The 56,877-nt window shown below is 71.8% G+C and carries 48 protein-coding genes, 1 tRNA gene and 1 pseudogene (2 of these 50 running past the window's edge); 31 read left to right on the top strand and 19 right to left on the bottom strand.

Annotation, left to right across the window (positions count from 1 at the left end; all coding sequences use genetic code 11):
- A protein-coding gene (locus AB0N17_RS15060) for an NAD(+) synthase (RefSeq protein ID WP_366011818.1) crosses the window boundary here: on the bottom strand, positions 1-1,879 show its 5' portion. 161 nt of this gene lie to the left of the window's left edge; 1,879 of the gene's 2,040 nt are visible here — the first part of the coding sequence; it begins with the start codon at positions 1,877-1,879; its stop codon lies beyond the left edge, outside the window.
- A 151-nt stretch (positions 1,880-2,030) separates the two neighbouring features.
- Here AB0N17_RS15060 and AB0N17_RS15055 point away from each other — a divergent pair, with 151 nt between their 5' ends.
- Both AB0N17_RS15055 and AB0N17_RS15050 read left to right on the top strand, forming a co-directional pair.
- On the top strand, positions 2,031-3,038 hold the full coding sequence (locus tag AB0N17_RS15055; protein ID WP_366011740.1) for an ATP-binding cassette domain-containing protein: 1,008 nt from the start codon (positions 2,031-2,033) through the stop codon (positions 3,036-3,038).
- The gene (locus tag AB0N17_RS15050) at positions 3,035-3,829 is read left to right on the top strand and encodes an ABC transporter permease (RefSeq protein WP_366011739.1); all 795 of its coding nucleotides are present in this window, start codon (positions 3,035-3,037) and stop codon (positions 3,827-3,829) included. The genes AB0N17_RS15055 and AB0N17_RS15050 overlap by 4 nt, the downstream gene beginning before the upstream one ends.
- Positions 3,830-3,851: 22 nt before the next feature.
- On the opposite strand, the gene AB0N17_RS15045 is transcribed toward AB0N17_RS15050, so the two are convergent.
- Positions 3,852-7,004, bottom strand: coding sequence for a BTAD domain-containing putative transcriptional regulator (locus AB0N17_RS15045; RefSeq protein ID WP_366011738.1), 3,153 nt, complete (start codon positions 7,002-7,004; stop codon positions 3,852-3,854).
- 73 nt (positions 7,005-7,077) lie between these two features.
- Here AB0N17_RS15045 and AB0N17_RS15040 point away from each other — a divergent pair.
- From AB0N17_RS15040 to AB0N17_RS15030, 3 genes and pseudogenes are all read left to right on the top strand, one after another.
- A pseudogene (locus AB0N17_RS15040) lies at positions 7,078-7,626 on the top strand (hypothetical protein); the annotation flags it as partial.
- A 202-nt stretch (positions 7,627-7,828) separates the two neighbouring features.
- Positions 7,829-8,059, top strand: coding sequence for a hypothetical protein (locus tag AB0N17_RS15035; RefSeq protein ID WP_366011737.1), 231 nt, complete (start codon positions 7,829-7,831; stop codon positions 8,057-8,059).
- Positions 8,060-8,188: 129 nt separating this feature from the next.
- On the top strand, positions 8,189-8,857 hold the full coding sequence (locus AB0N17_RS15030) for a DUF2637 domain-containing protein (RefSeq protein ID WP_366011736.1): 669 nt from the start codon (positions 8,189-8,191) through the stop codon (positions 8,855-8,857).
- 50 nt (positions 8,858-8,907) lie between these two features.
- Here the strand turns inward: AB0N17_RS15030 and AB0N17_RS15025 are convergent, their stop codons facing one another.
- Together AB0N17_RS15025 and AB0N17_RS15020 are read right to left on the bottom strand one after the other, a co-directional pair.
- Positions 8,908-11,700 carry a SpoIIE family protein phosphatase gene (locus AB0N17_RS15025; RefSeq protein WP_366011735.1) on the bottom strand — a complete coding sequence of 931 codons (2,793 nt, stop codon included), beginning with the start codon at positions 11,698-11,700 and terminating at the stop codon, positions 8,908-8,910.
- A gap of 187 nt (positions 11,701-11,887) precedes the next feature.
- Positions 11,888-12,673: an HAD family hydrolase gene (locus tag AB0N17_RS15020; RefSeq protein WP_366011734.1), complete on the bottom strand. Its 786-nt coding sequence runs from the start codon at positions 12,671-12,673 to the stop codon at positions 11,888-11,890.
- A gap of 233 nt (positions 12,674-12,906) precedes the next feature.
- On the opposite strand from AB0N17_RS15020, the gene AB0N17_RS15015 reads away from it, so the two are divergent.
- The 13 genes from AB0N17_RS15015 to AB0N17_RS14955 all read left to right on the top strand — a co-directional run bounded on the left by AB0N17_RS15015 (position 12,907) and on the right by AB0N17_RS14955 (position 28,658).
- Entirely contained in the window at positions 12,907-13,041 is a 135-nt protein-coding gene (locus tag AB0N17_RS15015) for a hypothetical protein (RefSeq protein ID WP_366011733.1), read from the top strand.
- A 51-nt stretch (positions 13,042-13,092) separates the two neighbouring features.
- On the top strand, positions 13,093-14,349 hold the full coding sequence (locus tag AB0N17_RS15010; RefSeq protein ID WP_366011732.1) for an ATP-grasp domain-containing protein: 1,257 nt from the start codon (positions 13,093-13,095) through the stop codon (positions 14,347-14,349).
- Positions 14,346-15,407 (top strand): branched-chain amino acid aminotransferase, encoded by a 1,062-nt coding sequence (locus AB0N17_RS15005; protein WP_366011731.1) that lies wholly within the window; start codon positions 14,346-14,348, stop codon positions 15,405-15,407. The genes AB0N17_RS15010 and AB0N17_RS15005 overlap by 4 nt, the downstream gene beginning before the upstream one ends.
- A 274-nt stretch (positions 15,408-15,681) precedes the next feature.
- Complete coding sequence (locus AB0N17_RS15000; protein ID WP_366011730.1) at positions 15,682-16,644, top strand: amino acid--tRNA ligase-related protein; 963 nt, start codon at positions 15,682-15,684, stop codon at positions 16,642-16,644.
- 76 nt (positions 16,645-16,720) lie between these two features.
- A complete protein-coding gene (locus AB0N17_RS14995) occupies positions 16,721-17,524 on the top strand; it encodes a hypothetical protein (RefSeq protein ID WP_366011729.1) in 804 nt (267 codons plus the stop codon).
- Complete coding sequence (locus AB0N17_RS14990) at positions 17,521-18,927, top strand: hypothetical protein (RefSeq protein WP_366011728.1); 1,407 nt, start codon at positions 17,521-17,523, stop codon at positions 18,925-18,927. Before AB0N17_RS14995 ends, AB0N17_RS14990 begins: the two co-directional genes overlap by 4 nt.
- A gap of 17 nt (positions 18,928-18,944) precedes the next feature.
- Positions 18,945-20,588 (top strand): GNAT family protein, encoded by a 1,644-nt coding sequence (locus AB0N17_RS14985; protein WP_366011727.1) that lies wholly within the window; start codon positions 18,945-18,947, stop codon positions 20,586-20,588.
- Entirely contained in the window at positions 20,585-21,694 is a 1,110-nt protein-coding gene (locus tag AB0N17_RS14980) for a S66 peptidase family protein (protein WP_366011726.1), read from the top strand. The genes AB0N17_RS14985 and AB0N17_RS14980 overlap by 4 nt, the downstream gene beginning before the upstream one ends.
- Complete coding sequence (locus AB0N17_RS14975; RefSeq protein WP_366011725.1) at positions 21,682-22,986, top strand: MFS transporter; 1,305 nt, start codon at positions 21,682-21,684, stop codon at positions 22,984-22,986. Before AB0N17_RS14980 ends, AB0N17_RS14975 begins: the two co-directional genes overlap by 13 nt.
- Positions 22,987-23,019: 33 nt before the next feature.
- Entirely contained in the window at positions 23,020-24,198 is a 1,179-nt protein-coding gene (locus AB0N17_RS14970; RefSeq protein WP_366011724.1) for a condensation domain-containing protein, read from the top strand.
- Positions 24,195-25,403: a cytochrome P450 gene (locus AB0N17_RS14965; RefSeq protein ID WP_366011723.1), complete on the top strand. Its 1,209-nt coding sequence runs from the start codon at positions 24,195-24,197 to the stop codon at positions 25,401-25,403. Before AB0N17_RS14970 ends, AB0N17_RS14965 begins: the two co-directional genes overlap by 4 nt.
- A 37-nt stretch (positions 25,404-25,440) precedes the next feature.
- Positions 25,441-28,104 carry an alanine--tRNA ligase gene (alaS, locus tag AB0N17_RS14960; RefSeq protein WP_366011722.1) on the top strand — a complete coding sequence of 888 codons (2,664 nt, stop codon included), beginning with the start codon at positions 25,441-25,443 and terminating at the stop codon, positions 28,102-28,104.
- Complete coding sequence (locus AB0N17_RS14955; protein WP_366011721.1) at positions 28,101-28,658, top strand: YbaK/EbsC family protein; 558 nt, start codon at positions 28,101-28,103, stop codon at positions 28,656-28,658. Before alaS ends, AB0N17_RS14955 begins: the two co-directional genes overlap by 4 nt.
- A 66-nt stretch (positions 28,659-28,724) precedes the next feature.
- Here the strand turns inward: AB0N17_RS14955 and AB0N17_RS14950 are convergent, their stop codons facing one another.
- Complete coding sequence (locus AB0N17_RS14950) at positions 28,725-29,744, bottom strand: LuxR C-terminal-related transcriptional regulator (RefSeq protein ID WP_366011720.1); 1,020 nt, start codon at positions 29,742-29,744, stop codon at positions 28,725-28,727.
- Between the two features lie 92 nt (positions 29,745-29,836).
- Between AB0N17_RS14950 and AB0N17_RS14945 the strand changes: the two genes are divergently transcribed.
- From AB0N17_RS14945 to AB0N17_RS14930, 4 genes are all read left to right on the top strand, one after another.
- Positions 29,837-30,127 carry a hypothetical protein gene (locus AB0N17_RS14945; RefSeq protein ID WP_366011719.1) on the top strand — a complete coding sequence of 97 codons (291 nt, stop codon included), beginning with the start codon at positions 29,837-29,839 and terminating at the stop codon, positions 30,125-30,127.
- 647 nt (positions 30,128-30,774) lie between these two features.
- On the top strand, positions 30,775-31,599 hold the full coding sequence (locus AB0N17_RS14940) for a DUF817 domain-containing protein (protein ID WP_366011718.1): 825 nt from the start codon (positions 30,775-30,777) through the stop codon (positions 31,597-31,599).
- A gap of 305 nt (positions 31,600-31,904) precedes the next feature.
- The gene (locus tag AB0N17_RS14935; RefSeq protein ID WP_366011717.1) at positions 31,905-33,161 is read left to right on the top strand and encodes a calcium-binding protein; all 1,257 of its coding nucleotides are present in this window, start codon (positions 31,905-31,907) and stop codon (positions 33,159-33,161) included.
- Between the two features lie 143 nt (positions 33,162-33,304).
- Positions 33,305-33,481, top strand: coding sequence for a hypothetical protein (locus AB0N17_RS14930; protein ID WP_366011716.1), 177 nt, complete (start codon positions 33,305-33,307; stop codon positions 33,479-33,481).
- An 82-nt stretch (positions 33,482-33,563) separates the two neighbouring features.
- On the opposite strand, the gene AB0N17_RS14925 is transcribed toward AB0N17_RS14930, so the two are convergent.
- From AB0N17_RS14925 to AB0N17_RS14915, 3 genes are all read right to left on the bottom strand, one after another.
- A tRNA-Pro gene (locus tag AB0N17_RS14925) sits at positions 33,564-33,637 on the bottom strand.
- Between the two features lie 66 nt (positions 33,638-33,703).
- The gene (locus AB0N17_RS14920; RefSeq protein WP_366011715.1) at positions 33,704-34,462 is read right to left on the bottom strand and encodes a Pr6Pr family membrane protein; all 759 of its coding nucleotides are present in this window, start codon (positions 34,460-34,462) and stop codon (positions 33,704-33,706) included.
- A gap of 181 nt (positions 34,463-34,643) precedes the next feature.
- On the bottom strand, positions 34,644-35,570 hold the full coding sequence (locus AB0N17_RS14915; RefSeq protein WP_366011714.1) for a metallophosphoesterase: 927 nt from the start codon (positions 35,568-35,570) through the stop codon (positions 34,644-34,646).
- Between the two features lie 93 nt (positions 35,571-35,663).
- Here AB0N17_RS14915 and AB0N17_RS14910 point away from each other — a divergent pair, with 93 nt between their 5' ends.
- Complete coding sequence (locus tag AB0N17_RS14910; protein WP_366011713.1) at positions 35,664-36,131, top strand: GatB/YqeY domain-containing protein; 468 nt, start codon at positions 35,664-35,666, stop codon at positions 36,129-36,131.
- 207 nt (positions 36,132-36,338) lie between these two features.
- Here AB0N17_RS14910 and AB0N17_RS14905 read toward each other — a convergent pair whose 3' ends face one another.
- Positions 36,339-38,657, bottom strand: a complete 2,319-nt coding sequence (locus AB0N17_RS14905; protein WP_366011712.1) for a transglycosylase domain-containing protein — start codon at positions 38,655-38,657, stop codon at positions 36,339-36,341.
- Between the two features lie 518 nt (positions 38,658-39,175).
- Between AB0N17_RS14905 and wblA the strand changes: the two genes are divergently transcribed.
- Positions 39,176-39,514, top strand: a complete 339-nt coding sequence (gene wblA / locus AB0N17_RS14900) for a transcriptional regulator WblA (protein WP_132856581.1) — start codon at positions 39,176-39,178, stop codon at positions 39,512-39,514.
- 188 nt (positions 39,515-39,702) lie between these two features.
- Here wblA and AB0N17_RS14895 read toward each other — a convergent pair whose 3' ends face one another.
- Both AB0N17_RS14895 and AB0N17_RS14890 read right to left on the bottom strand, forming a co-directional pair.
- Positions 39,703-41,052: an ArsA family ATPase gene (locus AB0N17_RS14895; RefSeq protein WP_366011711.1), complete on the bottom strand. Its 1,350-nt coding sequence runs from the start codon at positions 41,050-41,052 to the stop codon at positions 39,703-39,705.
- Complete coding sequence (locus tag AB0N17_RS14890) at positions 41,049-42,026, bottom strand: ArsA-related P-loop ATPase (RefSeq protein ID WP_366011710.1); 978 nt, start codon at positions 42,024-42,026, stop codon at positions 41,049-41,051. The genes AB0N17_RS14895 and AB0N17_RS14890 overlap by 4 nt, the downstream gene beginning before the upstream one ends.
- A gap of 211 nt (positions 42,027-42,237) precedes the next feature.
- Here AB0N17_RS14890 and AB0N17_RS14885 point away from each other — a divergent pair, with 211 nt between their 5' ends.
- The 4 genes from AB0N17_RS14885 to AB0N17_RS14870 all read left to right on the top strand — a co-directional run bounded on the left by AB0N17_RS14885 (position 42,238) and on the right by AB0N17_RS14870 (position 44,648).
- Positions 42,238-42,399: a DUF4177 domain-containing protein gene (locus AB0N17_RS14885; RefSeq protein WP_010986011.1), complete on the top strand. Its 162-nt coding sequence runs from the start codon at positions 42,238-42,240 to the stop codon at positions 42,397-42,399.
- A complete protein-coding gene (locus AB0N17_RS14880) occupies positions 42,396-42,860 on the top strand; it encodes a RidA family protein (protein ID WP_366011709.1) in 465 nt (154 codons plus the stop codon). The genes AB0N17_RS14885 and AB0N17_RS14880 overlap by 4 nt, the downstream gene beginning before the upstream one ends.
- 67 nt (positions 42,861-42,927) lie before the next feature.
- Positions 42,928-43,821, top strand: coding sequence for an NUDIX hydrolase (locus tag AB0N17_RS14875; protein ID WP_366011708.1), 894 nt, complete (start codon positions 42,928-42,930; stop codon positions 43,819-43,821).
- Positions 43,818-44,648: an MBL fold metallo-hydrolase gene (locus AB0N17_RS14870; RefSeq protein WP_366011707.1), complete on the top strand. Its 831-nt coding sequence runs from the start codon at positions 43,818-43,820 to the stop codon at positions 44,646-44,648. Before AB0N17_RS14875 ends, AB0N17_RS14870 begins: the two co-directional genes overlap by 4 nt.
- Positions 44,649-44,686: 38 nt before the next feature.
- On the opposite strand, the gene AB0N17_RS14865 is transcribed toward AB0N17_RS14870, so the two are convergent.
- A complete protein-coding gene (locus AB0N17_RS14865; RefSeq protein ID WP_366011706.1) occupies positions 44,687-45,508 on the bottom strand; it encodes a nucleotidyltransferase domain-containing protein in 822 nt (273 codons plus the stop codon).
- 131 nt (positions 45,509-45,639) lie between these two features.
- Positions 45,640-46,314 carry a Crp/Fnr family transcriptional regulator gene (locus tag AB0N17_RS14860; protein WP_073887802.1) on the bottom strand — a complete coding sequence of 225 codons (675 nt, stop codon included), beginning with the start codon at positions 46,312-46,314 and terminating at the stop codon, positions 45,640-45,642.
- Between the two features lie 273 nt (positions 46,315-46,587).
- On the opposite strand from AB0N17_RS14860, the gene nth reads away from it, so the two are divergent.
- The 3 genes from nth to AB0N17_RS14845 are packed head-to-tail and all read left to right on the top strand — an operon-like array spanning position 46,588 to position 49,493.
- Complete coding sequence (nth, locus tag AB0N17_RS14855) at positions 46,588-47,526, top strand: endonuclease III (RefSeq protein WP_366011705.1); 939 nt, start codon at positions 46,588-46,590, stop codon at positions 47,524-47,526.
- A 58-nt stretch (positions 47,527-47,584) separates the two neighbouring features.
- Positions 47,585-48,280 (top strand): CoA pyrophosphatase, encoded by a 696-nt coding sequence (locus AB0N17_RS14850; protein WP_366011704.1) that lies wholly within the window; start codon positions 47,585-47,587, stop codon positions 48,278-48,280.
- Between the two features lie 13 nt (positions 48,281-48,293).
- On the top strand, positions 48,294-49,493 hold the full coding sequence (locus AB0N17_RS14845) for a MarP family serine protease (protein ID WP_366011703.1): 1,200 nt from the start codon (positions 48,294-48,296) through the stop codon (positions 49,491-49,493).
- Positions 49,494-49,508: 15 nt separating this feature from the next.
- Here AB0N17_RS14845 and AB0N17_RS14840 read toward each other — a convergent pair whose 3' ends face one another.
- From AB0N17_RS14840 to AB0N17_RS14815, 6 genes are all read right to left on the bottom strand, one after another.
- Complete coding sequence (locus AB0N17_RS14840) at positions 49,509-49,688, bottom strand: hypothetical protein (protein WP_366011702.1); 180 nt, start codon at positions 49,686-49,688, stop codon at positions 49,509-49,511.
- Between the two features lie 139 nt (positions 49,689-49,827).
- Positions 49,828-50,751: an alpha/beta hydrolase gene (locus tag AB0N17_RS14835; RefSeq protein WP_366011701.1), complete on the bottom strand. Its 924-nt coding sequence runs from the start codon at positions 50,749-50,751 to the stop codon at positions 49,828-49,830.
- A complete protein-coding gene (locus tag AB0N17_RS14830) occupies positions 50,748-51,236 on the bottom strand; it encodes a phage holin family protein (protein WP_366011700.1) in 489 nt (162 codons plus the stop codon). Before AB0N17_RS14830 ends, AB0N17_RS14835 begins: the two co-directional genes overlap by 4 nt.
- 54 nt (positions 51,237-51,290) lie before the next feature.
- The gene (gene nhaA, locus AB0N17_RS14825; protein WP_366011699.1) at positions 51,291-52,733 is read right to left on the bottom strand and encodes a Na+/H+ antiporter NhaA; all 1,443 of its coding nucleotides are present in this window, start codon (positions 52,731-52,733) and stop codon (positions 51,291-51,293) included.
- Positions 52,734-52,939: 206 nt separating this feature from the next.
- Positions 52,940-54,895 carry an acetate--CoA ligase gene (gene acs, locus AB0N17_RS14820; RefSeq protein ID WP_366011698.1) on the bottom strand — a complete coding sequence of 652 codons (1,956 nt, stop codon included), beginning with the start codon at positions 54,893-54,895 and terminating at the stop codon, positions 52,940-52,942.
- A 117-nt stretch (positions 54,896-55,012) separates the two neighbouring features.
- Positions 55,013-56,877 carry the 3' portion of a SulP family inorganic anion transporter gene (locus tag AB0N17_RS14815; RefSeq protein ID WP_366011697.1) on the bottom strand. It continues 607 nt past the right edge of the window, so the window shows 1,865 of its 2,472 coding nt (coding positions 608-2,472); its start codon lies beyond the right edge, outside the window; the stop codon is at positions 55,013-55,015.

Raw genomic sequence — 56,877 nt, 5'->3', positions numbered from 1 at the left:
AGCGGCGGCAGAACACCTCCAGCCAGTGCCGGATCTCCGCGAGGTCGTACGCCCCCCGGTCGGCCTCCGGGAAGCCGGGCGGCCAGGCGCCGGTGTGCGCGTCGTGCCAGGCGTGCCAGGCCAGGAAGGCGATCTTCGACGGCCGGAAGCCGTAGCGCAGCACGTGGAAGAGGGTGAAGTCGTGCAGCGCGTACGGGCCGATCTTGGACTCGGTGGACTGCATCTCCTCGCCCGGGACCAGCTCGGGGCTGATCTCGGTGTCCAGGATGGCGGCCAGGATCTTGCCGGTCTCCGGGTCGAACTGCTTGCTGCTGATGACCCAGCGGATCAGGTGCTGGATCAGCGTCTTGGGCACACCGGAGTTGACGTTGTAGTGGCTCATCTGGTCGCCGACGCCGTACGTGGACCAGCCGAGCGCCAGCTCGGAGAGGTCGCCGGTGCCCAGCACGATGCCGCCGCGCTGGTTGGCCAGCCGGAACAGGTAGTCGGTGCGCAGGCCGGCCTGCACGTTCTCGAAGGTGACGTCGTACACCGGCTCGCCGGAGGCGAACGGGTGGCCCATCTCCTGCAGCATCAGCCGTGCCGTCGGCGTGATGTCCAGCTCGGCCGCGGTGACCCCGAGCGCCCGCATCAGCTTGTGCGCGTTGTCCTTGGTGTGGTCGCTGGTGGCGAAGCCGGGCAGCGTGAAGGCCAGGATGTCGCTGCGCGGGCGGCCGGCGCGGTCCATGGCCCGGGCGGCGACGATCAGCGCGTGCGTGGAGTCCAGGCCGCCGGACACACCGATGACGACCTTCGGGCCGCCGATCGCCGCGAGCCGCTGCTGCAGCCCGGCGACCTGGATGTTGTAGGCCTCGTAGCAGTCCAGGGCGAGCCGGTCGGGGTCGGCGGGCACGAACGGGAAGCGCTCGACGCGGCGCTTGAGACCCAGGTCGGTCACCGGCGGGTCGAGTTCGAAGGACACCGTGCGGAAGTCGGCGGTGCGCGCGGCGTGCGTGCGGCGGTTGTCGTCGAAGGTGCCCATCCGGTGCCGCTCCTGCCGCAGCAGGTCGAGGTCGACGTCGGCCACCGCGAACTGGTCCCCGAGCGGGAAGCGGTCGGACTCGGCCAGCAGCGTCCCGTTCTCGTAGATCATGGTCTGGCCGTCCCAGGACAGGTCCGTCGTCGACTCGCCGAGCCCGGCCGCCGAGTAGACGTACGCGGCGAGGCAGCGTGAGGACGCCGAGCGGCACAGCAGCCTGCGGTCCTCGGCCCGGCCGACCGTGATCGGGCTGCCGGAGAGGTTGGCCAGGACGGTCGCGCCGGCCAGGGCCGCCTCCGCGCTGGGCGGCACCGGCACCCACATGTCCTCGCAGATCTCCGCGTGCAGGACCAGGCCGGGGACGTCCTGCGCGGCGAAGAGCAGGTCGACGCCGAACGGCACCGTCGCGTCGCCGATCCGGATCGTGCCGCCGCGCTCGTCGTCGCCCGGGGCGATCTGCCGGCGCTCGTAGAACTCCCGGTAGTTCGGCGGGTACGACTTGGGCGCCACGCCGAGGATGCGGCCGCGGTGGACGACCACCGCGCAGTTGTAGATCCGGTTGCGGTGGCGCAGCGGGGCGCCGACGACGAGGACCGGCAGCAGGTCCGCCGATCCGTCGACCACGTCCTTGAGCGCCGTCTCGACGTCGTCGAGGAGCGCGTCCTGCAGCAGCAGGTCCTCGATCGAGTAACCGCACAGGACGAGCTCCGGGAAGACGGCGACGGCGACGCCCTCCTCGGCGCACCGGCGCGCGTGGCGCAGGACCGCTTCGGCGTTGGCGGTCGGGTCGGCGATGACGGTGTGGCCCGTGCACGCGGCGACGCGCGCGAAGCCATGCTGATAGATCGACCAGAAGTTCAACGCGGCGTCCCTCACAGCCGAAGCGAATCTCGTACAGAAGGAAGCCTAATTCCCCTGCGGCGGGTGCCCCGGACAGGCCGGGACGCACCCTGCAACCGGCTGAAACCGCGGTGAAGCCGTTCTGAACCGCCCCGGCGGCACGCTCTGGGACATGACGACGACGGATCAGGCACACGCGATCGCGGCCACCGGGCTGCGCAAGGCCTACGGGGACAAGACCGTCCTCGACGGCATCGACATCCAGGTGCCCACGGGCACGATCTTCTCCCTGCTCGGGCCGAACGGCGCCGGCAAGACCACGGTGGTCAACATCCTGTCCACCCTGATCCCCGCCGACGGCGGCGCGGCCCGGATCGCCGGGCACGACCTCACCGCCGGGGCCCAGGCGGTCCGCGCGGCCATCGGGGTCACCGGCCAGTTCTCCGCGGTGGACGGGCTGATCACCGGCGAGGAGAACATGCTCCTGATGGCCGACCTGCACCACCTCTCCAGGAGCGAGGGCCGGCGGGTCACCGCCGAGCTGCTGGAGCGCTTCGACCTGGTCGAGGCCGCGAAGAAGCCCGCCTCCACCTACTCCGGCGGCATGAAGCGCCGCCTCGACATCGCCATGACCCTGGTCGGCGGCCCCCGGATCATCTTCCTCGACGAGCCGACCACCGGTCTCGACCCGCGCTCCCGGCACACCATGTGGCAGATCATCCGCGAACTGGTCTCCGGCGGCGTCACCGTCTTCCTCACCACCCAGTACCTCGACGAGGCCGACCAGCTCGCCGACCGCATCGCGGTCCTCGACGACGGCCGGATCGTCGCCGAGGGCAGCGCCGCCGAGCTGAAGCGGCTGGTGCCCGGCGGCCACGTACGGCTGCGGTTCTCCGACCCGGTGGCGTACGAGCGGGCGGCGACCGCCCTGCGCGAGACCACCCGCGACGACGACGCGCTCACCGTGCAGATCCCCAGCGACGGCAGCCAGCGCGAGCTGCGCGCCATCCTCGACTGGCTCGACACCGCCTGCATCGAGGCCGACGAGCTGTCCGTGCACACCCCGGACCTGGACGACGTGTTCTTCGCCCTGACGGCGAGCCCCGTACCGGCCCAGAGCAACGGCACCGACAACGGCACCGACAACGGCACCGCCAACGACAAGGAGACCGTCCGATGAGCACCGCCGGCCACGCCTACCGCGACAACCTCACCATGCTGCGGCGCAACCTCCTGCACGCCCGCCGCTACCCCTCCCTCACCCTGAACCTGCTGCTCACCCCGGTCATGTTGCTGCTGCTCTTCGTCTACGTCTTCGGTGACGTGATGAGCGCCGGCATCAACGGGGGCCACGCGGACCGCTCCGCGTACATCGCCTACCTGCTCCCCGGCATCCTGCTCATGACCATCGGCGGCACCGCGATCGGCACCGCGGTGACGGTGGCCACCGACATGACCGAGGGCATCATGGCCCGGTTCCGCACCATGGCCATCTCCCGGGCGTCGGTGCTGATCGGCCATGTGGCGGGCAGCGTGATCCAGATCATGGCGTCCCTGCTGCTCGTGCTGGCCATCGGCCTCGCCATCGGTTTCCGCCCGAACGCCACACCGCTGGAGTGGATCCTCGCCGTCGGGCTGCTGGCGCTGGTCAGCATCGCGATGACCTGGATCGCGGTCGGGATGGGCATGGCCAGCCCCAATGCCGAGGGCGCCAGCAACATGGCGATGCCGCTGATGATCCTGCCCCTGGTGGGCAGCGCCTTCGTGCCGGTGAGCCTCATGCCGGGCTGGTTCCGCTGGTTCGCCGAGTACCAGCCCTTCTCGCCCGCCATCGAGACCCTGCGCGGCCTGCTGCTGGGCAGCGGGATCGGCACGAAGAACGCGGTGCTGGCGGTCGGATGGTGCGTCGCACTGACCGTGCTGGGCTACCTGTGGTCCAAGGCGCAGTTCAACCGGGAGCCCCGGCGGTGACGTCGGCTGCGGCGCCGACGGGTCAAGCCGGCGGAGCCGTCAGTTCGTTCAGCGCCTCCGCCCGCAGCTCCTCCCGCCCCAGGGCGGCGTATCTCGACCTCGCGTCGGCGTACGCCGCCCTGTCGGCGTTCTCGGCCGCCGTCCGGGAGCGGGCCAGGGACAGTGTGGGGAACTCCCGTACCGCCGGCATCCGTTCCGCCAGCGCCACCAGCCGCACCGCCCCCGCGTCGCCCCGGGCCAGTCCGGCGAAGCCGAGGGCCAGCAACAGCGTTCCGTACACGGGCAGTTCCACTGGGGCGCTCTCGCCGCCGGCCCCGGACAGCATGCCGAGCAGCCGCTCCCGCAGCTCCTCGGCGAGGTCCGCCACGGGCTCCAGCCGGCCGGCCTGCGCGTGCGCCGCCAGCGCCGCCGAGCGCACCTCCAGCGACCACGGATCCACGAACGGGTCACCGGGATACAGCAGGCTGTCCGACCGTATCCGCGCGTCCGCCCGGCGCCACAGCCCGAGACCCAGCTCGGTCAGCCCGCGGGCCAGCGCGATCTCCGCCCGCACCGGCAGATCGGCGGTGAAGATCCGGGCGGACTCCGCCGGCTGGTCCAGCTCCGCGAGCCCCAGCCAGTACTCCGCCTCCTCCACGTCCCCGCGCTGCAGACAGGCGAGCACCAGCCCCCAGTGCACCCCCACCGAGTCCGACCAGTCGCCGAACCGGCTGAACTCGCGGAGCGCGTCCAGCGCGGCCCGCAGATGGTCGTACGCCTCCGCGCCCCGCTCGGTCTGCAGGCACAGCTCGCTGATCCGCCCGTAGGCGAGCAGCAGCATGGCCGGGCTGCCGAGCGGCCGCAGCGCGCCGAGCATCCGGCGGGCGTACTCCAGCGCGCGTTCCGTCTCGTGCCGGGACTCCCACACGTAGCTCGCCACGCAGGCCGCGACGCCCGCCACCAGGGGCTCGTCACCGTCGCACAGTTCGCCCAGGCGCTCGTAGCGCGGCGGACGGATGTCCGGTACGGCGCACAGCACGACCGACAGCGCCCGCACCAGGGTGTCCGGCGGTGCGGGCGGCAGCCGGCGCAGGGTGACCAGCTGCCGTACGGCGTGCGGGCCGCGCCCCATGAAGAGGCTCGTGGTGCACACGGCCGCCGCGCTGCGGGCCGTCTCCACGTCCTCGGGGTGCTCGGGCCCGGGGCGGAACCGGGACAGCGGGCCGCCGGTCTCGGCGGTGAGGGCGGCGAGCCGCAGGTAGTTGGAGTCGGTGGCCCACAGGGAGGCCAGTACGGCGGTGACGGCGGCCGTGGCGGGCCCGTCGGCGCGGGTCAGGGCGTGCCGCAGCGCCAGGACGAGGTTGTCCTGCTCGGCCCGGATGCGCAGCCACGCCGGTACGGCGTCGCCGGTGAACAGCACGTCGTGGTGGGCGCGGCCGAAGTCCCGCGCCCAGGACAGGAACCGGCCGGTGACCGCCTCCTCCTCACCGGCCTCGGCACGCTTGGCGGCGCCGAACTCCCGCAGCGTCTCCAGCATGTGGAAGCGCACCCCGGCCGGGCTGTCGCCGACCTTGATCAGTGACTGGCCGGCCAGCTGCTCCAGCAGTTCCAGCGCGTCCCCGGTGTCCCCGAGGACGTGCTCGGCCGCGTCCTCGGTGAAGCCGCCGGGGAAGACGGACAGGGCGCGCAGGGCGGCCCGGCCGTCGGCCTCCAGCAGGTTCCAGCTCCAGTCGACGACGGCCCGCAGCGTGCGGTGCCGCTCGGGCGCGTCACGGGCGCCGCCGCGCAGCAGCGCGAACCGGTCCCTGAGCCGGCGGGAGATGTCGGCCACGGACAGCACCCGCACCCGGGCCGCGGCCAGCTCCACGGCGAGCGGCAGCCCGTCCAGGTGGCCGCAGATCTCGGCGACCTCGTCCGCGGGCAGCTCGACCCCGGGCCGGGCGGCCCGTGCCCGCTGCAGGAAGAGTTCCACCGAGGTCGCCCGGGACAGCTCCGGCAGGGCGTACACGGACTCCGAGGTCAGTCCCAGCGGGGCCCGGCTGGTGGCCAGGATCCGCAGCTTGCCGGTCCGCGACACCAGGGCCCGGACGAGCGCGGCGGCACCCGCGACGACGTGCTCGCAGTTGTCCAGCACCAGCAGCGCGGGCCCGGCGCCGAGCGCGCCGATCACCCCGCTCACGGCGTCCCCGCCGCCGGCGAGCTGCCGGCCGTCGCCGGAGCCGACCGCCGAGGCGACCTCACCGGCCACGTCGTCGTCGGCGGTGACACCGGCCAGGGTGACGAAGTGCACCACGGGCTGCTCGGCGGCCCGGCTCACCGCGTGGGAGAGCCGGGTCTTGCCCAGCCCGCCGGGCCCGACGACGGTGACCACCCGGGAGCCGCGCAGCAGCCCGGCCACGGCGGCGACGTCGGCCTCCCGCCCCAGCAGCGGGTTCGGCTCGTGCGGCACGCCATGCCGCACCGGCGCCGCGTCGGCGGTGAGCAGCTCCTGGTACACGGCCCGCAGCCCCGGCCCGGGATCGGTGCCCAGCTGCTCCCGCAGTCGCCGGCGGTAGGCGTCGTACCGGGTCAGCGCCGCGGCCCGCCCCGTGGTCCGCGCCTCGCAGCGCAGCAGCTCCGCGAGCACCTCCTCGTCCCGCGGCAGCTCCCGGGCCAGGTCGGCCAGCGGTGCGGCGGCCTCCTCGCGCCGCCCGAGCCGGGCGAGGGCCAGCGCCCGGGACCGGGCCAGCGAGCGCAGGGCGGGCAGCCGGGCGAGGCGCAGCGCGGCCACCGGATCGTGCAGCTCCTCCCCGGCTCCGGCGCCGCCGCTCCCGTCCCACAGCGCCAGCCCCGCCTCGGCCCGCTCCAGGGCGCCCGCGTGATCCCCGGCCCGCGCGCGCTCGGTGCTCGCCGCCTCGTGCAGCAGCAGCGCCGAGCTGTCGACCCACGCCTCCTCAAGAGCCAGCCGGTAGCCCGTCGGTGTGCTCACGACCAGCTCGGCACCCACCTGCGCCCGCAGCCGCGACACCAGCACCTGCACCGCCTTGCCCGGCCGCTCCGGCAGCTCGTCCGGCCACAGCCCCTCCACCAGCCGGCCCGTGCTGCACCCGCCGCGCAGATCCTCGGCGAGCAGCGCGAGCAGCCCGCGCAGCCGGGGCGCGGTGATCTCCCGCCCACGGCAGGCGACTCGGGGAAGCAGGGTCAACTCGGTCGTCACGCCTGCACATTAGCCAGTCGGGGCCGGCTCCACAGGCCCCGGGCGGGCCGGTGCTCACATCCGCCGGCCGGACCCCCTGCTGCGCTTCGCCGCCGACCGCGCCCGCGACCCGCGCGAGCTGCGCAAGCTCCTGCGCCCGGACAACAAGGGCGAGCTGGCCCGGTGGTCCTGGGGCCGCCAGGCCGTGGACCTGGTCGCCGAGTTCGGCCTCCGGGCCGGGGCCGAGGAGTGGGCGGAGGTCCTGGGCCGTCTGCAGCCCCGCCTGTACTCGATGTCGTCCAGCCACCTGACCGACCCTCACCAGGTGTCGCCGACCCTCTCCGTCGTCCGCTACGAGAACCTGGCCGGCCGCCCCCGCCGGGGCGTGTGCTCCCCCTTCCTCGCCGACGCCGACGCCGACGCCGACGCCGACGCCGACGCCGACGCCGACGCCGACGCCGACGCCGACGCCGAGCCCGGCACGCCCGTCCCGGTCCGCGTCCAGCGGGCACCGCACCTCCGCCCGCCCGCCGACCCCGCCACACCGGCTGTGGTCGTGGCTGCGGGACGGCGCCCACTTCTACCTCTGCGGCGACGCCCCCGCATGGCCAAGGACGTCGACCGGGCCCTCAGGGAGATCGCCAAGCGTTACGTCCGCGACGTGTACTGACCCCCCCGGCGGATGACTGCGAATGAGTGGTTCTTCATACAGCTACATATAGGGCCGACTACATATACGGCCGACTACATATAGGGCCGACCGATACCTGCACAACGTGTTTGTCCGGCTAATCCTTCACCCGATCGCCACGCACCCATCACCGCATGGCGGCGTTACTTCGAATATGACCAAGGCAACGGGTTCCATGCGGCTGGGCTCCTACACGTACCTGCCCGCCCCGCCCCGCGCGGACACCGCGAAGGGCATTCTTATGAAGGGTGGACTGCCGGTCACACTGGAGGTGACAGGGGAGATCGTCCAGGACTTCATGGAAGCGATGAGTGCCTTGGAAAGGGATCTTTCGAGACGGTGGCGGGCTGCGGAATCCTGGTTCTGTGAATCACCGGCGGAATGATCAAGCGGAGTCATGTATTACGAGCGACTGGGGAATTACCCAGATCTCGGCGCCGAGTACACGGACGGCCTTCAGATCCCCTTGATCCCTCCGGAATCGGGCTGGGATCCCGCAGCGGAGCTGGCGTTCATGCTGCAGGACGCCATGGAGGAACAGCAGGCCAGGATCCCGGCCGCGCGCCATGAGGATCAGCCCGTCGACCCGGCCCCGAGGACGCCCCGCGAAGCCCTGGTGGAAATCACGGCGGAACTTCCCCCGCTGAAAGCTGCCCCTCGGGGGCACCGCAAGGTACGGACACGGCAGCGCCCGGACGGGCTCCGGATCGCCAGCTACTGCATTGCCGCGATGGTGACCGTCATCGCCTCCGCGGTGAGCATTTTCGGCGGCCTCATCGCCTATGACCCGCTGCGGTTGGTCGCGGCGTCCCGGACCCAGAGCGGCTCCGTTCCCTGGTGGCCTCTTCTGGTGTTCGGTCCCTGGCTGGTGGCGGCGCTGTCCGTCTTCCGGTCGGCGCTGCACCAGCGCCGGGCCTTTCATTCCTGGTGCGTGCTCCTGCTCTTCTCCGCGTTCGCCATGACGCTGTGTGTCGCGCAGGCACCGAAGAACGTCATCGCCACGGCCGCGGCAGCCCTGCCGAGTTTCGCGTCCCTGGCCTGTTTCCAGCAGGTGGTGCGACAGATCACCCTGACCAGGCCGCCCCGGCGGCGGACCCTGCCCCGGCACCGGGTGAAGTCGGCCGAGGCGCCCACCGAGGAAGCGGCCACCGGACAGCCGCCCAGGGGCCGCCGGCCGGTCTGAGCCTTCGGAGCCGGTGGTGTTCGTCGCGCCGCGCGGCCGGGTGCCGCGGGCTACATGTCGAGGTCGTCGAACTGGTCGAGGAGGAAGTCGACCGGTGGCTGGTCCGCGGCGGCGGACGCGCCGTCGTGCAGGACCTGCTCCGCCCAGATGACCTTGCCGTGGGTGGTGTAGCGCGTCCCCCAGCGCTGGGCGAACTGCGCCACCAGGAACAGCCCCCGGCCGCCCTCGTCGGTGGTCGCCGCCCGCCGCAGGCGCGGCGAGGTGCCGCTGCCGTCCGACACCTCGCAGATCAGACAGCGCCCGTACAGCAGCCGTACCCGGACCGGCGGCGAGCCGTAGCGGATGGCGTTCGTGAGCAGCTCGCTGAGGATCAGTTCCGTGGCGAACGCGGCATCCTCCAGCCCCCAGCCCAGCAGGGTCTCCCGGCAGCGCGCCCGTATCGAGGGCACCAGCGCCGGATCCGACGGCACCTCCCACTCGGCCACGCGCGAGGACGGGATCATCCGGGTCCGCGCCGCAAGCAGCGCGATGTCGTCGCTGGCGTGCGACGGCTTCAGCGCGTCGATCACCGCCCGGCACGTCTCCTCCGGGGCGCGGCCCCCGTATCCGGCCAGCGTCTGCCGCAGCCTGTCCATCCCGACGTCGATGTCCTGGTCGCGGTTCTCCACCAGGCCGTCGGTGTACAGCACCAGTTGCGAGCCCTCCGGCAGGCGCAGCTCGGCCGTCTCGAAGGGGTAGCCGCCCAGGCCGAGCGGCGCCGAGGCCGGCACGCCGGGACAGGTCACCGTTCCGTCCGGATCCACCACCACCGGCTCCGGATGTCCCGCCCGGGCCATCGTGCAGGTCCCGGCCACCGGGTCGTAGACCGCGTAGAGACAGGTCGCTCCCGTCACCCCCTCGCCCTCGTGGCCGTTCACGGCATCGCCCGCGTCGTCCTCGCTGTCCATGCGGACGACCAGGTCGTCCAGGTTCCCGAGCACCTCGTCCACGGGCAGGTCCAGGGTGGAGAAGTTGTGCACCGCCGTGCGCAGCCGGCCCATCGTCGCCGCCGCGTGCAGCCCGTGGCCGACGACGTCCCCCATCACCAGGGCCACTCGGGCGCCCGGGAGCGGGATGACGTCGAACCAGTCCCCGCCCACCCCCGCCTCCGCGGGCAGATACCGCCAGGCCACCTCCAGCGCGTCCTGGTCCGGCTGCCCCCGCGGCAGCAGGCTGCGCTGCAGCGTCACCGCCATCGCGTGCTCGCGGGTGAACCTCCGGGCGTTGTCGATGGCCAGTGCCGCCCGCGCGGCCAGCTCCTCCGCGAAGGAGAGGTCCTCCGGCTCGAAGGGCGGGGAATCCGCCGTCCGGTAGAAGTTCACCACCCCCAGCAGGACGTTCCGCGCCCGCAGCGGTACGGCCAGCAGCGAACGGAATCCGCACTCCAGGGCCTTCCGGGCGCGCTCGGGATCCTGTGCCCGCCAGCCGTGGGCCTGCCGCAGGTCCGGCTCCAGCATGACCCGCCGCTCCTGCAGGGTCCGCATCTGCGGCGTCCGGCGCGAGAACGTGATCAGTTCGCCCACCGGATACACCGGCACCGTCCGCCGCTCACCGCCGATCGCCGCCCGGCGCAGATGCCGCCAGCCCTCGGCCGTCGGCTCCCAGCCGCGGAGCACCGCGTCGAGCAGGTCCACCGTCACGAGGTCGGCGAACTGCGGCGCCGTCACGTCGGCCAGCTCCTGGGCGGTCCGCCCCACGTCCAGCGTCGTGCCGATGCCCAGCCCGGCCTCGTACAGCAGCTTCAGCCGCTCCCGCGCGACCTCGGCCCGCCCCGAGACCGCCGCCAGCTCCGTGGTGTCCCGCAGGGTCACCACGCTGCCTCCGTGGTCGCCCCGCGGGTACGTCAGCCGCTTGTTCACCGCCAGCAGGCGGTCCCCGGCGAGATACACCTCGTCGGTGACCGCCTTCGGTGTCGTCAGCAGGAGCGTGATCGACTCCGGAAGGCCCAGCTCCCGCACCGGGCGCCGCCCCACGTCCGGCGGCAGTCCGAGCAGCCGGGTCGCCTCGTCGTTGGCCAGTACGAGGTATCCGTCGGCGTCGATGATCAGCACGCCTTCCCGGACCGCGTGCAGGACCGCCTCGTGGTGCTCGTACAGTTGCGCCAGCTCCGCGGGCGCCAGGCCGTGCGTCTGCCGGCGCAGCCGCCGGGACACCAGGGTCGTCCCCGCCACGGCCAGCCCCAGCGCGACGGCGCCGCTGGCCAGGATGATCGGCAGCATCGGCAGCCACAGCGCCGCGACGTTCCTGACCGTGATCCCGGCGGAGACCAGGCCGACCACCGTGCCGTGCGCGTCGGTCACCGGGACCACCGCCTGCACGGCGGTTCCCCTGCCCGCGGGCAGCGGCGGCCCGCCGGCCTGCTCGACGACGGTCTTGCCCTTCAGCGCCGGGCCGATGGTGCCGACGAACTTCTTCCCGATCTCGCTCGGGTAGGGATACGTGTAACGGATCCCCTTCGTGTCCGTGACGACGACGAAGTCGATGCCCGCGCGCTTGCGCACCGCCTCGGCCTTCGGCTGGAGCACCGCCGTGGGGTCCGGGCTCCGCAGCGCCTCGGCGGTGCCGGGCGCGTTCGCGAACGACTGGGCCGCGACGACGGACTCGCGCCGCCCCTGCTGCAGTGCGTTATTCGCCGTCTGCAGCACCATGGCCGCCACCGCGGCCGCGACCAGCAGGACCACGATGACGACCTGGACGAGGAACACCTGACCGGCCGCACTGCGCGGGTCCAGCAGGGAAGCGCCACGCGCGCGCGGGCGCCCGACGGACGGACGACGCTCCGGGCCCCGAGGGCGCCCGGACATTTCCTCCATACACCCTTGATAACACCGTGGCCTGTGGACGGCGGCAGGTGGCGCGGACGAGACCGGCACCTCGTCGGGCACCGGGCTCTGGCCTGGTGTTTCCCGGCGGTCGGAGCCCGATCCTCCGGCCTGCTCGGTGAAAGCCGCGACACCGGGGCCGGCGCGGGAGTGGCGGTGCGCGGCGGGCTCAGCGGGCGGGGACCCGGGCCGGGGGTGCCCCGGCGGCCAGCCGGGAGATCTCGGCGGCGACGGCCTCCGGATCGGCGGCGACGGTGACGCGGGCGGCACCGTCCAGGGCGGGGTGGGCTCCGACGCGCACCGAGTGCCGGGCATGGCGCAGCAGCTCGACGTCGTTGATGTCGTTGCCGAAGGCGTTGTATTCGCCGATCCCCAGGGCGGTCAGGGCTTCCCACTTCGTCGTCGTGCCCGGGGCGAAGTCGATGACCGCCTCGTCGAGATGGTGGTTGACCGTCATCCCGAGCGCCCGGCCGGCCCCGGCGAGGGCCGCCATGTCCGTCGCGTCGACGACGAGGAACTTCACGACCGCGGGGAGGTCGGCAAGCTCCACCCGGCGGGCGAGACCCCCTTGGTCGACCCGGCCGCGGATCGGGTGGCCGTCCGGCCCGGTGTAGGCGTAGTCCCAGGGCCCGTCCGCGAGATAGCCCGCCCGGTAGCGCTCCACCTCGGCCAGCAGTGCCGCGAGTTCGTCCCGGCCGAACGCGGCTCGGGCCCGGACCCGGCCGTCGACCGAGACGAGGCTGCCGTTCCCGCCGATCAGCGTGGCGGCGGGGAAGGCTCCGTCGAGGACGGGCAGGAGGTCGCGGACCGGCCGGGCGGAGGCGAAGACCAGCCGGTGGCCGGCGCGTTCACAGGCCCCGACCGCGGCGAGGATCCGGTCGTCGATGGACCGCCCGTCGAAGCAGAGCGTGCCGTCGACGTCGAAGACCGTGGTGCGGGCGCTGGGCGTGATCACCGTGGGATGGTATCCAGCCGCCGCACCCCGCGGGCCGCCGCGCGTACGGCGGGCGCCGGCCGCTAAGGCGTCAGCCTGCCAGGCCACAAGCTGCCACGGATTCTGCTTGGCTTCCCCCTGGAAAGGATTGCAGACTCTAAGGCATAGGGGGAGCGAGAGCGGTTGAGTAATCCGGAAGAGGCTGTCACCCACCCCTGTTTTGTCGAATTCCATTTCTTTCCAGGGGGATAAAGATGAAGAAGTTCGTGGCTCATGCTCTCGCTCTGTCCGCAGCTGCCGTGCTGGCGCTGACGGCTTACACGACGGGCGGCGCACACGCGGAGACGCACACCGTTGCCGCTCCTGCGGACAGCCTCAACTGGGACTGACATCCGCCCGCTGCGGCAGTTGACTCTGGGATAGCGATAGGACGACCGGGGATGAGCGAAATGAACCTCTTGGTGTGCCGGTGGGACCGGGTGACCCTGGAAGCATTGCTGGATCGTGGGGCCCGAGTGACCCTGATCTTCGACGAATGGGAGGCCGCCAACAGGGGAATCGACCCCGAGCTGATCGCCCGGGTCGACCGGCACTACGTGATCCGCAGCTTCGACGCCCTCGACGAGATGGCGCAGCTCGCGGTGGAGATCCGGTCCACCGGTGTGAAGGTCGACCGGGTCCTCAGCCTCTCCGAGTTCAGCCAGTTCGGCGCCGCCTACCTCGCCACCGCGCTCGGTCTCGAGCAGCCGGCGATCGAGAAGTCCGTCCTGATGCGTGACAAACGGGCCATGAAGGAGCGTGCCCGGCAGGGCGGGATCACCTGCGCCCGCCATGTGTCGCTGTCCACCGCCGACGTCGAGGGCTCGGTGCGCCGGGTCACCGACGAACTCGGCTTCCCGGTGGTCGTCAAGCCCGCCGCGGGACTCGGCTCGGTCGCCACCTCCCTGGTCGGCGACGCCGCGGAACTCGCCGGGATTCTGCGCGAGGCCGGTGCGGACACCGTCGCGCGGTTCCTGATCGCGGAAGAGCCGATCGACGGGGACGAGTACCACGTCGACGCCGTCTGGGAGGACGGGAAGGCGCAGATCCTCGCGGTGAGCCGGTACCTCCGGCCGCGCATGACCGTCGAGACGCCCGGCCACGACAACGGCTCGATCCTCCTGCCGCGGGAACGCGAGCCGGAGCTGTACGCCGAGGTGGAGGAGCTGCACGAGTGGATCAACGCCGCCTTCGACATCACGGACGACATCACCCACCTGGAGATCTTCCGCCGTTCCGACGGGCGTCTGTGGTTCTCCGAGATCGCCACCCGGTTCGCGGGCGGCGCCATCCCCGAGAGCTTCGGCCCGCTCGGTGCCGACCTGCGCGAACTCTGGGTCGAGGCCATCATGGGCGCCGGGCGTGAGCCGCTGACGCTGCGCCGGCCGCCGTACCCGTACGTGGGCTGGATCAACCTGGCCCCGGCCGAGGCGGGCACCATCCTCAAGGACCCGTCGGACGAGCTGATCTCCCGTTTCCCCTACGTCCTGGACACCATCCGGTCCCGCTCGGTGGGGTTCGAGATCGGCGAACTGCACCCCTCGGTGTGGTGCCTGATGCTGGTGATCGGGGCGGAGAGCGAGGAGCAGTTCCGTGAGCGGGCCGCCGAGCTGGAGGCCGCTCTGCTCCCGGCCTACGAGATGGGCGGGACGTCGTGACCGCGCTGACCGAGGCGCCCGCCACCGCGCGGACGGAGGCCAAGCTGGGTTTCGGGGTGCGTTTCTCCCGGCACATGGTGACGGCCAGGTGGACCCCCGCGCTCGGCTGGTCGCCGCTCGGCCTGGTTCCGCACCGGCCGCTGGAGCTGTCGCCCGCGGCCATGGCACTCCACTACGGGCAGGCGGTCTTCGAGGGGCTCAAGGCGTACCCGCGCGTGGACGGTTCGCTCGCGCTGTTCCGCCCGGGGGTCAACGCCGAGCGCCTCAACCGCAGCGCGCGGCGGCTGGCGATGCCCGAACTGCCGGTCACGCTCTTCACGGAGGCCTGTGAGCAGCTGGTGCGGGCCGACGCGGACGAGGTTCCGCGCGGTCCCGGGCAGAGCCTGTACCTGCGGCCGTTCATGGTCGCGGTCGAGCCGAGCCTCGGTGTGCGGCCGGCGAACGAGTACCTCTTCGCGGTCATCGCCTCGCCCGTCGACCACTTCTTCGCGGACGGCTACGAGGCCATCGACGTGTGGTGCGCGACCGACGAGATCCGTGCCGCGCCCGGTGGCACCGGAGCCGCCAAGTGCGCGGGCAACTACGCGGCCAGTCTCTCGGCGAAGGCGCAGGCCCTCGCCCGCGGATGCCACGAGGTGCTGTGGCTGGACGCCCGGGAGCACCGGTTCGTGGAGGAGCTCGGGGCGATGAACTTCTTCGCGGTCGGCCGCGACGAGACGGGCGAGCCGTTGCTGGTCACGCCCGAGCTCTCGGGAACGATCCTCGCCGGGAACACCCGGGGGAGTCTCATCGAACTCGCCGGCGACCTGGGCATCCGCACCGTGCAGCGCCCGGTCGCCCTGGCCGAACTGACCGCCCCCGACGGGCCGTTCACCGAGGCGTTCGCGTGCGGCACCGCCGCCTCCGTCGTACCCATCGGAGCCGTGACCACCCCGGAGGGGCGCAGCGTCATCGGGGACGGACGCCCCGGGCACGTCACCACGCGGTTGCGTGACGAACTCACCGCGATCCAGTACGGGCAGCGAACGGACGGGCGCGGCTGGATGCACGCCGTGTGAGCCGAGCGCTGAATTCATACAGGGCCGTTGGCGTCAGAGAATTCTCAAGAATTCTCTGACGCCAACGGCCTTTTCGTGTGCGTCGCTTCGTGCGGGCCGGGCAGCAAAATGCCAGGCAGGCTCTCGCCAGCAGAAACTGATGAAATCGCGTAGCCGAACCTGCACGATGGATTCATCGAATCCCACTCGGGGGCTCCTCAAGAGGAACAAGGGGAAGACATTGGCCACTCCGACGTATACGCATGGTGGATGGCGTCCTTCGGCGGACCGCTTCTTGGAGATCGTCGATCAGCCGCTGTATCGCACGCTGGTGGATCTCCAGGACCTGGTGACGACCGAGACCGCTCTCTTCTGGAGCGAGCGTGGCGTGAAGTCGGTCCACCTCCCCGTCACCACGAACAGCATTTCCAGCCCGATGGGCCTGGGCAGCGACTCGCTCCCCGTCGAGATCGATCTCTTCGGTCAGCGCACCTTCCTCGCGGACTCCATGCAGTTCATGCTCGAGTACGGCTGCCGGCTCAGCCCGCAGGGCAGCTGGTACCTGATGCCGAGCTTCCGCGGCGAGGACTGCGACGAGACGCACCTCAACCAGTTCTTCCACAGCGAGGCCGAGCTGCCGGGTGGCCTCGACGCGTGCATCGACGCGGTCAACGCGTACATGCGGCGTCTGGCGCAGGCCGTGCTGGACCGGTACGCCGACGACGTCCGCGCCATCGCAGGCACCACCGAGCACCTCGAGCGCATGGCGGGCCTGGAGTCCTTCCCGCGCATCACCTTCGACGAGGCCGTCGCCCACCTCGGCGACGACCCGGAGGCGGTCGAGGAGCACGGCGGCTGGCGCACCCTGTCCCGGCACGGCGAGCGGCGCCTGATGGAGGAGATCAGCCCGATCCTGTGGGTCACGCACTACGACCACCTGTCGGTGCCCTTCTACCAGGCCTACGGCGACGCCGACGGCCGCACGGCCCTCAACGGCGACCTGCTCTTCGGCATCGGCGAGACCGTCGGCTGCGGTGAGCGGCACGTCGACGGCGAGCAGACCCGCAAGGCGCTGGCCCACCACCAGGTGCCGGAGGAGGACTACGACTGGTACGTCCGCATGAAGGAGGCCCGTCCCCAGCACACCTCCGGCTTCGGCCTCGGCATCGAGCGCTGGCTGATGTGGGTGCTGAACCAGAAGGACATCCGCGAACTGCAGCTCGCTCCGCGCCTGAACGGTGTCTCCGTGACCCCGTGACGCTCGTCGCCGGGCCCTGCCCAGGGCCCGGCGAGCACCGCAGGCACACCTTCGGCCCTCATCCACAGGAATCGCCATGCCCCTGTTCACCAGTGACCCGATGCCGTCGGCCGGCAGCACGGACGACGCACCGGCGCCGACGGGCCACGTCGCCGAGGTCGCACCGGCACCGATGGCCGCCGGCGCCCTCGTCCGGCGGGAGTACGGCCCGGCCGGCCACTACCTCCTGACCGGCCGGGCCCTGCGCCGGCTGCGGGACGCGCAGCAGCTCGTCGAGAAGCGACTGCGCGCGGCGGCCGTGCGCAGGACCCATCTGCCGGTACTGGTGCCGCCGGTGCTCGTGGCCCCTGTCGAGGCGCTGCTCGCGCCCGGGCTCCGGCGCACCGCGGTGACCACGCACGACTCGGAGCGGCCCAAGGGGTGGTACCCGACGGCCGGACTGTGTCTGCGCGGACTTCCGCTGGTCGCCAAGCAGCGCTTCAGCTGGCGGGAGCTGCCGGTCGGCTACTGGACGAGCGGCCCTGCCGTCGCACCGGTGGCCACGGCGGGTCCCGACGCGGAGGACCAGGTGTGCGCGGACGGCCTGCTCGCGCAGCCGCAGGAACGGCCCACCGATCCGGCCGCGGTGATCGGCGAGCTCCTCGACGCACTCGGTGTGCCGACCGAACCCGCCGCCGAGCCCTGGGCGTTGACCGGCGACGCACTGGTCTGGCGGCACAAGGGCCGGGTCACCGCCTCGGTCCAGGACCTGCCCGCCGACGCCGCCAAGCGGTACGGCGCCTGCTACATGGACACGGACAACCGGCTCCAGCCGCTGGCCGTCTCCTTCTTCCACATCAGCCAGTACGCGCTGCTGCGCGGAACGGAGGACCTCCGGTGACCGCCGCCACCTGGACAGGGGACGCCGCGGCGCTGCAGCGGTCGTACATCGTCAGCGCCAAGTACCCGGTGTCCGGTGCCAGTGGCTGGCTGCCGCACGGGTACGCCCTCTGCTCGAACGTCCTCGACGCGTTCCGCGCGTTCTTCGCCTCCGGTGGATACGAGGAGCTGGGTCTCGCCTCCGCCGTGCCGCTGGACGCCATGGAGCGGCAGGCGGGCTCGATCAAGAGCTTCCTGGACCGGATCTACCTGCTGCGCAGCGGCGATGAACAGGCCGAGCCGGTCGCTCTCGCGTCGACGATCGAAGCGCAGATCTCCGGTGTCATGGCCGCCTGGCTGCGTGAGGGGCACCGGCCGCCGTTCCGGGTCACCACGGTGCGGACCGTCGGCCGGCACGAGGGGCACGGCACGCGCCCCCTGTGGATGGAACGTTTCGTGTGGCCCTTCTTCGAGGCGCAGGCCGCCTTCGTGGGCGACGGTTCGGCCGACACGTCGTTCATGCTGCACGCGACCGGCGGGGTCGCGGCCGCCATGGGCCTGCCCACCGTCGCCGTCGAGCGGCTGAAGGAGCCGGGTGCCGCGGGGGCGTACGCGGACCGGCGCCACGAGCTGGTCACCCTGCTGCCCGAGGGCACGTCGACCACGCTCACCTCGGTGTACGAGCTGGGCACCCGGTTCAGCGAGACGTTCGGTGTGCACAGCGACGGCGTCCCGCTGTCGATGCTGAACTTCGGCTTCTCGGCGCGGCTGGTGCTCGCCCTGCTGGTGCACGCCCACACCGACCCGGACAAGCCGGTGTACCACCCGTCGATCGCCCCCGTGCAGGTCGCCGTCGTCCCCGCCGTGGCCGAGGGCGCCGGCCGTGCCGCCGCGCTCGCCGCCGCCCTGGACGCCCACGGCATACGGGCCGAGGTGTTCGGCGACCAGCGCGGCTACCGGGCCCGGACGACCCGGGCCAGGGCGCACGGGGCTCCGCTCTTCCTCACGGTCGAGGGCCCTGAGCGGGGCGGCGTGCTGCTGCTCGGCGAAGACGTGGGCGAGGGCCGGACCATCACCGAGACCGAGGTGGCCGCACGGGCCGCCGAGCGACTCGCCGTCCTGGGCGAGACGTTGTGCCGCAGGGCCGTGGACGCCCACCGGGAACGGATCCTCGACCGCGCCGGCTTCCCGGAGCCCGGGGACCTCGCCCGCATCCCGGCCGCCGTGCGCGTGCCGCTGTGCACCGCGGCCGCCTGCGTGTCGGCCGCGCTGGACCAGGACGTGCTCGATGTGATCGGCCGGCCCACGGGCGAGAACGGCGCCGCGTACGACGCCGGCGCCGCACCTGACCGGCCCTGTGCGCACTGCGCCCGCCCGACCGGCTCGTCGGTGCTGCTGGGACGCAAGTTCCGGGGCGAGAAATGACCCGCAGGAGAAGAGAGATGGCCCAGTTCCCCGACGAGACGATACGCACCGGCCGACTTGTGCTGCGTCCCTTCGCCGAGCGCGACATCCCGGCGGTGCAGGCCGCGTGCGACGACGAGGTGACACAGCGGTGGCTGCCGCTGCCGAGCCCCTACACCGAGGAGCACGCCCGCTGGTGGTGCACCGAGGGCGCCCCGCAGTCGCTGAGCAGCGGCGACGGGATCCAGTTCGCGGCCGAGGACGGCACGAGCGGCGAGCTGGTCGGCTGCTTCGGGTTCAAGTCGACCAACTGGCGCGAACTGACGACGGAGATCGGCTACTGGACCGTACCGGCCGCCCGCGGCCGGGGCTTCGCCCAGGAGGCCGTACGGGCCCTCGCCGCCTGGGTGTTCACCGCGACACCCGTCCGGCGCATCACCCTGCTGGCGGCCACGGAGAACGTGGCGTCCCAACGCGTCGCCCTCAAAGCTGGGTTCACCCGCGAAGGAGTGCTGCGCAGCGCGGCGGTCACGCACGCCGGGCGGGTGGACTGCGTGGCCTACGGGCTGATCCCGCGCGATCTCCCCGGCGATTCCCGGGACACGCCGGCCGGCGGCACGACGTGCACCCCGTCCGCCGAGTACGAGGCGGCCACCCCCGCCGGCCGGGCCGCCGCCCGCACGGTCACGCCCGGCGCCCCGCTGAGCCGTCTGCGCGAGGAGACGCGTGATCGTCTCTCCGAGGGTCCGGTGCTGATCAGCGCGCACGAGCACACCGGGGCCGAGCTGATCTTCCACGACGAGGCGTCGCAGCACACGTACCGGCAGTCGGTGCAGGAGCTGATGACCCTGCTCGTCTCGCTCGGGCGGCAGGCCCTGCCCGAACCGCCCGCCGCGGTCGGCGCCCTGATCCTGCCGATGCCGTACTACCGCCGCTTCAAGCCCGAGGGCACCGCCGTCGGCCCCGACGCGTGCAGCCGGATGATCCGCCATCGCAACCTCGAACTCCTCGACGACTGCGCCCGGTTCCGCAAGGACAACCGGCCCTCCGCCGGGCTTCCCATGACCGCGCTGATGGCGGACCCCTTCCGCGACGCCGACGACTTCGCGGCGGACTACGCGCACCGCCTCGAGGAGGTGTTCGCGCTCAAGTGGCATCCGCCGGCCGCCGAGGTGCCCATCGCCGAGTACGTCGCGCGCGGCTACCTCGACCTGGCCGCCCGCTGGAACGTTCCCACCGTGCTCCACTGCTCCCCCGAGGGCAGGCTCGGCGACCTGGCCGAGATCCGCGCCGACGCCGTGCCCGCGGCCGTGTCGGCAGGCGCCCGCATCAGCATCGCCCACCTGGGCTTCCTCAACGCCGGCCTGCCGGAGGTCCTGTCCCACCCCGGCGTGTACGCCGACCTCGGCCCCTGGGAGGCCGTGTGCGAGCGGACCGTCGGCGACCCGGGCCCGGCCGACTCCGACGCACGCCTCTCGGCGCTGATCGCCGAGTGCGGTGAGCGCCTGATGTTCTCGCTGGACACGCCCTGGCACCTGCAGCCGTGGGACGACGGACGCGTGCTGGGCGCGGAGACACCCGACGCCGTACGCCGCATCGTCCGCTCGCTGGAGTCCAGCGGGGCCGACACACGCTCGCTGCTCTCGGACAACGCCCTGCGCTACCTGTTCGGGGCGTCATGAACCTCCGCGGCGACGAGAACGCGGCAGCGGGCCGGGGCCTTCCCGTCACCACCGCGCCACCCGGCCTGCGTCCGGGCGCCGTCATCGGTGTGGCCGCCACCAGCGCCTGGGCCGCCGGGCGCTTCCCCGGCCGCACCCGCAGGAGCGTCGCGGCGCTGGAAGAGGCACTGAACCACCCGGTACGGCTCGCGCCCGAGAGCCGGTACGCCGGCTCGATCGCCGGGACGGGGCGCGAGCGCGCCCGCGCGCTGCTCGACCTGTACGCCGACCCCGAGGTCGGCGCCGTGTTCACGACCATCGGGGGCAACAACTCCAACGACCTGCTGGAGCACCTGGACGAGCTCGCCGGCCTGCCGCCCAAGATCCTGATCGGCTACAGCGACAACACCGCACTGCTGCTGGGCTGCCAGGCGCTCACCGGGACGACCGTCTTCTACGGGCCGGCCCTGCTCCCGCAGTTCGGCGAGTGGCCCCGGCCCTACCCGGAGACGGTCGAGCACCTGCGGCACACCCTGACGGCGGGCACGGGCGGCGTCTGGCCGTTGCCCGACTGGTGGACCCAGCCGTACGGGGACTGGGCCGCCGCCGACGAGCAGGAGCGGCCCCGCCACCCCGGCAGCGCCTACGTGCTGCGCCCCGGGTCCGCCGACGGCGTGCTCTTCGGCGGGAACATCCCCACGCTCGGCTTCCTCGCGGGCACCCGGTGGTTGCGTCCGCCCGCGGGCCCGACGGTGCTGTGTCTGGAGGGCACCGAGGACGGCGCCGGCATCGCGGCGTTCCAGCGCAGTCTCACGCAGCTGCGCCACCTGGGGATCGCCGAACGGGCGGTGGCGGTGCTGGTCGGCCGGACGCCCGGAGGGCCGTTCGGGGCCGAGCACACCGAGGCGCTGCACCGCATCCTCCTCGACGCCTTCCCCGGCGACGTACCCATCGTGATGGACCTGCCGTTCGGGCACACGGACCCGATGCTCACCGTTCCGCTCGGGGCGGCGGCCCGCGTGGAGGCACACGGCGAACGGCCCGTGATCCGCGTCCCGGGCCCGACCGTCGCCCCGGCCGCCGAGCCGACGAGCACGCACGGGAAGGAAGCCCCATGTCGCTCCTGAAGGACCTCGTCTCACTGCCCCGCCCCGCCAGGACCCTCCTGGCCCTGGGCGCGGTCAACAACATCGGCTCCGGGCTGGTGCTGCCGTTCCTCGTGATCTACGTCCACCAGGTCAACGGCCTCGGCCTCGCCACCGCGCTGCACGCCGTGTCGGTGACGTCGGCAGCGGTGATCGCCGGCGGACTGCACGCGGGCCGGCTCGCCGACCGGATCGGCGCGCGCCGCGCGGCCGGACTGCACATGTTCCTCAGCGCCCTGGGCGTGACCGGGTTCGCGGTCTCCTCCCAGGGCTGGCAGTTCCTGCTGTCCGCGGCGGTCTGGGGACTCGGTCTGGGCGGCTCGTCGGCGTGGAACGCCATGCTCGCCGCCGCCGTGCCCGCCGAGTCCCACCCGGTGGTGTTCGGCGCGAGCTTCACCCTCGCCAACGCCGCCATGGGCATCGGCGGCCTGCTCGGCGGCGTGGTGGCGAGCGTCTCCCACCCGTTGTCGTTCCGGCTGCTGTACGGCGCCGACGCGCTGAGCTATCTCGGGGTGGCGCTCGTGATGTTCCTGCGACGCGACGGCGACACCGCGCAGGACGAACCGGCCGCCGCCACCACCGCGCAGAAGCGGCCGGCCGGCTACCGGCAGGTGCTCACCCATGGCCCGTTCCTGCTGGTCCTGGCCCTGGGCATGGCGCTCTACTTCGTCTCGTACGGGCAGCTGGAGGCGGGCCTGCCCGCGTTCCTGGTGGCGCACACCGGCATCGGCCCCTCCGATCTGGCGATCCTGTTCGCCGTCGACACCGCGGGTGTGATCGGTGCCCAACTGGCGCTGCACGAGCTGATCAAGCGCAGGCGGCACACCCACACGCTCGCCCTGGCCGCGGCCGCCTGGGCCGTGAACTGGGTGCTCGTGCTGTGTGCCGCGGGCATCGGCCACCGCGGCGCGCAGCTCGCCGTGCTGATCGCCGCGATGGTGCTGTTCGCCGTCGCCGAGACCCTGTTCGCGGCCGGGATGCCCTCGCTGGTGAACTCGCTGGCCCCCGCACACCTGCGCGGCCGCTTCAACGCGGCCTGCGGAGTCGCCACGTCACTCGGTTTCGTGACCGGGCCGCTGGCCGCCGGCGTGCTGGTGGGCAGCGGAGCCGGAACGGCGTTCGTCGCCGGGCTGGCCGTGCTGAGCGGCCTGGCGCTGCTCGTGCTGATCGCCACGACGGGGCTCCTCGGCCGTGCCGCCGTCGCCGCGTCGGCCGCGCCGCAGGGCCTGGCCGTCCCCCAGGAGGCCGGTGCATCAGAGCCCGCCCCCGCCTGAACTCCACGGCCATGAGCGACCAGAGAGGCTTCCATGACATCCATCCTCCAACTCCAGGACGAACTCGCTCAGTTCACCGCCGCCGACCCGGATGACTCGGTCACGCTCGCCTACCTCGCCACGGGCGGCATCGACCCGGGCCGACTCCACACCGCTCTCACCTCGCTCGCCCGGCGCCACCCGGTGCTCCGGGCGGCCGAGGCCCCCGTCGTCCACGACACGCCCGGCGCGGGCTGGGAGGCGGTGGACACGGCCCTCAAGAGGGCGGAGAGCCACGCGGCCCCGCCCTTCGAGCTCGACGGCGGCCCTCTGCTGCGCGCCGACCTCCACCGCTGGCCGGGCGGTGCCCTCCTGCTCGTCCACGTCCACCGGTCGGCCGTGGGCGGCCCGTCGCTCACCGTCCTGGAGGCGGAGCTCGAAAGTCTGTACGGCGCCGCGGGGCCGGTGTCCCCCGTCGAACCCGGTGCCGGGCCGGCCCTGGACCCGGACGCCGAGAACGCCGCGAGCACGGCGTGGCGAGACCACCTCGCGGGCGTCGGGGCCCTGCACTGGCCGGGGCTGCCGGCATCGCCGGGCCGGCCCGCCGCTGTGCGGGTCCCCCTCGACCGCCGGACGCTCGACGGGCTGCTGAGCAGGGCCGGGGCCACGCACCCGCGGGTCACGCCGGCGGCGGCGGTCTTCGCCGTGTACGGCCTGGCGGTGGCCCGGTTCACCGGGCAGCGGGACTTCTGCGTGGGGCTGTCGGTGCCCGTGCGGACCGACCCCGGCCGGCAGGAGGCCATCGGCGCGTCGGCCGGTCTCGTGCCGGTGCGCGTCCGCGTGGGGGAGTCCGGCACGGACGCCGGCCTCCGCTCCGTGCTCGACTCGGCCGCCTTCGCCGTACGCCACCAGGGGCTGGGGTACGCGAAGATACGCGCCTGCGCCCCGCAGGACACCGCGCCCCTGCTGCGGACGGTGTTCTCGCAGTGGCCGAGGTGCGCCTCGCGCACGCTGCGTCTCGACGGCGCCGAACTGGCCCCGGCGCGGCTGAAGCCCCGCACCAGCCCCTTCGACGTCACGGCCGAGGTCGTCGACCCCGTACGGGCCGACGGACTGCTCCACCTCGACCTGAGCGCCGACCCCACCGTCGTCGACGGTGACGCCCTGAACGAACTCGCCGCCGCATTCCGGCGCACCGCCCGAGAACTCACCGCCCAGGAGGTCAGCGGATGACCAGCGACACCCCGCTCGTCTCCCCGGAGGAGATCCTCTCCGCGGAGGTGGCCAAGGACCCGGCCGCCTTCTTCGCGGGACTGCGCACCCACGATCCGGTGCACTGGAACGAGCCGACCCGCAGCTGGTACGTCACCCGGCACGCGGACGTCGAGGCGCTGCTCCTGGAGCCCGCCCTGGGCGCCCGGGACAAGACCGAGATGCTCGCCTCGATGAGTGAGGACATGCGCGCGGCCTTCGAGCCCGTCGAGCGGTTCCTCGGCAAGTGGCTGGTCTTCGCGGACCCGCCGTACCAGCTCAGGGCCCGCAAGGCGCTCCAACGGGCGTTCACCCCGCGCAGCCTCCACCCGTTCGCCGCGACCGTCCGGGCCCACGCGGAGCAGGCCGTACGGGCTCTGCGCCCCGGCGAACAGGACCTGTTCCAGCAGGTGGCACGGCCGTACGCGCTCACCACGATCTGCGCGTTCCTCGGCATCGAGGACGCCGAGCGGGCCGACGTGCTGGCCTGGTCGGACGCGCTGATCGGCTATCTGAGCATGCCGGCCCTGCGCAAGGAGACCGCCCTGGCCGCGGGGAGCGCGGTGAACGGGCTCACCCGCTACGTCACCGGGACCGTGCTGCCCCGCGCCGCCGGTCCGATGGCCGCGCTGCTCGGTGACCTGCACGCCGGCGGCGAGCTCGACGACGTCGAGGTCACCGCGATGTTCGCCCAGCTGCTGACCGGCGGCGCCGAGCCGGTGGCCACCGCCGCAGCCGTCGGCATGGCCTGCCTGCTCGCCGCACCCGAGCAGCACCGGGCGCTGCGCACCGGCGACGTACCCTACGCCGCCGCGGTCGAGGAAGCCCTGCGCTACGCATCCCCCTTCAACTTCGCCCCCCGCACGGCCCTGCGGGACTTCGGATTCGCCGGGCACCGGATCACACGCGGCCAGCGTGTCGTGCTGGTCCTCGCGGCGGCCGACCGCGACCCGGAGGTCTTCACGGACCCCGACCGGTTCGACATACGGCGCACCGGCGCCCGCCATGTCGCCTTCGGCCGCGGCGGGCACTTCTGCCTCGGCGCCGCACTGGCCCGGATGGAGATCGAGGCACTGTTCCGGGCGCTCGACGAGCGGCACCCGGGCCTGCGCGGCGGTTCGCCCGCGATGGTCCGCGAGCCCGCCTTCGGCGTCACGTCCGTCTCCGCGATCCCCTGCCTGGTCTGACCCCCCCCCGACTTCCCGCCCGTACCGAGGTGAATCCATGCACTCCCGGCTCATCCGCTCCACCTTCCTCGACTTCTTCTCCGAACGCGGCCACGAGCTCGTACGGTCGTCCTCCCTCGTCCCGGACGACCCGACGCTGCTCCTCGCCAACGCCGGCATGAACCAGTTCAAGCCCTACTACCTGGGCGAGACACCGCCGCCGTACCCGCGGGCCGTGTCGGTCCAGAAGTGCGCCCGCACCTCCGACATCGAGAACGTGGGACGCACCGCCCGCCACGGCACGTTCTTCGAGATGCTCGGCAACTTCTCGTTCGGCGACTACTTCAAGGCCGACACGATCGCGTACGCCTACGAGCTCGTCACCCAGGGCTTCGGGCTCGACCCGGAGCGGCTGTGGGCGACGGTCTACCTCGACGACGACGAGTCGATCCGCTGCTGGGAACGCGTCGGCATCCCCGCGGAGCGCATCCAGCGGCTCGGCAAGGAGGACAACTTCTGGTCGATGGGCGTACCCGGACCCTGCGGGCCCAACTCCGAGCTCTACTACGACCGGGGCCCGGCGTTCGGCCCGGACGGCGGCCCCGCCGTCAACGACGAGCGGTACATGGAGATCTGGAACCTCGTCTTCATGCAGTTCGGGCGCGGCGAGGGCGAGGGCAAGACCGACTACCCGATCCTCGGTGAGCTGCCGATGAAGGGCATCGACACCGGCATGGGCCTGGAGCGGCTCGCTATCCTGCTGCAGGACGTCGAGAACGTCTGCCAGACGGACCTGCTGGCCCCCACCCTGCACACCGTCCAGGAGCTCGCCGGGCGCGGCTACCCCGGCAGCGGCACCGAGAAGATGTCCTTCGAGGTGATCACCGAGCACGCCCGCGCCATCGCCTTCCTCGTCGCGGACGGCGTACTGCCCTCGGGCGAGGGCCGCGGTTACATCCTGCGCCGGCTGATGCGCCGCTCCGTCCGTCACGGACGGCTGCTCGGCATCGAGGGGCCGCTGCTGCCCGCGGTCACCGCGAGCGTCGTGGAGAACCTGGGCGGGGTCTGGACCGAACTGGCCGACCAGGCCGGACTGATCGAGCAGGTGGTCCGGGCCGAGGAGGAGTCCTTCGGCCGTACGCTGCGACAGGGTGCCAAGCTGCTCGACGCGGCCGTACGGCGGGCCCACGAGGAGAAGTCGGCCAGGCTGTCCGGCGAGACCGCCTTCGAACTCCACGACACCTTCGGCTTCCCCGTCGAACTGACCCTGGAGGCCGCGCACGACGCGGGCCTCGCCGTCGACGAGGAACGCTTCGCCACCCTGCTCGCCGCCCAGCAGCAGCGGGCCAAGAGCGGCGGCAAGGCGCGGACCGCGGCCGCGCTGCGGCGTCAGGAGGCGTACCGCGAACTGGTCGCCCGGCACGGGCGGACGGACTTCGTCGGCCACGAGCGGCTCACCGCCGAGACCGCCGTGCTCGCCCTGCTCGACGACGGTCGTCGGGTGCCGGCCGCCGCCGAGGGCCAGGAGATCGAACTCGTCCTGGCCGCCACGCCGTTCTACGCCGAGCGCGGCGGGCAGGTCGGCGACAGCGGTGTACTGCGCACCGCCGACGGCGCTCGCGTGGAGATCACCGACACCCGGGGCGGCCTGCCCGGCTTCCACGTCCACACCGCCCGGGTCGTCGAGGGCGAGATCCGCTCCGGTGACACGGCCGAAGCCGCTGTCGACGCACGGCGCCGCGCCTCGATCGCCCGCTCCCACTCGGCCACGCACGTCCTGCACGCGGTCGTCCGGGAACTGCTCGGCGACCACGCGGCCCAGCACGGATCCCTCGTCGACGACGGCCGGCTCCGCTTCGACTTCGTCCACTTCTCGGGCCTGTCGCAGGACCAGTTGGGCGAGATCGAGGCCCGGGTCAACGAGCGGCTGCTCGCCGACCCGGAGGTCCGGGTCTGGTACGCCGACCGCGCCGAGGCCGAACGGGCCGGTGCCCTGGCCCTGTTCGGGGAGAAGTACGAGGACACCGTGCGCATCGTCGACATCGGTGACTTCTCGCGCGAGCTGTGCGGCGGCACGCACGTCACGCACGGCTCCCAGGTGGGCGCGTTCCGCATCGCGGGCGAGTCGTCGGTGGGCTCCAACCTCCGCCGCATCGAGGCGTGGACGGGGCAGGAGGCGCTGCGCTCCGCGGACCGCGAGCGCCGGCTGCTGCGCGACCTCTCGGCGCTTGTCGGCACGCGCCCCGAGGACGCGCACGACGCCCTGGCCAAACGGCTCGACCAACTGGCCCGCGCGCAGGCCGAGGTCGAGCGGATGAGGGGCAACGAGCTGACCTCGATGGCCGCCGGACTCGCGGAGAAGGCCGAGGTCGTCCCCGGCGGCCTGCTGGTGGTCACTCGCGTGGAGGGGGTGGACGGCCAGGAGCTGCGCCGCCTCGCCTCCACGGTGGCGCTGCGGATCGCCTCCGGCCTCGGTGTGGTCGTCCTCGGAACCACGGAAGGAGACAAGGCGATGCTGGCCGCCGCGGTCGGCAGCCACTTGCGCGAACAGGGCGTGGCGGCGCGCGACGTCCTCGTCGAGGCGGCCGCGGTCATCGGCGGCGGCGCCGGCGGCAAGGGGCCCCTCGCCAGCGCGGGCGGCCGGCGAGCCGCCGGGCTGGGTGACGCCCTGACCACGGCCCGTGCCGCGGCCTCGACGCTCCTGAGCAGGAGCGCGCTGTGACGGCCGTGGAGGCGGGGACGCGACCGCGCGCGGCCCTGTCCGGTGCCGCCGTCGCGGGGACCACCGGCGGTGTCGACGTGCACGGCACGCTGGCAGCGCTGTTCCGGCTGGCCGGGGCGAGGCACCGGTTCATCGCCCATGCCCCGCAGGGCCGTACCGACCTGGCGAGCTCCCTGCGCGGGCACGGGCTGAGGCAGGCGGCGAAGTCGATCGTGCTGCGCGTGGCGTACGGCAAGCGCAAGCGGCGGTACGTCCTCGCGGTGGTCGCCGGCGACCGCAGGGTCGACCTCGCCGCGGTCGCGGACCTCATGGGCGGCACGGAGGCGTCCTTCGCCGTACGGGACGTGGCCGAGGAACTGACGGGCAGCGTGAGCGGGTCCATCGCGCCGTTCGCGCTCTGCTCGACCGAGTTGGAGGTCCTGGTGGACGAGGAGTTGACCACGCTCGACACGATCTACTTCAATACGGGACGGCTCGACATGTCGGTCGAGCTCGCGGTGTCGGACTACCTGGAACTGGCCCGCCCCGCCGTCGCCGCCATCGCACAACGCTGAGCGGCCGTGCCCCGGCCCGGCGGTGGGTGGTGCGAACCCTCCTGGGCCGGGGAACCCCCGGTCCGGTCAGATCCAGCCGCGCTCGCTCGCCCTGACGCCCGCCTCGAAACGGCTGCGTGCCCCCAGACGGGCCGTGATGTCGGACATCAGCCGGCGGACACTGCGGACGGAGATCGCCAGCTGTTTGCCCGCCGCTTCGTCGGTCATCCCGGAGGCGAGCAGGCGGAGCAGCTCCCGCTCCAGGGTGCTGGGTCCGTCGTCGTCCGGCCGCTCGACCGCTCCCAGCGGTCGCGCCGATTCCCAGATCCTCCCGTAGAACGCCAGCAGAGCGACGACGACGCTGGGCTCGCGCACCACCAGAGCACCCTTGGCAGAGTTTTTCGGGTCAATAGGAAGAACGGCAAGGTTCTGATCGATGATGATGACGCGCATCGGCAGCACAGGGAATGTGCGCACTTCGCCGCCGAACTCATTCAGCCAGGCCGCGTACCGGCGGGTGGGGAGATGATTACGGACACTGTCCAGATACACGGTCCGGATCGTGACCCCGCGCTTCACGATCTTCTCGTCGAGCGCCTTGCTGGCCTCCATGCTCTCCATGGTGAGCGCGGCTCTCGGTATCAGCGCGAGCACTTCGGAACGGGCCTCGTTCGAGACCTCCTCGAGGAACATCCGGACGGAATCGAGGCCGTGGAGGTATTCGACGCTGCCGCCGCCGTAACCCGCTCGCTCACGTTCGAACTCGGCGACGAGGTCGGCGACCGCCGCGCGGCCTTCCTCCAGTTTCTTCTGCCGGTCCAGAAGTTCTTGCTGCTGTGCCGAGATGAGGCCGCCCAGCGCGATGCTGGGCTTCACGGCGACGATGGCCGCCGGATCCTCCCAGGACGGCCGGACCAACGCCGTGGCGGCGAGCTCGTCCAGTCCCTGCCGGACTTCGTCCTCGGTGAGCCCCAGCTCGCCGGCCAGGTCGGAGACCCCCCACTGATGGTTTCTGATCATGGCGCGGTAAACCAGCTCGGCAAGGTTACCGATGCCCAGACACGAAAGAGAGGCCTGCGCCCCTTCCTCGGGAACAGTCTCAGTCATTAGTATCCCCCCTAACACCTATTTCAGTCATTTGTTGTACCGTCTGGCTGGCGAACTGGCCCCGTACGCGAGAAATGCGAGACGATATCTCCATGCATGCAACCGTACTGATGGTGAATCGAGTCGAAGAGCCGGCAGTCGCCCGGGAAGAAGAGAGAGTTCGAGTCCGCTCATGCGTCATGGAGTTCCTGAAGGGGAACTTGCTCGGTAATCTTCAGCACGCTTATTCACAGCCCGCCGCAAATGGCTTAGACATCATCCTCTTCTTCAACTCGGCAACACCCGGAGAGGCGCTGCTGCAGACCCGGCACATAGCCGATGTTCTTCGCGGGGAAGTCCTTGGTTTCGCGGAGGGCTGGCGTGTGGAATGCAAGGCTCCCTAGCTCCTCCCAGGTGGCCGGGTGATTCCCCGGGGTCCGGCTCGAATCCGTTGCGGTACCCGTCATTCTACAGTTTGTCCGAACCGTCGAATAAGGTGATAAATCATCCTTGCGCGCGGTCCGGGCCGTCATTTTCTCTATTCAGGGTCTGGCGAGCACCCTTTCGCGTTCCACCCTGGAGGGATCGCCCTGCACGGAGGCGGGCTCTCCTGAGCGGCGGAATCCGAATCGCCGGCAGAACCTCGACCGTGCCGCTCCAGGACCCGTCCCGGCCCTGGGCCGCGAACTGACGCGCCCGTGCCCCGCCGGCCGCGTTCCCGGCCCGCTCTTCCGCCAGAAGGAATCCGGCTCCGCGGCGGCCTGTTCGTACGTCTCGGGGAAGGCGACCGGAGCCGCCGGATCCCGCAGCGCCGACAGCCGCAGCGCCTTCACCTCACGCCACTCGTCTGCGCGTAGCGGACGGATTTCGTCACGCGGTACCTGACCCATGCAGCCGCATGTTAGTGCCCTGGACCTCGCGTCGCGGTGGACGCCCACTGGTGCTTGCCGCACCCGCGGGAGACGCGCACGGAGAGCTTCCCGCGACCGGACAGCACCTCATGCGGGCCCACTGGAACCGTCCCTGCGCGGACACTCGTCCTCCGTGCAACATGTTCAGCGTCAGCGCATACTTCACCGGCCCCCTGACCTCATCGGTTCGCCAACTGCTCGATTTCGCCTGGACGCAGACCCGAGCCTGCGCATTCGCCATCGCCCTTCTGTCCGGTGTGGCGGTGTCCACCCTGCTGCCCGGCCTGCCGGTGGCCCGGTACGACCTGCTCGTGGTCTACGGCGTGCTGCTCACCATGCTGTTCTGGCTGCGCGGCTGGGAGAGCGGGCGGGATATCGCTGTCATCACCGTCTGCCACGTCATCGGCCTGGCTTTCGAGCTGGTGAAGGTGTCCCTCGGCTCGTGGAGCTACCCGGAGCCGGCCGTGCTGAAGTTCGCCGGCGTACCGCTGTACGGAGGGTTCCTCTACGCGGCCGTCGGCAGCTACATCTGCCGGGCCTGGCATCTCTTCGACCTCGAACTGACCCGCTACCGGCCCAGGGCGACAGCGGCGGTGGCCGCGGCCATCTACCTCAACTTCTTCAGCCATCATTGGCTGCCCGATGCGCGCTGGCCGTTGGCCGGACTGCTGGTGGCCGTCACCGCGGGCACCTCCGCGCGGTTCACGGTGCGCGGAGTACGCCGCCACATGCCGCTGGCGTTGTCGTTCGTCCTGATCGGCTTCTTCCTGTGGGTGGCGGAGAACCTCGCCACCTATGTGGGCGCGTGGCGTTACCCCTACCAGCTCCACGGCTGGCAGCCGGTCAGCGTCGAGAAGTTCGGCGCCTGGTCCCTGCTGATCAGCATCACGGTCGTCCTGGTGGCCGCCGTCCGGCCGAGCACGGCCCAACGACCTGGGCAACCGATCCACCGGGCCAAGGCCTGACGGGCCGAAGGCCTCGCTTCCGCCTCGTTCGCATCGTGCCGGGCCGGTGGAGAGGAAGCATGCGGGGGTGCGGCTGGTCGGTGGACAACGGTTTGAGTGGCGGTGTGTCCCCGGGGCCATGTCATGACGGGCGTGGCTTGATCGTCGCGCGGTCCCGGATGTGGGGCCGGATGGATCAGCCGGCGCCCGTGGCGCACTCCGGGTGGGTGGCGCGGGCCGTTCGACGAGGAGTGGTGATGGTGGGACTGGCTCCGCTGCGTGCGGTGAGGTAACGACGGGGTGCGGGGGGTGGGCGGTCACGTGGTGTGGCGCGGCGCGCCGGTCTGCTGCTCGCCACCGCCGTGCTCCCGGCGGCAGCGCTGGTGCTGCCCACGGCGACGTCCGCCGCGGCAGCACCCATCACCGACACCTTCACCGCAGGCGCCGACCAGCCGTTCACCGTCCCGGCCGGCGTGACCCAACTGACCGTCACAGCCACCGGGGCCGCAGGTCACAACGGGTCCAACGGCGGCGCGGGCGGGGCAGGCGCCACCGTCAGCGGCACGGTCACCGTGACGCCCGGCAGCACCCTCTACGTCAACGTGAACACCGGTGGCGGCGGTAGCCCGGTCTTCATCCCGGGCGGCTCCGGCGGTGGTTCCAGCGACCTGCGCACGTGCAGTTCGGCGGACGCCGGTTGCGTGCTGACCGGCGTCCCCGGCACCGACCCCCGCCTCATCGTCGCCGCCGGTGGCGGAGGAGGAGGCAGCGGTTTCCTCGGATTCAGCGTCCCCGAGGCCAAGGGCGGCGCTGCCGGAGACACCGGAGAGCCCGGCGGCGACAGACTGAACAGCGGCAAGGGTGGCGGTGGCGGCACTCAGACAGCCGGCGGAGCCGGAGGAGCCGTCTGTCCGGCCGGCGGTACCTCCGGCACCATGGGCCAGGGCGGTGCCGGCGGTGAGGGCGGTGGCGCCTTCGGCGGAGGTGGCGGAGGTGCCGGTTGGTTCGGCGGCGGAGGCGGCGGAGGCTGCAACGAAATCGACGGCCCGCCCCTTCCCATCGCCTACGGGCCCGGTGGTGGCGGTGGCGGGTCGAACTTCGTCCCCTCAGGCGGTAGTTCCGGACCCGCGTCCGGGCCGGCGCAGCTGACCATCACCTACGAGGTGCCCCCCGCGAACTGCGCGACCGCCACACCCACCATCACGGGCACGAACGGAAACGACCGCCTGACCGGCACCCCCGGCAACGACGTGATCTTCGCGCTCGGCGGTAACGATGTCGTCAACGGCGCCGGAGGCAATGACCTCATCTGCGGCGGCCCGGGGAACGACACGCTCAGCGGCAACGCCGGCAACGACCGCATCGAAGGCGGCACCGGCAACGACACCATCAACGGCGACGACAACGACGACACCCTCATCGGTGGTGACGGCAACGACCAGATCAACGGCGGCGCCGGCAACGACACCCTTCTGGGCAACAACGGCAACGACACCCTGAACGGCGGCACCGGCACCAACACCAACGACGGCGGTCCCGGCCACAACACCTGCACCAACCCCGCCACCGGCCCCGGCTGCTGATCCCTCCGTCACGGTGGTCTGACGGACAGCGCACACAAGAACGGCCCCTGACCGGTTCAGCCGGTCAGGGGCCGTTCAACCACACGGCCGGACGTGGAGTTCGAACCCACGGCTACTCGCTCCACAGAGCTGAAGGCCTCAGCGTGGACGCCGTCGATGACTGGCTGGACGACCGGGCCGAATCCCTCGCGACGCACAGTCTCCACGACCTGCTCGTCACCCTGCGCCGCTCCATCGAGCACGCTCAGCGCAGGGACAAGGCCGAAGCCATGGACGTGATCTTCGCCCAGCGGCGCGAGGCGGCCGCCTGCGAAGCTTGATCGAAATCCTTTGGCCCCCTGTTTGGCCCACGAACACGACAGAAGCCGCATACGAAAACTCGTATGCGGCCTCTGACCTGTGTCGGGGTGGCGGGATTTGAACCCACGACCTCTTCGTCCCGAACGAAGCGCGCTGCCAAGCTGCGCTACACCCCGATGTCGCTGCTTGTCGCGGCGACGTCGTTTACTTTAGCCCACCGGTGGCCGTAGACGAAATCCGGTTCAGAGGGGGCGGCGGGTCGGGGTCGGGCGGACGTGGTCCAGGACGACGAGGAGGAGGGCCAGGGCGTACATCGCGAGGCCCAGGAGGAGAGCGTTGGCCAGGGCGCTGCGGTAGCCGTGGGCGGCCACGTCCAGGAAGGGGTAGAGGTAGCGGGCCGCGTCGGATGGGCCGAGGACGGCCGCTCGGCCGAGGGTGAAGGCCAGGTAGGCCAGGGGGTAGACCATCCAGGTCGCTGCCTGGCGCAGGTGCAGGCGGGCGGCGGGGGTGAGCAGCAGCCAGTCCAGCACGACCGCCGTCGGGACCAGCGTGTGGAGCACCTGGAGGGCCGCCCACTGGGCGTGCCAGCGCTCCGGGGGCGTCGTGGCGCCGGTCATCGAGAACGGGGGCGTCGTGTGGGCCAGAAGCAGGTGGTACACCAGCGCGCTGATCACCGCGTACAGGAGTGTGGCGCCTGTTACGGCGGACGGCAGCGGGCGGCGCGCCCGCCGGGCTCTGTTGGCCGACAGGAACATGACCACGGCCAGCAGGATGCTCGTCTGGACGCTGAAGTAGCTCAGCATCCTGGCCGGGGTGGCCAGGAGGAGCTCCAGCGCGATGCCGGCCACCGCGGCCAGCGCGGTCAGCAGGCGGAAGACGGCGGTGAGGGGGCGGCGGACCGGGGGCACCACCGCCGCGGCCGGGACCGGGGAGGGCAGCAGCAGGGGCGGGCCCGGGACCGCGGGCAGGTCCGGGATGTCCCTGGGTATCGGGGCGGTCATGCCCTCACGCTAGGAAGGGGTGAGGGTGGGGGCCATGTGGAGTAGCCCGGGTGGGTGACGGCGCCCGGCGGTCTCCCGGTGCCGGCGCTCCGTGCCCGGCCGGGGCTCGCCTTCCGGACCCGGTGGTCTGCGGTGCCCGGCGGTCCCGGCGGCGCGCCCTCTCGTCTGCCCGTCCGCCCCTTTACTCCCGCTCCACCAACGTCAGCAGCGTCGCCTCCGGAGGGCAGGCGAAGCGGACCGGGGTGTAGCGGTTGGTGCCGCAGCCCGCTGAGACGTGGAGGTAGGACGTGCGGCCCTCGGCCGTGTGGGTGGAGAGGCCCTTCACCCGCTCCGTGTCCAGGTCGCAGTTGGTGACCAGGGCGCCGTAGAAGGGGATGCAGAGCTGGCCGCCGTGCGTGTGGCCGGCCAGGACCAGGGGGTAGCCGTCCGCCGTGAAGGCGTCCAGGGTGCGCAGGTACGGGGCGTGGACCACGCCCATGGAGAAGTCGTACGACCCCGTCGGGCCGCCCGCGACCCGGGCGTAGCGGTCGCGCTTGATGTGCGGGTCGTCCAGGCCGGTCAGCTCGATCGACACGCCCTCGACCTTCAGCACGCCCCGCGTGTTCGTCAGGTTCAGCCAGCCCGCCGCGTCGAAGCCGTCGCGCAGGTCCTCCCACGGGTTGTGGACGGCGCCGACGGCCGGCGGGTTGCCGTTCAGGCCGTGACGGCCGCTCGTCTTCTCCAGCAAGTAGCGAGCGGGGTTGCGGAGTTTGGGGCCGTAGTAGTCGTTGGAGCCGAAGACGTAGGCGCCGGGGAACTCCATCAGGGGACCGAGGGCGTCCAGGACCTCCGGCACGCCCTCCGGGTCCGACAGGTTGTCGCCCGTGTTGATCACGAAGTCGGGGCGCAGGCCCGCCAGCGCCTGCAGCCAGCGCTGCTTCTTGCGCTGGCCGCTCACCATGTGGATGTCGGAGACCTGGAGCATGCGCAGGGGCCGCATGCCGGGCGGCAGGACCGGGACCGTCACCCGTCGCAGGCGGAAGGAGCGGGCCTCGAAGCCCGCCGCGTACGCCAGCCCGGCGGCGCCTGCCGCCATGATTCCCAGGGGTACTCCGTATCGCGCGCGCATACGACCATCGTGTCAGACCCCGAGAGCCGCCGAGACCGCGCGGCTTCTAAATCAACGGGCGTTCGCGGTGCCGCACCTGCGACAATCGTTCCCATGACCACCACGCTCAAGTCGAAGCTGCACGACGACCTCAACGCCGCGATCAAGGAGCGCGACGAGCTCCGCTCCTCGACGCTCCGGCTGACGCTCGCCGCGATCACCAAGGAGGAGGTCGCGGGCAAGGAGAAGCGGGAGCTCTCCGACGACGAGGTCCTCAAGGTGATCACCCGTGAGGCGAAGAAGCGCCGTGAGGCAGCCGATGCCTTCGCGCTGGGTGGTCGTGCCGAGTCGGCCGAGCGGGAGAAGGCGGAGGGCGAGGTGCTCGCCGAGTACCTGCCCAAGCAGCTGTCCGACGACGAGCTGAACGCGATCGTCGCCCAGGCCGTCGAGGAGGCGAAGGCGGCCGGTGCCGAGGGGCCGCGGGCCATGGGTGCCGTCATGAAGATCGTGAACCCGAAGGTGGCCGGTCAGGCCGAGGGCGGCCGGGTCGCCGCCGCGGTGAAGAAGCTGCTTCAGGGCTGACCGCGCAGGGATCCACAGGGACCCATGCAGGGATCCACAGGACCCACGCAGGGATCCACAGGGATCCATAAAGATCCACGCAGCGATACGGCGGCGGGGCCGCGCTCCTCTCACGAAGAGCGCGGCCCCGCTGTCGTACGTCCGGCGTCCGGCGTCCGGCGTCCGGCGTCCGGCGTTCAACGTCCGTGCGTACGGGGTGGCCGGGCGCTAGCCCCGCCGGCCCCCGTTCCCGTGGCCGGGGAGACCGCCGTTGCCCTGGCCCTGGATGAAGTTCCCGGGGAGGGAGAACGTCGGCGCGGGGACCGTGCCACCCGTGGTGCCACCGGCGTCACCCGTGGTGCCGCCGTCAGTGGTGCCCCCGTCCGTCAGTCCGCCGATCAGTCCCCCGATCACCTGACCCGTCGTGTCCCCGTTGTCCCCCCCTCGGCCTTTTCCCTGGCCGTCCCCGGAGTTGTCGTCGGGGATGTCGACCAGGTTGAAGTCCTCCACGGGCTTGCCCTCCAGGGCGCCGTTCATCATGTCGCGCCAGATCGGGCCGGGGACCTCACCACCGAACACCTTGTCGTGCGGGACACCGCCGATGGAGATGTTGATCATCTTGCGCTTGTGCTGCGGGTCGCCGACCCACACCGCGCCCGCCATGTTCGGGGTGTAACCGACGAACCAGGCCGCGAAGCGCTCGTCCGTCGTACCGGTCTTGCCCGCGCTCGGCCGGTCGTCGAGGCCGGCCTCCTGACCCGTGCCGTCCTCGACCACGCCCTTCAGGAGCGTGCTGACGGTGTCCGCGGTCTTCTCCGACATCGCGCGCGAGCAGGTGGACTTCGGCACCCCCAGGGACCGCACCTCGCTGCCGACCCTCCGGGTGATCGACTCGATGGCGACCGGGGTGCAGTACGTACCGCGCGAGGCGAAGGTGGCGTACGCGCTCGCCATCGTCAGCGGGGACATCTCCTGGGTGCCCAGCGCGATCGAGGGGGCCTGGTCGATCTTGCGGCCGTCCGCGCGCGCCACGCCCATCTTCTTCGCCATGTCGATGACCGGGCAGATGCCGATGTCGCTGATCAGCTGCACGTAGTAGGTGTTGACCGACTTGGCGGTCGCCTCCTTCATGCCGTACGGGCCGTGCTCCGACTCGTTCTCGTTCGTCAGCTTGGCGGGCTTGCGCGGGTCGTTGCGCCAGGTCCTGCCGTTGCACGCGGTGACCGGGCTCGGGTACGGCATCTGGTACGGCGAGGAGTACTCCTGCGCCGGAGACTTGCCGCCCTCGATCGCGGCCGCCGCGACGATCGGCTTGAACGTCGAACCGGGCTGGTAGCCGGCGCCGCCGCCCATGTCCTGGTTGACGGACAGGTTGATCTGCGTCTCGTTCGGGCCGAAGCCGTACGGGCGGGACTGGCCCATGGCGAGGATCTTGCCGGTGCCGGGCTCGACGATGGAGGCGGCCGTGGCCACGGCGTCGGACTTGTAGACGTGGTCCTTGACGGAGTTCTGCACGGACTGCTGGGCCTGCGGGTCCAGCGTCGTACGGATCGTCAGGCCGCCCTGGTTCCAGAGCTTCGCCCGCGCCTCCTTGGTCTTGCCGAAGACCGGGTCGGTCAGGACCGTGTCGCGCACGTAGTCGCAGAAGAAGCCCGCGCCCTTGACCGCGGTGATGCAGCCGTTCTTGGGCCGGCTGGGGTGCAGACCGAGCGCCTTCTGCTTGGCCTGCTCGGCCTCCTTCTGGGAGATGTCGCCGACCTCGGCCATGCGCTGCAGCACGGTGTTGCGCCGCTTCGTGGCCTCCGCCTCGTCGTTGACCGGGTCGTAACGGCTCGGGGACTGCACGATGCCGGCCAGCAGCGCCGATTCCTGCAGGTTCAGGTCCTTGGCGTGCTTGGAGAAGTAGCGCTGGGCGGCAGCCTCGACGCCGTACGCCTGCTCGCCGAAGAAGGTGATGTTCAGGTAGTTCTCGAGGATCTTCTTCTTGCCGAGCTTGTCCTCGATCTGGATCGCGTACTTCAGCTCGCGGATCTTGCGTCCGAGGGTCTGCTGGGTGGCCTCGGCGACCTTCGTCGGGTCGTCGCCGGCCTCCTCGATGAAGTAGTTCTTCACCAGCTGCTGGGTGAGCGTGGAGGCGCCCTGGGCGACGCCGCCGCTCTGCGCGTTCTTGTTGAGCGCGCGCAGCACGCCCTTGAGGTCGATCGCGCCGTGCTTGTAGAAGCGGGAGTCCTCGATCGCGACGATCGCCTTCTGCATGTACGGCGACATGTCCTTGAGGTCGACCACCGTACGGTCGCGGGAGTAGACGGTCGCGATCTGCCTGCCCTGGTTGTCCAGGATCGTCGTGCGCTGGCTCAGCTGGGGACTCTTCAGGTTGGCCGGGATCTCGTCGAAGCTCTTGACCGATCCCTTGGCCGCGAGGCCCAGCGCGCCGGCCGCAGGCAGCGCGATACCCGCCATCACGGCTCCGGCGAGCACACTGACACCGAGGAACTTGGCGGCCTGCTGCGTTGGCGACAGACCACCGCCCGAGCGCTTCTTTGGCATGGGGGCAGCCTAATCCGTGCCGACGACCGATCCGAGGGAGCGGCTCCCCCTCGGGATGTTCGGGTGCCGGATCGTGATGGCAGCGCGACCTGACCTGCCTACGTTTCCATTTCCCGGACACGCACGCAGGCCTTGGCCTAAGCTGCTCTCAACTGTCACAGCAGTGCGGTCACGTATCAATACGTCCGGCGACCCCGAATCGTTCCGGACGTGGCCCGGTTTTTCTGCGGTGACGTGCCCGGCTTCTGAGGGGAACGCGTCCGAATCCGCCTCGTGTGTCACTTGATGCCCGGTGTGGTGCACCACAGCCATCCCGCTTTGCCGGGAGAGTCGCATATGTCGGCGGCTCACTCCCCCGGGTGATCTGCCGTTTACCCATAGTCCGTTCGGGCCATTCAAGATTGGGCCCGAAGGGGGTGTTGCGCTGTGCCCACCTTCCGTAACGTCCTCAACTGGCGGCGGTGAATATGCCGCTGCCGCCGTGGGGGAGCCTCGATTCGGGAGAGGACGGCGCCGGTATGGGCTGGGTAACCGACTGGAGTGCGCAGGCTGCCTGCCGCACTACCGATCCGGATGAACTGTTCGTTCAGGGAGCAGCGCAGAACAGGGCCAAGGCGGTGTGCACCGGATGTCCGGTACGCACTGAATGCCTGGCCGATGCGCTGGACAATCGCGTCGAATTCGGCGTGTGGGGAGGCATGACGGAGCGGGAGCGCCGCGCACTGCTGCGCCGGCGGCCCACCGTGACCTCCTGGCGCAGGCTGCTCGAAACCGCCCGCTCGGAGTACGAGCGTGGCACGGGCATCGTGCCCCTCGACAGTGACGAGGTGTACGAGAACTACGCGGCGGTGAGCTGAGGGGCATCACCCTCGGACCAGGTCACACGGCACGGCCACACCGCCCGCATGTGTACGCGGGGCCGCGTGTGTACGGGGTGTGCCCCGGTGTCCTCCGGGAGCGGTTCCGTCTCCGCCGGTACGCACCCCTGCGGCACGGGTGGCGCAGGTGGCACAAGGGTCCAGGTTTCCGTGTGCCTCCGCAGCGCCTACGCGGGCTCCGTCCGCCCTGCTGCCAGCCGGGTGCCGATGGCACGCAGGCCCGTCAGGTCGTGCACGTCGCCGGGGAGCGCGGCTACGTCGACCACCGCCACCTCGGGGTGACGGGCGGTGAAGCGGTCGCGTGTGCGCTGCTCGCGGGAGAGTAGCTGCATGCGCTCGGCATGCAGTTTCAGCAGGCCCGCGGTGAGCCGGTCGACCGAGTGCTCCGTGTCGGCGGGGGAGCCTTCCTCGGGAGCGGCGGAACCGGTCGCGGCCTCGGATGCGGGAGTTGGTGAACTGCCGTACGTGTCGGGAGAGTTACGAAGTCCAGCTTTCCCGTCCCCCTGATCCACAATGCGGGTGTCCTCAAGATTTTCCGCGGCGGCGAGCGCCCGCTCGGCCGACAGCCGGCCGGCGCCGCTTCCGTGCACCCGATTGAGTACCAGCCCGACCAGCGGCATGTTCTCCGCGGCCAGCCGCTCCACGAAGTACGCGGCCTCGCGCAACGCGTCCCGCTCCGGGGCCGCCACCACCAGGAACGCGGTGCCGGGCGCCTGCAGCAGCTTGTACGTGGCGTCCGCGCGGGTACGGAACCCGCCGAAGGTGGTGTCCATCGCGGCCACGAACGTCTGCACGTCCTTCAGCAGCTGGCCGCCCAGCAGCTTGCCCAGCGTGCCGGTCATCATCGACATGCCGACGTTCAGGAACTTCATGCCCGCGCGCCCGCCCAGCTTGGCGGGAGCGGTCAGCAGGCGGATGAGCCGGCCGTCCAGGAAGGATCCGAGCCGCTTGGGCGCGTCCAGGAAGTCCAGCGCGGAGCGGGAGGGCGGGGTGTCGACCACGATCAGGTCCCACTCGTCCTTCGCGCGCAGCTGGCCCAGCTTCTCCATCGCCATGTACTCCTGCGTGCCCGCGAAGCCCGCCGAGAGCGACTGGTAGAAGGGGTTCGCCAGGATCACGGCCGCCCGCTCGGGGTCCGCGTGCGCCTCCACTACCTCGTCGAAGGTGCGCTTCATGTCGAGCATCATGGCGTGCAGTTCGCCGTCGCCCTCGGTGCCCTTCACCCGCCGCGGGACGTTGTCGAGCGAGTCGATGCCCATCGACTGGGCCAGCCGCTTGGCCGGGTCGATGGTCAGGACGACCACCTTGCGGCCCCGCTCGGCGGCCCTGAGGCCCAGGGCCGCCGCGGTCGTCGTCTTGCCGACGCCGCCCGAGCCGCAGCACACCACGATCCGGGTCCCCGGGTCGTCCAGCAGCGCGTCGATGTCCAGCGCGCGCGTGGGGGAGAGACGGCGGGCCCTCTCGGGGCCCTCGGCCGTCTCGGGCGTCTCGGGCGTCTCGGCCGGGTCCGGACTCATGACAACCCCTGCTTCCGCAGCTCGGTGGCGAGTTCGTACAGGCCCGCCAGGTCCATGCCCTCGGCGAGCAGCGGCAGTTCGTCCAGGGGCAGGCCCAGCTCACCGAGGACCGCGCGCTGCTCCTGCTCCAGCGCGTACCGCTCGGCGTACTCCGCGGCCTGCTCCAGCAGCGGGTCCACCAGCTTCTCCGCGTTGCCGCCCCGGCGGGCCCCGCCCAGCCCGGCCGTCGACAGCGCCTGTGCGACAGAGGAACGCTCCACGGTCCGTACGAGTTCCAGGTCGGCCTCGTCCAACACCTCCGGCCGGACCATGTTCACGATGATCCGGCCCACCGGCAGCCGGGCCGCGCGCAGTTCGGCGATGCCGTCGGCCGTCTCCTGGACGGGCATCTCCTCCAGCAGCGTCACCAGGTGCACCGCCGTCTCCGGCGACTTCAGCACCCGCATCACCGCCTGGGCCTGATTGTGTATCGGGCCGATCTTCGCGAGGCCCGCCACCTCGTCGTTGACGTTCAGGAAGCGGGTGATGCGGCCGGTCGGCGGGGCGTCCATGACGACGTAGTCGTAGGCGAAGCGGCCGCTCTTGTCCTTGCGGCGCACCGCCTCGCACGCCTTGCCGGTCAGCAGGACGTCCCTGATTCCCGGGGCGATCGTGGTGGCGAAGTCGATGGCGCCGAGCTTCTTCAGCGCTCTGCCCGCCCCGCCCAGTTTGTAGAACATCTGGAGGTAGTCCAGAAGGGCCAGTTCGGGGTCTATGGCGAGGGCGTACACCTCGCCGCCGCCTGGTGCTACCGCGATCTTCCTCTCCTCGTAGGGCAGCGCCTCCGTCTCGAAGAGCTGCGCGATGCCCTGCCGGCCCTCGACCTCCACGAGAAGCGTCCGCTTCCCCTCGGTGGCGAGGGCCAGCGCGAGTGCGGCGGCGACCGTCGTCTTTCCGGTCCCGCCCTTGCCGCTGACGACCTGGAGCCTGCTCACGCCTTCGAGCCTAACCAGTCCCGCCGACGGGCACGCGCGAGGCTGTGGATAACGCAGGTCACAGTCGGCCGCCCGGCCTGTGGACAACCACGTCGCGGCCGGCCGTCGGACCTGCGGACGACGCACGTCACGGCCGGCCGTCCGGACCGCGGGCGCCGCCGGTCACGGTCGGCGACCGGTCCCACCGGCCACAACGGCTACAGTCGGCCCCATGACCAAGTGGGAATACGCAACCGTGCCGCTGCTCGTCCATGCCACGAAGCAGATTCTGGACACCTGGGGCGAGGACGGCTGGGAGCTCGTCCAGGTCGTGCCCGGGCCGAACAACCCCGAGCAGCTCGTGGCCTACCTGAAGCGGGAGAGGCAGGCATGAGCGCGGTCGAGGCCAAGCTGGCCGAACTGGGTCTGACCCTGCCGGAGGTCGTCCCGCCGCTGGCGGCCTACCAGCCGGCCGTGCAGTCCGGTGTGTACGTCTACACCGCCGGCCAGCTGCCGATGGTCGAGGGCAAGCTGCCGGTCACCGGCAAGGTGGGCGCCGAGGTCACCGCCGAGGAGGCCAAGGACCTGGCCCGTACGTGCGCGCTGAACGCGCTGGCCGCGGTGAAGTCCGTCGCCGGTGACCTGGACCGCATCGCGCGCGTGGTGAAGGTCGTGGGCTTCGTGGCCTCCGCCGCCGACTTCACCGGGCAGCCCGGTGTCGTCAACGGCGCCAGCGAACTGCTCGGCGAGGTCCTCGGCGACAAGGGCGTGCACGCCCGCAGCGCGGTCGGCGTCGCGGTGCTGCCGCTGGATGCCCCGGTCGAGGTCGAGATCCAGGTCGAGCTGGCCCCGTAACCCACGGCCGTCCCGCTGACCTCGGGTACCTCTCGAACATTCGCCCTACACGGGATAGCCTCCGGCCATGGCGAACGGTCAGTGGTACCCCCCGGAGTGGCCGGACCGCATCCGCGCGCTCGCGGACGGCACCCTCACCCCGGTGTCCCCCAGGCGCGCGGCCACGGTGCTGCTCCTGAAGGACACCGGATCCGGCCCGGTCGTCCACATGCTGCGCAGACGCGCCTCCATGGCCTTCGCCGGAGGCGCGTACGCCTATCCCGGGGGCGGTGTCGACCCGCGGGACGACGACCGCCTGGTGCGCTGGACGGGCCCCACGCGCGCGTGGTGGGCCGAGCGGCTAGGCGTCGACGAGGCGGGCGCCCAGGCGATCGTCTGCGCGGCCGTACGGGAGACGTACGAGGAGGCGGGCGTGCTGCTCGCCGGGCCCGACCCGCAGTCGGTCGTCGGCGACACCACCGGGGAGGACTGGGAGGCGGACCGGGCCGCCCTGGTCGCGCGCGAGCTGTCCTTCGCCGAGTTCCTCGACCGGCGCGGCCTGGTGCTGCGCTCGGACCTGCTGGGTGCCTGGACCCGCTGGATCACCCCGGAGTTCGAGGCCCGCCGCTACGACACCTGGTTCTTCGTGGCCGCCCTGCCCGAGGGCCAGCGCACCCGGAACGCCTCCACGGAGGCCGACCGCACGGTGTGGATCCGGCCCGAGGAGGCAGCCGCCGGGTACGACAAGGGCGAGCTGCTGATGATGCCGCCCACCATCGCCACCCTGCGCCAGCTGCTGCCGTACGCCACCGCCGCCGAGACGCTGGCGGCGGCCCCCGCGCGCGACATGACTCCGGTGCTGGCCCGGGCCCGCCTCCAGGACGGCGAGATCGTCCTGTCCTGGCCCGGGCACGAGGAGTTCACCAAGCACGTCCCGACCGCTGCGACGACCGCCGAGACGCCCGGTGGAGGCCCCGCATGACCGACGCAAGCGCCCTGCCGGGCCAGCCCCGGGGCGGGATCCTCTCGGGCCCCGCCACCGAACGGACCGTCAACGTCCTCGCGCCGAACGCCTCCGCCATGACCTTGGACGGCACCAACACCTGGATCGTCGCCGAGCCGGACTCCGACCTGGCCGTGGTCATCGACCCGGGCCCGCTGGACGACGGCCACCTGCGCACGGTGATGGACACGGCCGAGAAGGCCGGCAGGCGCATAGCCCTGACCCTGCTCACCCACGGCCACCCCGACCACGCCGAGGGCGCCGGCCGCTTCGCGGAACTGACCGGCACGCGCGTGCGGGCCCTCGACCCGGCGCTGCGCCTGGGCGACGAGGGCCTGGCCGCCGGTGACGTGATCACCGTCGGCGGCCTGGAGCTGCGGGTCGTCCCCACGCCCGGGCACACCGCGGACTCGCTGTGCTTCCATCTCCCGGCCGACCGGGCGGTGCTGACGGGCGACACGGTCCTCGGGCGCGGCACGACGGTCGTGGCACACCCGGACGGGCGGCTCGGGGACTATCTGGACTCCCTGCGCCGCCTGCGCTCCCTGACGGTGGACGATGGCGTGCACACGGTCCTGCCGGGCCACGGGCCGGTCCTGGAGGACGCCCAGGGCGCCGTCGAGTTCTACCTCGCCCACCGCGCGCACCGGCTCGCCCAGGTGGAGACGGCGGTCGAGGACGGCCACCGCACCCCGGGCGAGGTCGTCGCCCACGTCTACGCCGACGTGGACCGCTCCCTGTGGCCTGCGGCGGAGCTGTCGGTACGGGCCCAGCTGGAGTATCTGAGCGAGCACGGGCTCATCTAGGCGAGCACGGGCTCATCTCGGCTGTACTGCGACGGCCTCTAGTCGGGGCGAGGTGCCTTGACGCCGTGCACGCGCGCGTACTCCCCGGCGAGCCACGGGCCCAGGTCGTCGACGTACGACCGCAGCACCTCCGGGTCTCCGACGGGCTCGTGGCCGTACGCGGCAGCCTCGGCCATCTGGGCGGCCCGCCGGGGGTAGTAGCCGCCGAAGGCCCCGGCCATCTCGCGCAGGTCGCTGGTCCAGCCGTTCCAGCGGGGCATGACGAGCGTGAAGCCCGTCCGGACGAGGTGCCGGGACATGAAGCGGACCAGGGGCCTGCGGGCCCGCTCGGTGTCGTCCGCGGCGGCGATGCGCTCCCGCCAGCGGGGCAGCAACCGGCCCAGGTCGCCGTTGGTCTCCCGGGCCAGCAGGGAGTCGGGGCGGTAGCGGGGCAGCCGCGCGGCGAGGTCGTCGCCGAGCAGCGGGGTGCACAGGCAGGCCACGAACCAGGCCAGGTCGTGGCGCTCGACGTCGCTCAGCAGCCGGTCCCGGCCGTACAGGAGCGTGCCGACGCCGTCGATCTGCGGGAACTCCCGGTCGAGCGTCACCCCGAGGGCGCGTACGGCGTCCCGGTCGCCGTCGGTGGGCTCGTCGCGGGACACGACGAAGAGGTCCAGATCGCTGCGCCCCACGCGCGCGGTGCCGCGGGGGATCGACCCGTAGAGGTACGCGCTGTGCAGGCGTCCGCCGAGGGCGTCCGGCAGCCGGTCGCGGACGGCGGCCACGACGGGGCGGAACACGCCGGGCACGCGCGCGAGGGAGCCCTCGCGCGCGATGTGGCCGTCAGGGTCGAGGCCGGGGCGGCGGATCGTCTCGGGCATGGGGCGATCGTGCCGTGCCCAGCGCTCTCGGGCAGCTTGTTTTCGCGAGCACCGAATGTTTGCCGCGAGCACCGAGTGCTTGCCCGGTGCCGCACGGTGCTCGGGTCCGGGGGCACGGCCCCCGGACCGGCTCAGCGCGACCGCTTGGCCAGTCGCTCCACGTCCAGCAGGATCACCGCACGCGCCTCCAGGCGCAGCCAGCCGCGCTGGGCGAAGTCGGCCAGGGCCTTGTTCACGGTCTCGCGGGAGGCGCCCACCAGCTGGGCCAGCTCCTCCTGGGTGAGGTCGTGGACGACGTGGATGCCTTCCTCGGACTGCACGCCGAAGCGGCGCGAGAGGTCCAGCAGGGCGCGCGCCACACGGCCGGGGACGTCGGAGAAGACCAGGTCGGACATGGCGTCGTTGGTCTTGCGCAGGCGGCGGGCGACGGCGCGCAGCAGGGCGCCGGCCACCTCGGGGCGGACGTTCAGCCAGGGCTGGAGGTCGCCGTGGCCCAGACCGAGCATCTTGACCTCGGTCAGCGCGCTCGCGGTCGCGGTGCGCGGGCCCGGGTCGAACAGCGACAGTTCGCCGATCAGCTCGCCGGGGCCGACGACGGCGAGCATGTTCTCGCGGCCGTCGGGGGAGGTGCGGTGCAGCTTGACCTTGCCCTCGGTGACGACGTACAGCCGGTCGCCGGGGTCCCCTTCATGGAAGAGCGAGTCGCCGCGTGCGAGGGTCACCTCACTCATGGAGGCGCGAAGCTCCGCGGCCTGCTCGTCGTCGAGAGCCGCGAAGAGCGGGTTGCGCCGCAGAACGTCGTCCACGAGTCCTCCTTGTCGACCTGCTCAGGGGATCTTGCTCCCCCGTGTGCCAGGGGACCGTGTTCCCCATTTTGCCGGACGGTCCAAACAGTGTGATCTGTCACAAGGATGCCGCACAGGTGTCCCGGGGTAAGCGTCAGGGGTCCAATCGGGGGCCGATCTTCGGCGTCCGGGGCGGATGTCGGTGCCGGGCTCTAGGCTGGCCGGGTGTCCAAATCGCCGGTGAGAGCACAGGCCAAGGGGGCTGGGCGGGTGGTTGTACGAGGAGATTCCGCTGTGGGCGAACAGGGCTCCGGCGGTAGTAATAAAACAGGCAAAACGGCTAAGAAGGTCGCTCCTGCCGAGAAGGTTACGCCTGTCAGGAAGGCTGTGACCGCCAAGAAGGACATTCCGGTCAAAAAGGGTTCGGCCGCCAAGAAGATCGCCGTGAAGCCGCCGGCGAACGAGTCCCGCACCGCCCTGGTCCGCCGCGCCCGCCGGATCAACCGCGAGCTGGCCGAGGTGTATCCGTACGCCCACCCCGAGCTGGACTTCGAGAACCCCTTCCAGCTCCTGGTCGCCACGGTCCTGTCGGCCCAGACCACCGACCTGCGGGTCAACCAGACCACCCCGGCGCTCTTCGCGAAGTACCCCTCCCCCGAGGACCTGGCCGCCGCCAACCCGGAGGAGGTCGAGGAGATCCTGCGGCCCTGCGGTTTCTTCCGGGCCAAGACCAGGTCGGTGACAGGGCTCTCCAAGGCGCTGGTCGAGGACTTCGGCGGCGAGGTGCCCGGCAGGCTGGAGGACCTCGTCAAGCTGCCCGGCGTCGGCCGCAAGACCGCCTTCGTCGTCCTCGGCAACGCCTTCGGGCGGCCCGGGATCACGGTCGACACGCACTTCCAGCGGCTGGTGCGGCGATGGCGGTGGACCGACGAGACCGACCCGGACAAGATCGAGGCGGCCGTCGGCGCGCTGTTCCCGAAGAGCGACTGGACCGATCTGTCCCACCACGTGATCTGGCACGGCCGCCGGATCTGCCACGCCCGCAAGCCCGCCTGCGGCGCCTGCCCGATCGCCCCGCTCTGCCCGGCGTACGGCGAGGGGGAGACCGATCCGGAGAAGGCGAAGAAGCTCCTGAAGTACGAGAAGGGCGGCTTCCCCGGGCAGCGCCTGAAGCCCCCGCGGGCCTACCTCGACGCGGGCGGCAAACCGGCGCCGCCGCTGGGGGCCGCGTGACGGAACGATCTCGGGGCCCTCGCGCGTTGAAGAGGGCGGAGCGACGGGGGTGGCGGCGATGACGAGGACCAGCGACACGCAGGGCGGTGCGGTGACGCTCAGCAAGCAGGGACTGCCGGACTGGCTCGACCCGGTGGTGCGGGCGGCCGAGACGGTCCAGCCGCTCCAGCTGAGCCGCTTCCTGCCGCCGGAGAACGGCTCGGGCCGCAAGTCCGCCGTCCTGATCCTGTTCGGCGAGGGACCGCGCGGCCCCGAGCTCCTGCTCATGGAGCGCGCCGGGTCGCTGCGCTCGCACGCCGGGCAGTCGTCCTTCCCCGGCGGCGCGCTCGACCCCGAGGACGGCGACCCGCAGGGCGACGGACCGCTCAGGGCCGCGCTGCGGGAGGCCCAGGAGGAGACCGGTCTGGACCCGGCCGGCGTGCAGCTCTTCGGCGTGCTGCCCGCCCTCTACATCCCGGTGAGCCGCTTCGTCGTCACCCCGGTGCTCGGCTGGTGGCGCGAGCCCACACCGGTCGGCGCCGTCGACCCGAACGAGACCGCCCGGGTCTTCACGGTCCCCGTGGCGGATCTCACGGACCCCGCCAACCGCGCCACCACCGTCCACCCCAGCGGACACCGAGGTCCGGCATTTCTGGTCGAATCGGCTCTGGTCTGGGGCTTCACCGCCGGAGTGATCGACCGCCTGCTGCATTTCGCGGGCTGGGAGCGCCCCTGGGACAGAGAGAAGCAGGTCCCGCTCGACTGGCGCTCATGACAGGGTGAACCCCGTGAACGTGCTGGACATCCTGCTGCTGGTCGCGGCTGTGTGGTTCGCGGTCGTGGGCTACCGCCAGGGCTTCGTCGTCGGCATCCTGTCGGTGATCGGGTTCCTGGGCGGCGGCCTCGTTGCCGTATACACGCTGCCCGTCATCTGGGACGCCGTGAGCGACACGGCGGACGTCGGCACCACCGCCGCCGTCGTGGCCGTGGTCGTCGTCATCGTCTGCGCCTCCGTCGGCCAGGCCCTGACCACCCACCTCGGCAACAAACTGCGCCGGTACATCACCTGGTCCCCGGCCCGCGCCCTGGACGCCACCGGCGGCGCCCTGGTCAACGTGGTCGCGATGCTGCTGGTGGCCTGGCTGATCGGCTCCGCCCTCGCCGGGACGACCCTGCCGACGCTCGGCAAGGAGGTCCGTGGCTCCAAGGTGCTCCTCGGGGTCTCCCGGGCGCTTCCCGCGCAGGCCGACACCTGGTTCGCGGACTTCTCCTCGGTCCTCGCGCAGAACGGCTTCCCGCAGGTCTTCAGCCCGTTCTCCAACGAGCCGATCAAGGACGTCCAGCCGCCCGACCCGGCGCTCGCGAGCAGCACGGTGGCCGTCCACGCCCAGCGCTCGATCGTCAAGGTCACCGGCACCGCCCAGAGCTGCGGCAAGGTCCTGGAGGGCACCGGCTTCGTCTTCGCCGACCGCCGGGTCATGACCAACGCCCACGTGGTCGGCGGGGTCGACGCGCCGACCGTGCAGATAGGCGGCGAGGGCCGCAAGTACGACGCCAAGGTCGTCCTGTACGACTGGAAGCGGGACATCGCTGTCCTCGACGTGCCCGACCTGAAGGCGAACGCCCTGAAGTTCTCGCGGCCGGACGCGGCCGGCGGCGACGGCGCGATCGTCGCGGGGTTCCCGGAGAACGGCTCGTACGACGTGCGCGCCGCGCGCGTGCGCGGGCGCATCACGGCCAACGGCCCGGACATCTACCACCGCGGCACCGTCCGCCGCGATGTCTACTCGCTGTACGCGACCGTCCGCCAGGGCAACTCCGGCGGCCCGCTGCTCACGCCCGACGGCAGGGTGTACGGCGTGGTGTTCGCCAAGTCCCTCGACGACGCGGACACCGGATACGCCCTCACGGCGGACGAGATCCAGCCCGACGTCACCCGGGGACGGACGGCGAACGAGCAGGTGGGTACGGACAGCTGCGCGCTGTGACCCCCGAAGGCGCGTTCAGCCGCGCGGGTGACGCAGACGCACCGAGACCCAGCGCGCCCGGCGGCGCAGGATGCGCGGAATCCCCACCCTGAGGTCCGCCTCCGCGAGCTGCGGGGTGCCTCGCTGAGGCGTGCCCGGGCCAGTGGCCGAGCGGCGGTTGCGGGGTGCGTCACTGTAGTCGTGCGTCCAGCCCATACCCCGACGTGTGCCCCTGCCCGATGGTCGATAACCGCCTGTGCGGGCCCCAATTGGCCTATGCGGCAGGCATGTGGCCGTTCGAAGGACAAGTGTTCACGATCCGGATACTCCACGCATCGGCGCCGTCACGGTGGGGTCACCGGTCCGGCTCGGGATCCTTCAGCCAGTTGATCAGTTCCGTGGAGAAGGCCACCGGGTCCTCCTCGTGCGGGAAATGACCGAGACCGTCGAACAGGCGCCAGCGGTACGGCGCTTCGACGTACTCGCCCGAACCGGCCGAGCTGCGGGTGCGGGTGACCGGGTCGAGCGAGCCGTGCAGATGGAGCGTCGGCACCCGAACCGGGCGTTTCATCCGGCGGTTGAACTGGATGCCGTCCGGGCGGGCCAGCGAACGCACCAGCCAGCGGTACGGCTCGATCGCGCAGTGCGCGGTGGACGGGATGCACATGGCGCGCTGGTACGTCTCCACCGCCGCGTCCTCCGGGAGCCTGGGCCCGGACCAGTCCCGCAGGAGCCGGCCCACCAGCGCGCCGCCGTCCGCGGTGAGTTGACGCTCCGGGATCCACGGCCGCTGGAAACCCCAGATGTAGGAGTTCGCGGCCGTCTGCCGGGCGTCCCGCAGCATCGCCGCGCGCCAGCGCCGCGGATGCGGCATCGACACCACGGCGAGCCGGCGGACGAGCTTGGGCCGCATCGCGGCGGCCGTCCACGCCAGGTACCCGCCGAGGTCGTGGCCGACCAGCGCGGCGTCCGGCTCGCCGAGCGAGCGGATCACACCGGTGACGTCCAGGGCGAGGTTGGCGGGGTCGTAGCCGCGCGGGGTGCGGTCGCTGCCGCCGACCCCGCGCAGGTCCATCGCCACCGCGCGGTAGCCCGCGTCCGCGAGCGCGACCAGCTGGTGCCGCCAGGCCCACCAGAACTGCGGGAAGCCGTGCAGCAGCAGTACCAGTGGGCCGTCGCCGAGCTCGGCGATGTGGAAGCGGGCACCGTTGGCGGCGACGTCCCTGTGCGTCCAGGGACCTTCCATCCGTACGGCCGCGGGAGCGGCGGGGTCGGTCATGACGACGAGCGTGCCACAGCCTCGATGGCCTTCGGTGCCTGATCCTCGGGCAGCTCCGGGCGCGGGTGCGGCTTGGCGTTCTGCAGGACGGCCGCCGACTCCTTCATCGAGGCGGCCACCTTCTGCGGGCCCTGGCTCTTCTTGGCCTTCTTCGCGAACAGCACGCCGATGCCCGCGAGGAGGCCGGCGACCAGCACGTTGGCCGCGAAGGACAGCAGGAAGCAGACGGCGAGGTTCCAGCCGCTCCAGGTCCGGATGCCGTAGGCGAGGGCGAAGTTGAGCATCGGCAGGGAGAACACCAGCACCGCGCCCGCCATCGAGAAGGCGCCGCCGCTCACCGCGCCCTTCTTCACGTCCCGCTTGAGCTGGGCCTTGGCCAGCGCGATCTCGTCGTGCACCAGCGCCGACAATTCGGTCGTCGCCGTGGCGAACAGTTGGCCGATGCTGCGTTCGGCGCCGACCGGGCTGCCGTCGGGTGCGCTCATCGCGTTCTCCCTCGTCGTCTTACGTGCCGTCTTGATTTGTACCGTCTCGTCAGATCATGCCGGACGGTCGCCCTCCTCGCCTGCCCCGCCCGCCACTTCCTGAAGCCCGTGGCGCGCCGCGTCCGCCCGCTCGGCGGCGATGCGCCGGTGCTCGGCGGCCTTGCGCTCATGGATCTCGGCCATGCGCAGGTGATAGGCGGGGTCGTCCTGCTCGTAGACGTCCGGGACCCCGTCGCGGTCCTCGTCCCGGTCCTCCTCCTCGCACAGTCTGCGGTACTTGGCGTTGCGTATCTTCAGCAGCACCGTGGCGCACACGGCCGCTGTCAGGGAGCCGGCGAGCACGGAGGCCTTGACCTCGGCGGTGAGCACGGTGTCGCCGGCGAAGGCGAGTTCGCCGATGAGCAGGGAGACCGTGAAGCCGATCCCGGCGAGCGTGGCCACCGCGAAGACGTCCGCCCAGGCGAGTTCCTCGCTGAGCGAGGCGCGGGTGAAGCGGACGGTCAGCCAGGTGCCGCCGAAGATGCCGATCGTCTTGCCGGCGACCAGCCCCAGCACCACCCCGAGCGTCTCGGGCCGGGTGAACACGTCCCCGAGCGCCCCGCCGGAGATCGGCACCCCGGCGCTGAAGAGTGCGAACAGCGGTACGGCGAGCCCGGCCGACAGCGGTCGCACCAGGTGCTCGATGTGCTCGCCCGGCGACCGGGTCTCGCCCTCCCGGGTCGTGCAGCGCAGCATCAGCCCCATCGCCACCCCGGCGATCGTGGCGTGCACGCCGCTGTTGTACATCAGCGCCCAGATCACCACGGCCAGCGGGAGGTACACGTACCAGCCGCGCACGCCCTTGCGCAGCAGCAGCCAGAAGACCATCAGTGCGGCGGCGGCTCCGCCGAGCGCGGCGAAGTTCAGCCGGGAGGTGAAGAAGACGGCGATGATCAGGATCGCGAAGAGGTCGTCGACGACCGCGAGGGTGAGCAGGAAGGCCCGCAGGGCGCTGGGCAAGGAGGTGCCGATGACCGCTAGGACGGCGAGCGCGAAGGCGATGTCGGTGGCCATGGGCACGGCCCAGCCCTCGGTCGAGCCGTGCCCGGCGAGGTTGGTCAGGGTGTAGACGAGCGCTGGTACGGCCATGCCGCACAGCGCGGCCACCACGGGCAGCACGGCCGCCCTCGGGTCGCGCAGGTCCCCGGCGACCAGTTCACGTTTGAGCTCGATGCCGGCGACGAAGAAGAACACGGCGAGCAGGCCGTCGGCGGCCCAGTCGGCGACGGAGAGATCCAGGCCCAGGGAGGCGGGGCCGAGGCGGAAGTGGCTGACCGCCTCGTACCCGTGCTGCAGGGCGGGGATGTTCGCCCAGATCAGCGCCGCGACGGCGGCGAGGAGCAGCAGGACACCGCCGACGGTCTCGGTGCGCAGCGCGTCCGCGAGGAAGGTCCGCTCGGGTAGGGACAACCGTCCGAGAACCCGGCGGACGGTGCGGGGGGTGCGGGGCGCGGTCACGGGGACCTCCGGTCGATGGGCAGGTCGGCTCACATTGCCGACCAGACTTCCCGGCGCACCCTTGTCACATCGCTCGTGACGCTTTACTTAGCTTACCTAAGGTTGCTTGGTCTTCCAAGGGCGCGGTCCGGAACCGGTGACCCTCACGCTAGACGCAGAAGGGGCGCCCGGCCCGTCGGCCGGGTGCCCCTTCTGGGCGGTGCCGCTCAGTCCTCGCTGGACGCCGCGGGCAGCTTGGTCTGGATGAGGTCCATGACCGTGGAATCGGTCAGCGTGGTGACGTCACCCAGCTGACGGTTCTCCGCCACGTCCCGCAGCAGACGGCGCATGATCTTGCCGGAACGGGTCTTCGGCAGCTCGGCCACCGGCAGGATCCGCTTGGGCTTGGCGATCGGGCCGAGCGTGGCGCCGACGTGGTCGCGCAGCTCGCCGACGAGCGTCTCGGTCTCCGCGGCCGTACCGCGCAGGATCACGAAGGCGACGATGGCCTGCCCGGTGGTCTCGTCGGCGGCACCCACCACGGCCGCCTCGGCGACCGACGGGTGGGAGACGAGCGCCGACTCCACCTCGGTGGTGGAGATGTTGTGCCCGGAGACGAGCATCACGTCGTCGACGCGGCCGAGCAGCCAGATGTCGCCGTCGTCGTCCTTCTTCGCGCCGTCTCCGGCGAAGTACTTGCCCTCGAAGCGCGACCAGTAGGTGTCGATGAACCGCTGGTCGTCGCCCCAGATGGTGCGCAGCATCGACGGCCACGGCTCGGTCAGCACCAGGTAGCCGCCACCGCCGTTGGGCACCTCGTTCGCCTCGTGGTCGACGACGGTCGCGCTGATGCCGGGCAGCGGGGTCTGCGCGGAGCCGGGCTTGGCCGCGGTGACGCCGGGCAGCGGCGAGATCATCATCGCGCCGGTCTCGGTCTGCCACCAGGTGTCCACGACGGGCGTCCTGTCCGCGCCGATGTTCTTGCGGTACCAGACCCACGCCTCGGGGTTGATGGGCTCGCCGACCGAGCCGAGGACGCGCAGGGAGGACAGATCGAACTTGGCGGGGACGTCGTCTCCCCACTTCATGAACGTCCGGATCGCGGTCGGCGCGGTGTAGAGGATCGTGACCTTGTACTTCTGCACGATCTCCCAGAACCGGCCCTGGTGCGGGGTGTCCGGGGTGCCCTCGTACATCACCTGCGTCGCACCGTTGGCCAGCGGGCCGTAGACGATGTACGAGTGACCGGTGACCCAGCCGACGTCGGCCGTGCACCAGTACACGTCCGTCTCCGGCTTGAGGTCGAAGACCGCCCAATGGGTGTACGCCGTCTGGGTCAGGTAGCCGCCGGAGGTGTGCAGGATGCCCTTCGGCTTACCCGTCGTGCCGGAGGTGTAGAGGATGAAGAGCGGGTGCTCCGCCCCGAACGCCTCCGGGGTGTGCTCGGCGGACTGGCGTCCGACCAGCTCGTGCCACCACACGTCCCGCCCGGCGTCCCAGGCCACGTCCTGCCCGGTCCGGCGCACCACGAGCACGTGCTCGACGTTGCCGGCCTTCTGCACCGCCTCGTCCACGGCCGGCTTCAGCGCGGACGGCTTGCCGCGCCGGTAGCCGCCGTCGGCGGTGATGACCACCTTGGCGTCCGCGTCCTGGATGCGGGTCGCGAGGGCGTCCGCGGAGAAGCCGCCGAAGACGACCGAGTGCGCGGCGCCGATCCTGGCCGAGGCCAGCATCGCGATCGCGGTCTCCGGGGTCATCGGCATGTAGATGGCGACCCGGTCGCCCTTCTCGACACCCAGCTCCAGCAGGGCGTTGGCGGCCCTGGAGACCTCGTCCTTCAGCTCGGCGTAGGTGATCGAGCGGCTGTCGCCGGGCTCACCCTCGAAGTGGATGGCGACGCGGTCTCCGTGCCCGGCCTCCACATGCCGGTCCACGCAGTTGTACGCGACGTTCAGCTCGCCGTCCTTGAACCACTTCGCGAACGGAGGGTTCGACCAGTCCAGCGTCTCGGTCGGCTCCTTGGCCCAGGTCAGCCGGCGGGCCTGCTCGGCCCAGAAGCCGAGCCTGTCAGCCTTGGCCTGTGCGTACGCCTCCGCTGTGACGTTGGCATGCGCGGCCAGGTCGGCGGGCGGCGCGAACCTGCGTTCTTCCTTGAGCAGGTTGGCCAGGCTTTCGTTGCTCACGACATCTCCCTCTCGAAGGGTGTCCGTTGTGTCCCAGGCCACAGCTCATCAGACGCGAGGGGCCGATGACAAGGGTCGACGGAAAAATTGGTTTAGACCTGTCGGGAGGGTGGTCGCTCACACCGGACTTCCCTCCTCCTCTCCGACGGTGACTGCTCTCCCGGCTCCTCTCCCGGCTCCACTCTCCCCTCCTCTTTCCACGTCCTCGAACACGGGGGCCGCTCCGTCCGCTGCCGCGAGCAGATAGGCCCGCGCCTCGCCCACGTGGAAGTACATCCCGTGCAGCTCCAGCTCGCCCCGCTCCAGCGCCCGGGCGACCGGGCCGTGGGCCTTGAGGTGCTCCAGCTGCTGGACCACGTTGGTCAGGCACAGCTGCTCCACGGCGTCCTCCGGGTCCCGGCCGGACAGCCGCGGCGGGCCCGAGCGGTCGCCCGTCGTCCGCGCGAGGCTCGGCTGCCCGTGCCGCAGCCAGCGTCGCAGCGCTGTGCCGTGCGGCGCCGTCCCGTGCAGCGCCGTGCCGTCCGGAGCGGCCCCCGGTGCCGGTGTGCCGGCCAGCAGCGCCTGCATCGCCCCGCACCCGGAGTGCCCGCACACCGTGACGGAGCGCACCCCGAGCACGTCCACGGCGTACTCGACGGCGGCCGCCACCGAGTCGTCGCCGCTTTCCCCACCCGGCGGCGGCACCAGGTTGCCGACGTTGCGGACGACGAACAGGTCGCCGGGACCACTGGCGGTGATCATCGACGTGACGAGCCGGGAGTCGGCACAGGTGACGAAGAGTTGCGAGGGCCGCTGCCCCTCCCGGGCGAGCCGCGCCAGCTCCTCGCGCACCAGCGGCGCGGTGTGCCGCTGGAAGGAGCTGATGCCCCGGACCAGCTCGTGCCCCGGCCACTGCCCTGTGGGAGCGGCGGGATCGCCCATCAGGCAGGACTGGTGATTGCGCCAGGGCGTCCAGGGCCGGCACCGGCACCCGGCGGAGGTCTGATCCGGGCCGGCGGCCGGCCCGGCGGTCCGGACTCCGCCGCGCCGTCCCGACAGCTCGGCCGTACCGCCCCGCGCGGTGTGGGAGCTGCGCCAGTCCTGCAGTGACTCGTACGCCGCGTGGTCCATGAACGAACCGCTCAACTCCACCACGGCATGCGCGCCTTGGGGTACGAGATGCAGGGCTCGGCTCAGCCGGGGCACCGCGAGGAACGTCAGCTGGCCTCGGACGTGTACGTGATGGACTCCTTCCTTCTCGTCATGGGTGATGCGGGTGCGGGTCAGGCGGTGCAGGGCGAGGGCGACCGCCACGGCGACCCCGAGGAGTACGCCCTGGAGGACGCCGAGGAACACCACGCCGAGCGTGGTCGCGGCGTAGACCGGCACTTCGCGGTGGCGCGTCACCGTGCGGATGTGGTGCAGGGACACCATCTGGATGCCGACGGCCATCACCAGGGCGGCGAGGGAGGCGAGCGGGATCTCCTCCAGGACCGGGACCATCAGCAGCGCGGCGACTACTACGAGAACGCCGTGCAGCATCGTGGAGTTCCGGCTCACCGCACCGGATTTCACATTCGCGGTGCTGCGCACGGCCACCCCCGCGACCGGCAGTCCGCCGAGCGCGCCGGAGACGATGTTGACGGCGCCCTGGCCCAGCAGTTCCCGGTCCAGATCGGAACGGCCGACGCGGGGGGCCGGGCCGGAACGGGAGACGGGGCCGGGGCGGGAGAGGGGGCCGGTCTGGACGGAAGTCGGCCTGGTGGAGGTCAGCTTGTCCACGGCCACCGCGCCGAGCAGCGACTGCACGCTGCACACCAGCGTGGTGGTGAGCACGGCGGCGACGATGCCGAGCACCGGGCCCTCGGGCAGTCCCGCCAGCGCGTGACTGCGCCAGGACGGCAGCTCGACCCGGGGCAGGGTGAGACCGGTGAGGGACGCGGTCGCGGTGGCCCCGGCGACGGCGACGAGGGCGGCCGGCACCGTACGCGCCAGCCGGCCCG

Source organism: Streptomyces sp. NPDC051133 (assembly GCF_040682635.1).
In the GTDB taxonomy this organism is placed as follows: domain Bacteria; phylum Actinomycetota; class Actinomycetes; order Streptomycetales; family Streptomycetaceae; genus Streptomyces.
Note: the sequence above shows the minus strand (reverse complement) of the source record. Positions and strands in the feature narration are given on the sequence as shown.

What these genes read in the sequence shown, in the direction of transcription:
- AB0N17_RS15055 (WP_366011740.1), top strand. Translation starts at nt 2,031, where the DNA reads ATGACGACGACGGATCAGGCACACGCGATCGCGGCCACCGGGCTGCGC.
- AB0N17_RS15050 (WP_366011739.1), top strand. Translation starts at nt 3,035, where the DNA reads ATGAGCACCGCCGGCCACGCCTACCGCGACAACCTCACCATGCTGCGG.
- AB0N17_RS15035 (WP_366011737.1), top strand. Translation starts at nt 7,829, where the DNA reads ATGACCAAGGCAACGGGTTCCATGCGGCTGGGCTCCTACACGTACCTG.
- AB0N17_RS15030 (WP_366011736.1), top strand. Translation starts at nt 8,189, where the DNA reads ATGCTGCAGGACGCCATGGAGGAACAGCAGGCCAGGATCCCGGCCGCG.
- AB0N17_RS15025 (WP_366011735.1), bottom strand. Translation starts at nt 11,700, where the DNA reads ATGTCCGGGCGCCCTCGGGGCCCGGAGCGTCGTCCGTCCGTCGGGCGC.
- AB0N17_RS15015 (WP_366011733.1), top strand. Translation starts at nt 12,907, where the DNA reads ATGAAGAAGTTCGTGGCTCATGCTCTCGCTCTGTCCGCAGCTGCCGTG.
- AB0N17_RS15010 (WP_366011732.1), top strand. Translation starts at nt 13,093, where the DNA reads ATGAGCGAAATGAACCTCTTGGTGTGCCGGTGGGACCGGGTGACCCTG.
- AB0N17_RS14995 (WP_366011729.1), top strand. Translation starts at nt 16,721, where the DNA reads ATGCCCCTGTTCACCAGTGACCCGATGCCGTCGGCCGGCAGCACGGAC.
- AB0N17_RS14985 (WP_366011727.1), top strand. Translation starts at nt 18,945, where the DNA reads ATGGCCCAGTTCCCCGACGAGACGATACGCACCGGCCGACTTGTGCTG.
- AB0N17_RS14980 (WP_366011726.1), top strand. Translation starts at nt 20,585, where the DNA reads ATGAACCTCCGCGGCGACGAGAACGCGGCAGCGGGCCGGGGCCTTCCC.
- AB0N17_RS14975 (WP_366011725.1), top strand. Translation starts at nt 21,682, where the DNA reads ATGTCGCTCCTGAAGGACCTCGTCTCACTGCCCCGCCCCGCCAGGACC.
- AB0N17_RS14970 (WP_366011724.1), top strand. Translation starts at nt 23,020, where the DNA reads ATGACATCCATCCTCCAACTCCAGGACGAACTCGCTCAGTTCACCGCC.
- AB0N17_RS14965 (WP_366011723.1), top strand. Translation starts at nt 24,195, where the DNA reads ATGACCAGCGACACCCCGCTCGTCTCCCCGGAGGAGATCCTCTCCGCG.
- alaS (WP_366011722.1), top strand. Translation starts at nt 25,441, where the DNA reads ATGCACTCCCGGCTCATCCGCTCCACCTTCCTCGACTTCTTCTCCGAA.
- AB0N17_RS14950 (WP_366011720.1), bottom strand. Translation starts at nt 29,744, where the DNA reads ATGACTGAGACTGTTCCCGAGGAAGGGGCGCAGGCCTCTCTTTCGTGT.
- AB0N17_RS14945 (WP_366011719.1), top strand. Translation starts at nt 29,837, where the DNA reads ATGCATGCAACCGTACTGATGGTGAATCGAGTCGAAGAGCCGGCAGTC.
- AB0N17_RS14940 (WP_366011718.1), top strand. Translation starts at nt 30,775, where the DNA reads ATGTTCAGCGTCAGCGCATACTTCACCGGCCCCCTGACCTCATCGGTT.
- AB0N17_RS14920 (WP_366011715.1), bottom strand. Translation starts at nt 34,462, where the DNA reads ATGACCGCCCCGATACCCAGGGACATCCCGGACCTGCCCGCGGTCCCG.
- AB0N17_RS14915 (WP_366011714.1), bottom strand. Translation starts at nt 35,570, where the DNA reads ATGCGCGCGCGATACGGAGTACCCCTGGGAATCATGGCGGCAGGCGCC.
- AB0N17_RS14910 (WP_366011713.1), top strand. Translation starts at nt 35,664, where the DNA reads ATGACCACCACGCTCAAGTCGAAGCTGCACGACGACCTCAACGCCGCG.
- AB0N17_RS14905 (WP_366011712.1), bottom strand. Translation starts at nt 38,657, where the DNA reads ATGCCAAAGAAGCGCTCGGGCGGTGGTCTGTCGCCAACGCAGCAGGCC.
- wblA (WP_132856581.1), top strand. Translation starts at nt 39,176, where the DNA reads ATGGGCTGGGTAACCGACTGGAGTGCGCAGGCTGCCTGCCGCACTACC.
- AB0N17_RS14895 (WP_366011711.1), bottom strand. Translation starts at nt 41,052, where the DNA reads ATGAGTCCGGACCCGGCCGAGACGCCCGAGACGCCCGAGACGGCCGAG.
- AB0N17_RS14885 (WP_010986011.1), top strand. Translation starts at nt 42,238, where the DNA reads ATGACCAAGTGGGAATACGCAACCGTGCCGCTGCTCGTCCATGCCACG.
- AB0N17_RS14880 (WP_366011709.1), top strand. Translation starts at nt 42,396, where the DNA reads ATGAGCGCGGTCGAGGCCAAGCTGGCCGAACTGGGTCTGACCCTGCCG.
- AB0N17_RS14875 (WP_366011708.1), top strand. Translation starts at nt 42,928, where the DNA reads ATGGCGAACGGTCAGTGGTACCCCCCGGAGTGGCCGGACCGCATCCGC.
- AB0N17_RS14870 (WP_366011707.1), top strand. Translation starts at nt 43,818, where the DNA reads ATGACCGACGCAAGCGCCCTGCCGGGCCAGCCCCGGGGCGGGATCCTC.
- AB0N17_RS14865 (WP_366011706.1), bottom strand. Translation starts at nt 45,508, where the DNA reads ATGCCCGAGACGATCCGCCGCCCCGGCCTCGACCCTGACGGCCACATC.
- AB0N17_RS14850 (WP_366011704.1), top strand. Translation starts at nt 47,585, where the DNA reads ATGACGAGGACCAGCGACACGCAGGGCGGTGCGGTGACGCTCAGCAAG.
- AB0N17_RS14840 (WP_366011702.1), bottom strand. Translation starts at nt 49,688, where the DNA reads ATGGGCTGGACGCACGACTACAGTGACGCACCCCGCAACCGCCGCTCG.
- AB0N17_RS14835 (WP_366011701.1), bottom strand. Translation starts at nt 50,751, where the DNA reads ATGACCGACCCCGCCGCTCCCGCGGCCGTACGGATGGAAGGTCCCTGG.
- AB0N17_RS14830 (WP_366011700.1), bottom strand. Translation starts at nt 51,236, where the DNA reads ATGAGCGCACCCGACGGCAGCCCGGTCGGCGCCGAACGCAGCATCGGC.